Source organism: Kitasatospora sp. NPDC056731 (genome assembly GCF_040687675.1).
GTDB lineage: Bacteria > Actinomycetota > Actinomycetes > Streptomycetales > Streptomycetaceae > Kitasatospora.
Map to the genome: position 1 here is coordinate 1 of NZ_JBFBNR010000006.1, position 55,995 is coordinate 55,995.

Annotated in this window: 53 protein-coding genes and 2 pseudogenes (1 of these 55 only partly in view); 31 read left to right on the top strand and 24 right to left on the bottom strand. The window is 72.9% G+C overall.

Features of this window, described 5'->3' with window-relative positions:
- Positions 1-611: acyl-CoA dehydrogenase family protein (locus tag AB0R04_RS07820; RefSeq protein WP_363369131.1), on the bottom strand; the 611-nt coding region annotated here is incomplete at its 3' end.
- Between the two features lie 181 nt (positions 612-792).
- Between AB0R04_RS07820 and AB0R04_RS07825 the strand changes: the two genes are divergently transcribed.
- Both AB0R04_RS07825 and AB0R04_RS07830 read left to right on the top strand, forming a co-directional pair.
- Entirely contained in the window at positions 793-2,130 is a 1,338-nt protein-coding gene (locus AB0R04_RS07825; protein ID WP_063349103.1) for a UDP-glucose/GDP-mannose dehydrogenase family protein, read from the top strand.
- 43 nt (positions 2,131-2,173) lie between these two features.
- Positions 2,174-2,587 (top strand): CoA-binding protein, encoded by a 414-nt coding sequence (locus AB0R04_RS07830; RefSeq protein WP_363369390.1) that lies wholly within the window; start codon positions 2,174-2,176, stop codon positions 2,585-2,587.
- Between the two features lie 25 nt (positions 2,588-2,612).
- On the opposite strand, the gene AB0R04_RS07835 is transcribed toward AB0R04_RS07830, so the two are convergent.
- The 3 genes from AB0R04_RS07835 to AB0R04_RS07845 are packed head-to-tail and all read right to left on the bottom strand — an operon-like array spanning position 2,613 to position 5,531.
- Positions 2,613-3,827: a dipeptidase gene (locus AB0R04_RS07835; protein ID WP_363369134.1), complete on the bottom strand. Its 1,215-nt coding sequence runs from the start codon at positions 3,825-3,827 to the stop codon at positions 2,613-2,615.
- Positions 3,828-3,858: 31 nt separating this feature from the next.
- The gene (gene purE, locus AB0R04_RS07840; RefSeq protein ID WP_063349101.1) at positions 3,859-4,395 is read right to left on the bottom strand and encodes a 5-(carboxyamino)imidazole ribonucleotide mutase; all 537 of its coding nucleotides are present in this window, start codon (positions 4,393-4,395) and stop codon (positions 3,859-3,861) included.
- Positions 4,392-5,531 carry a 5-(carboxyamino)imidazole ribonucleotide synthase gene (locus AB0R04_RS07845; RefSeq protein ID WP_363369395.1) on the bottom strand — a complete coding sequence of 380 codons (1,140 nt, stop codon included), beginning with the start codon at positions 5,529-5,531 and terminating at the stop codon, positions 4,392-4,394. Before AB0R04_RS07845 ends, purE begins: the two co-directional genes overlap by 4 nt.
- A gap of 315 nt (positions 5,532-5,846) precedes the next feature.
- Here AB0R04_RS07845 and AB0R04_RS07850 point away from each other — a divergent pair, with 315 nt between their 5' ends.
- Positions 5,847-6,329 (top strand): GtrA family protein, encoded by a 483-nt coding sequence (locus AB0R04_RS07850; protein WP_363369136.1) that lies wholly within the window; start codon positions 5,847-5,849, stop codon positions 6,327-6,329.
- Positions 6,330-6,366: 37 nt separating this feature from the next.
- On the opposite strand, the gene AB0R04_RS07855 is transcribed toward AB0R04_RS07850, so the two are convergent.
- Positions 6,367-7,611, bottom strand: coding sequence for an ATP-binding protein (locus AB0R04_RS07855; RefSeq protein ID WP_063349098.1), 1,245 nt, complete (start codon positions 7,609-7,611; stop codon positions 6,367-6,369).
- Positions 7,612-7,674: 63 nt separating this feature from the next.
- The gene (locus AB0R04_RS07860) at positions 7,675-8,349 is read right to left on the bottom strand and encodes a response regulator transcription factor (protein WP_030290974.1); all 675 of its coding nucleotides are present in this window, start codon (positions 8,347-8,349) and stop codon (positions 7,675-7,677) included.
- Between the two features lie 329 nt (positions 8,350-8,678).
- On the opposite strand from AB0R04_RS07860, the gene AB0R04_RS07865 reads away from it, so the two are divergent.
- The 3 genes and pseudogenes from AB0R04_RS07865 to AB0R04_RS07875 all read left to right on the top strand — a co-directional run.
- Positions 8,679-10,187: an oligopeptide:H+ symporter gene (locus tag AB0R04_RS07865; protein WP_363369138.1), complete on the top strand. Its 1,509-nt coding sequence runs from the start codon at positions 8,679-8,681 to the stop codon at positions 10,185-10,187.
- A gap of 108 nt (positions 10,188-10,295) precedes the next feature.
- Complete coding sequence (locus AB0R04_RS07870; protein WP_363369140.1) at positions 10,296-12,359, top strand: prolyl oligopeptidase family serine peptidase; 2,064 nt, start codon at positions 10,296-10,298, stop codon at positions 12,357-12,359.
- Between the two features lie 93 nt (positions 12,360-12,452).
- Positions 12,453-12,950, top strand: a pseudogene (locus AB0R04_RS07875) (hypothetical protein); the annotation flags it as partial.
- Positions 12,951-13,006: 56 nt separating this feature from the next.
- On the opposite strand, the gene AB0R04_RS07880 reads toward AB0R04_RS07875, so the two are convergent.
- The 3 genes from AB0R04_RS07880 to AB0R04_RS07890 form a co-directional block, all read right to left on the bottom strand.
- Positions 13,007-13,129 carry a hypothetical protein gene (locus AB0R04_RS07880; RefSeq protein WP_363369142.1) on the bottom strand — a complete coding sequence of 41 codons (123 nt, stop codon included), beginning with the start codon at positions 13,127-13,129 and terminating at the stop codon, positions 13,007-13,009.
- Positions 13,126-13,299 carry a hypothetical protein gene (locus tag AB0R04_RS07885; RefSeq protein WP_363369144.1) on the bottom strand — a complete coding sequence of 58 codons (174 nt, stop codon included), beginning with the start codon at positions 13,297-13,299 and terminating at the stop codon, positions 13,126-13,128. The genes AB0R04_RS07880 and AB0R04_RS07885 overlap by 4 nt, the downstream gene beginning before the upstream one ends.
- Positions 13,300-13,376: 77 nt before the next feature.
- Positions 13,377-13,739 carry an ATP-binding protein gene (locus AB0R04_RS07890; protein ID WP_363369146.1) on the bottom strand — a complete coding sequence of 121 codons (363 nt, stop codon included), beginning with the start codon at positions 13,737-13,739 and terminating at the stop codon, positions 13,377-13,379.
- A gap of 288 nt (positions 13,740-14,027) precedes the next feature.
- Between AB0R04_RS07890 and AB0R04_RS07895 the strand changes: the two genes are divergently transcribed.
- The 8 genes from AB0R04_RS07895 to AB0R04_RS07930 all read left to right on the top strand — a co-directional run bounded on the left by AB0R04_RS07895 (position 14,028) and on the right by AB0R04_RS07930 (position 18,521).
- On the top strand, positions 14,028-14,891 hold the full coding sequence (locus tag AB0R04_RS07895) for a helix-turn-helix transcriptional regulator (RefSeq protein WP_363369148.1): 864 nt from the start codon (positions 14,028-14,030) through the stop codon (positions 14,889-14,891).
- Positions 14,884-15,084, top strand: a complete 201-nt coding sequence (locus AB0R04_RS07900; protein WP_363369150.1) for a DUF397 domain-containing protein — start codon at positions 14,884-14,886, stop codon at positions 15,082-15,084. Before AB0R04_RS07895 ends, AB0R04_RS07900 begins: the two co-directional genes overlap by 8 nt.
- Before the next feature lie 62 nt (positions 15,085-15,146).
- The gene (locus tag AB0R04_RS07905; RefSeq protein WP_363369152.1) at positions 15,147-15,347 is read left to right on the top strand and encodes a DUF397 domain-containing protein; all 201 of its coding nucleotides are present in this window, start codon (positions 15,147-15,149) and stop codon (positions 15,345-15,347) included.
- Between the two features lie 163 nt (positions 15,348-15,510).
- Complete coding sequence (locus AB0R04_RS07910) at positions 15,511-15,753, top strand: hypothetical protein (RefSeq protein ID WP_363369153.1); 243 nt, start codon at positions 15,511-15,513, stop codon at positions 15,751-15,753.
- Positions 15,725-16,249: a DUF6879 family protein gene (locus AB0R04_RS07915; protein ID WP_363369155.1), complete on the top strand. Its 525-nt coding sequence runs from the start codon at positions 15,725-15,727 to the stop codon at positions 16,247-16,249. The genes AB0R04_RS07910 and AB0R04_RS07915 overlap by 29 nt, the downstream gene beginning before the upstream one ends.
- Positions 16,250-16,279: 30 nt before the next feature.
- Positions 16,280-17,128, top strand: a complete 849-nt coding sequence (locus AB0R04_RS07920; RefSeq protein ID WP_363369157.1) for a helix-turn-helix transcriptional regulator — start codon at positions 16,280-16,282, stop codon at positions 17,126-17,128.
- 117 nt (positions 17,129-17,245) lie between these two features.
- The gene (locus AB0R04_RS07925; protein ID WP_363369158.1) at positions 17,246-17,701 is read left to right on the top strand and encodes a hypothetical protein; all 456 of its coding nucleotides are present in this window, start codon (positions 17,246-17,248) and stop codon (positions 17,699-17,701) included.
- A gap of 109 nt (positions 17,702-17,810) precedes the next feature.
- Positions 17,811-18,521, top strand: a complete 711-nt coding sequence (locus tag AB0R04_RS07930) for a class I SAM-dependent methyltransferase (RefSeq protein WP_363369160.1) — start codon at positions 17,811-17,813, stop codon at positions 18,519-18,521.
- Positions 18,522-18,634: 113 nt separating this feature from the next.
- Here AB0R04_RS07930 and hutI read toward each other — a convergent pair whose 3' ends face one another.
- The 6 genes from hutI to AB0R04_RS07960 all read right to left on the bottom strand — a co-directional run bounded on the left by hutI (position 18,635) and on the right by AB0R04_RS07960 (position 25,523).
- The gene (gene hutI / locus AB0R04_RS07935) at positions 18,635-19,810 is read right to left on the bottom strand and encodes an imidazolonepropionase (protein WP_363369162.1); all 1,176 of its coding nucleotides are present in this window, start codon (positions 19,808-19,810) and stop codon (positions 18,635-18,637) included.
- 34 nt (positions 19,811-19,844) lie between these two features.
- Positions 19,845-21,224, bottom strand: a complete 1,380-nt coding sequence (locus AB0R04_RS07940; RefSeq protein WP_363369163.1) for a formimidoylglutamate deiminase — start codon at positions 21,222-21,224, stop codon at positions 19,845-19,847.
- Positions 21,215-22,396, bottom strand: a complete 1,182-nt coding sequence (locus tag AB0R04_RS07945) for an allantoate amidohydrolase (protein ID WP_079136304.1) — start codon at positions 22,394-22,396, stop codon at positions 21,215-21,217. The genes AB0R04_RS07940 and AB0R04_RS07945 overlap by 10 nt, the downstream gene beginning before the upstream one ends.
- Positions 22,397-22,413: 17 nt before the next feature.
- On the bottom strand, positions 22,414-24,099 hold the full coding sequence (hutU, locus tag AB0R04_RS07950; RefSeq protein ID WP_363369165.1) for a urocanate hydratase: 1,686 nt from the start codon (positions 24,097-24,099) through the stop codon (positions 22,414-22,416).
- 171 nt (positions 24,100-24,270) lie between these two features.
- The gene (locus AB0R04_RS07955; RefSeq protein ID WP_063349091.1) at positions 24,271-24,594 is read right to left on the bottom strand and encodes a hypothetical protein; all 324 of its coding nucleotides are present in this window, start codon (positions 24,592-24,594) and stop codon (positions 24,271-24,273) included.
- A gap of 59 nt (positions 24,595-24,653) precedes the next feature.
- Positions 24,654-25,523 (bottom strand): MurR/RpiR family transcriptional regulator, encoded by an 870-nt coding sequence (locus AB0R04_RS07960; RefSeq protein WP_363369166.1) that lies wholly within the window; start codon positions 25,521-25,523, stop codon positions 24,654-24,656.
- A 218-nt stretch (positions 25,524-25,741) separates the two neighbouring features.
- On the opposite strand from AB0R04_RS07960, the gene AB0R04_RS07965 reads away from it, so the two are divergent.
- Positions 25,742-26,161, top strand: a complete 420-nt coding sequence (locus AB0R04_RS07965; protein WP_363369167.1) for a hypothetical protein — start codon at positions 25,742-25,744, stop codon at positions 26,159-26,161.
- An 88-nt stretch (positions 26,162-26,249) separates the two neighbouring features.
- Here AB0R04_RS07965 and hutH read toward each other — a convergent pair whose 3' ends face one another.
- A complete protein-coding gene (hutH, locus tag AB0R04_RS07970; RefSeq protein ID WP_363369169.1) occupies positions 26,250-27,833 on the bottom strand; it encodes a histidine ammonia-lyase in 1,584 nt (527 codons plus the stop codon).
- Between the two features lie 156 nt (positions 27,834-27,989).
- On the opposite strand from hutH, the gene fdhD reads away from it, so the two are divergent.
- Complete coding sequence (gene fdhD, locus AB0R04_RS07975; protein WP_363369170.1) at positions 27,990-28,889, top strand: formate dehydrogenase accessory sulfurtransferase FdhD; 900 nt, start codon at positions 27,990-27,992, stop codon at positions 28,887-28,889.
- Here the strand turns inward: fdhD and AB0R04_RS07980 are convergent.
- Positions 28,879-30,078, bottom strand: coding sequence for a macrolide family glycosyltransferase (locus AB0R04_RS07980; protein WP_363369171.1), 1,200 nt, complete (start codon positions 30,076-30,078; stop codon positions 28,879-28,881). The genes fdhD and AB0R04_RS07980 overlap by 11 nt on opposite strands.
- Positions 30,079-30,206: 128 nt before the next feature.
- Between AB0R04_RS07980 and AB0R04_RS07985 the strand changes: the two genes are divergently transcribed.
- Complete coding sequence (locus AB0R04_RS07985; protein ID WP_363369173.1) at positions 30,207-30,803, top strand: TetR/AcrR family transcriptional regulator; 597 nt, start codon at positions 30,207-30,209, stop codon at positions 30,801-30,803.
- A 723-nt stretch (positions 30,804-31,526) separates the two neighbouring features.
- Here the strand turns inward: AB0R04_RS07985 and AB0R04_RS07990 are convergent.
- From AB0R04_RS07990 to AB0R04_RS08000, 3 genes and pseudogenes are all read right to left on the bottom strand, one after another.
- Positions 31,527-32,552 (bottom strand): annotated as a pseudogene (locus AB0R04_RS07990) (diguanylate cyclase); the annotation flags it as partial.
- A gap of 447 nt (positions 32,553-32,999) precedes the next feature.
- Positions 33,000-34,124, bottom strand: coding sequence for an adenylate/guanylate cyclase domain-containing protein (locus AB0R04_RS07995; protein WP_363369175.1), 1,125 nt, complete (start codon positions 34,122-34,124; stop codon positions 33,000-33,002).
- A 169-nt stretch (positions 34,125-34,293) separates the two neighbouring features.
- Positions 34,294-35,187 carry a biotin--[acetyl-CoA-carboxylase] ligase gene (locus AB0R04_RS08000; protein WP_063351348.1) on the bottom strand — a complete coding sequence of 298 codons (894 nt, stop codon included), beginning with the start codon at positions 35,185-35,187 and terminating at the stop codon, positions 34,294-34,296.
- Positions 35,188-35,428: 241 nt separating this feature from the next.
- Between AB0R04_RS08000 and AB0R04_RS08005 the strand changes: the two genes are divergently transcribed.
- The 5 genes from AB0R04_RS08005 to AB0R04_RS08025 all read left to right on the top strand — a co-directional run bounded on the left by AB0R04_RS08005 (position 35,429) and on the right by AB0R04_RS08025 (position 40,288).
- Complete coding sequence (locus AB0R04_RS08005; protein WP_363369177.1) at positions 35,429-37,018, top strand: acyl-CoA carboxylase subunit beta; 1,590 nt, start codon at positions 35,429-35,431, stop codon at positions 37,016-37,018.
- Positions 37,019-37,042: 24 nt separating this feature from the next.
- Positions 37,043-37,264, top strand: coding sequence for an acyl-CoA carboxylase epsilon subunit (locus AB0R04_RS08010; RefSeq protein ID WP_363369179.1), 222 nt, complete (start codon positions 37,043-37,045; stop codon positions 37,262-37,264).
- A gap of 137 nt (positions 37,265-37,401) precedes the next feature.
- Complete coding sequence (locus tag AB0R04_RS08015) at positions 37,402-37,527, top strand: hypothetical protein (protein WP_279634918.1); 126 nt, start codon at positions 37,402-37,404, stop codon at positions 37,525-37,527.
- Positions 37,528-37,624: 97 nt separating this feature from the next.
- Entirely contained in the window at positions 37,625-38,224 is a 600-nt protein-coding gene (locus AB0R04_RS08020) for a nucleoside triphosphate pyrophosphatase (protein WP_363369180.1), read from the top strand.
- Between the two features lie 288 nt (positions 38,225-38,512).
- Positions 38,513-40,288, top strand: coding sequence for a biotin carboxylase N-terminal domain-containing protein (locus tag AB0R04_RS08025; protein WP_363369182.1), 1,776 nt, complete (start codon positions 38,513-38,515; stop codon positions 40,286-40,288).
- A 78-nt stretch (positions 40,289-40,366) separates the two neighbouring features.
- Here AB0R04_RS08025 and AB0R04_RS08030 read toward each other — a convergent pair whose 3' ends face one another.
- Both AB0R04_RS08030 and AB0R04_RS08035 read right to left on the bottom strand, forming a co-directional pair.
- Entirely contained in the window at positions 40,367-41,359 is a 993-nt protein-coding gene (locus AB0R04_RS08030; protein ID WP_363369183.1) for a DeoR/GlpR family DNA-binding transcription regulator, read from the bottom strand.
- Between the two features lie 200 nt (positions 41,360-41,559).
- Entirely contained in the window at positions 41,560-43,008 is a 1,449-nt protein-coding gene (locus tag AB0R04_RS08035; protein WP_063349077.1) for an NAD(P)H-quinone dehydrogenase, read from the bottom strand.
- A 99-nt stretch (positions 43,009-43,107) separates the two neighbouring features.
- On the opposite strand from AB0R04_RS08035, the gene AB0R04_RS08040 reads away from it, so the two are divergent.
- A complete protein-coding gene (locus tag AB0R04_RS08040; protein WP_063349076.1) occupies positions 43,108-43,545 on the top strand; it encodes a gamma-glutamylcyclotransferase in 438 nt (145 codons plus the stop codon).
- Between the two features lie 10 nt (positions 43,546-43,555).
- On the opposite strand, the gene AB0R04_RS08045 is transcribed toward AB0R04_RS08040, so the two are convergent.
- Positions 43,556-44,533: a hypothetical protein gene (locus tag AB0R04_RS08045; RefSeq protein ID WP_363369185.1), complete on the bottom strand. Its 978-nt coding sequence runs from the start codon at positions 44,531-44,533 to the stop codon at positions 43,556-43,558.
- 246 nt (positions 44,534-44,779) lie between these two features.
- Here AB0R04_RS08045 and AB0R04_RS08050 point away from each other — a divergent pair, with 246 nt between their 5' ends.
- From AB0R04_RS08050 to AB0R04_RS08075, 6 genes are all read left to right on the top strand, one after another.
- The gene (locus AB0R04_RS08050) at positions 44,780-47,020 is read left to right on the top strand and encodes a HAMP domain-containing protein (protein WP_363369186.1); all 2,241 of its coding nucleotides are present in this window, start codon (positions 44,780-44,782) and stop codon (positions 47,018-47,020) included.
- 21 nt (positions 47,021-47,041) lie between these two features.
- A complete protein-coding gene (pgsB, locus tag AB0R04_RS08055) occupies positions 47,042-48,391 on the top strand; it encodes a poly-gamma-glutamate synthase PgsB (protein WP_363369187.1) in 1,350 nt (449 codons plus the stop codon).
- Positions 48,388-48,870 carry a poly-gamma-glutamate biosynthesis protein PgsC/CapC gene (locus tag AB0R04_RS08060; protein ID WP_063349074.1) on the top strand — a complete coding sequence of 161 codons (483 nt, stop codon included), beginning with the start codon at positions 48,388-48,390 and terminating at the stop codon, positions 48,868-48,870. Before pgsB ends, AB0R04_RS08060 begins: the two co-directional genes overlap by 4 nt.
- 59 nt (positions 48,871-48,929) lie before the next feature.
- A complete protein-coding gene (locus AB0R04_RS08065) occupies positions 48,930-50,015 on the top strand; it encodes an NlpC/P60 family protein (protein WP_363369188.1) in 1,086 nt (361 codons plus the stop codon).
- Between the two features lie 206 nt (positions 50,016-50,221).
- Positions 50,222-51,043, top strand: a complete 822-nt coding sequence (locus tag AB0R04_RS08070; protein WP_063349072.1) for a purine-nucleoside phosphorylase — start codon at positions 50,222-50,224, stop codon at positions 51,041-51,043.
- A gap of 193 nt (positions 51,044-51,236) precedes the next feature.
- Entirely contained in the window at positions 51,237-52,961 is a 1,725-nt protein-coding gene (locus AB0R04_RS08075; RefSeq protein ID WP_363369189.1) for a phospho-sugar mutase, read from the top strand.
- 63 nt (positions 52,962-53,024) lie between these two features.
- Here the strand turns inward: AB0R04_RS08075 and AB0R04_RS08080 are convergent, their stop codons facing one another.
- Positions 53,025-53,699, bottom strand: a complete 675-nt coding sequence (locus AB0R04_RS08080; RefSeq protein ID WP_063349070.1) for a PH domain-containing protein — start codon at positions 53,697-53,699, stop codon at positions 53,025-53,027.
- A gap of 242 nt (positions 53,700-53,941) precedes the next feature.
- On the opposite strand from AB0R04_RS08080, the gene deoC reads away from it, so the two are divergent.
- Together deoC and AB0R04_RS08090 are read left to right on the top strand one after the other, a co-directional pair.
- Positions 53,942-54,928 (top strand): deoxyribose-phosphate aldolase, encoded by a 987-nt coding sequence (deoC, locus tag AB0R04_RS08085; RefSeq protein WP_079135833.1) that lies wholly within the window; start codon positions 53,942-53,944, stop codon positions 54,926-54,928.
- Positions 54,929-54,933: 5 nt separating this feature from the next.
- Positions 54,934-55,995 carry the 5' portion of an aldehyde dehydrogenase family protein gene (locus AB0R04_RS08090; RefSeq protein ID WP_363369190.1) on the top strand. 414 nt of this gene lie beyond the right edge of the window, so only the first 1,062 of its 1,476 coding nucleotides appear in the window; the start codon lies at positions 54,934-54,936; its stop codon lies beyond the right edge, outside the window.

A 55,995-nucleotide genomic window follows, 5' to 3' on the forward strand; every position in this document is an offset into this window, starting at 1 on the left:
AACGACACCCCCTCGTCGCCCTTCTCCACCACGAACGCCGAGATCCCCTTCGAGCGCAGCTCCGGATCCGTCACCGCCATCACCGTGTAGAACTCGGAGACGCCCGCGTTCGTGATCCAGCGCTTCACCCCGTTCAGCACCCAGAAGTCCCCGTCCCGCACCGCCCGGGTCCGCATCCCCGCCGCGTCCGAACCCGCCTCCGGCTCCGACAGGCAGTACGAGAACATCCCCTCACCCCGCGCCAGCGCCCCCAGGTACTTCGCCTTCAACTCCGGCGAACCCGACAACTGCACCGGCAGCGACCCCAGCTTGTTCACCGCCGGAATCAACGAGGACGACGCACACACCCGCGCCACCTCCTCGATCACGATCACCGTCGCCAGCGCATCCGCCCCCGCACCACCGAACTCCTCCGGCACGTGCACCGCATGCAGATCACTGCCCCGCAACGCGTCCAACGCCTCCTGCGGGAACCGCCCCTGCTCGTCCACCTCCGCCGCGAACGGAGCGATCTTCGCCTCGGCCAGCGAACGCACCGCCTCACGGAGCATCTCGTGCTCCTCGGAGATACGGAAGAGATCGAAGTCAGCCGCCCCTGCGCTGCCCGCCATGATGCCCGCCTCGTCCAGTGATCGAAGTCAATCCGGTGTTAACTACCGTTCAGTAGAGATCCTAGGGCTCCGACCTGCGGCTGCCTAGCGTCCCCGGCGTACGGGCGATCGAGGCCGGATCCGTCGGGGCGGATAGCATCAGAGGCACCCGTACAGGTCGAGTCCGCACAAAGGGGAACCCGTGACCCTCCGCATCTCCGTGATCGGCACCGGCTACCTCGGCGCCACGCACGCGGCCGCGATGGCCGAGTTCGGCTTCGAGGTGCTGGGCCTGGACATCGACCCCGACAAGATCGCCACGCTGACCGCCGGCCGCGTCCCGATGTACGAGCCGGGGCTGTCCGAGCTGCTGCTCAAGCACGTCGCCGGGCACGAGGGTTCGACCGGCCGGCTGCGCTTCACCAGCTCCGTCCAGGAGGCCGCGGAGTTCGGCGACGTGCACTTCGTCTGCGTCAACACCCCGCAGCGCAAGGGCGAGTTCGCCGCCGACATGTCGTACGTCGACGCCGCGATCGACGGCCTCGCCCCGTACCTGACCCGCCCGGTCCTGGTGGTCGGCAAGTCCACCGTGCCGGTCGGCTCGGCGAGCCGGCTCGCCGAGCGGCTGGCCGCGCTGGCGCCCGTCGGCGCGGGCGCCGAACTCGCCTGGAACCCGGAGTTCCTGCGCGAGGGCTTCGCCGTCCAGGACACCCTGCGCCCGGACCGGATCGTCGTCGGCGCCCACAGCGAGCGCGCCGAGCGGCTGCTGCGCGAGGTGTACGCCGAGCCGATCGCGGCCGGGGTGCCGTTCCTGGTCACCGACTACGCGACCGCCGAGCTGGTGAAGGCCGCCGCCAACTCCTTCCTGGCCACCAAGATCTCCTTCATCAACGCGATGGCCGAGGTCTGCGAGGCGGCCGGCGCCGACGTCACGCTGCTCTCCACCGCGCTCGGGCACGACGAGCGGATCGGCCGCAAGTTCCTCAACTCCGGTCTGGGCTTCGGCGGCGGCTGCCTGCCCAAGGACATCCGGGCGTTCATGGCCCGGGCCGGCGAACTCGGCGCCGACCAGGCGCTGACCTTCCTGCGCGAGGTCGACTCGATCAACATGCGCCGCCGCTCCCGGATGGTGGAGCTGGCCCGCGAGCAGTGCGGCGGCGGCTTCCTGGGCCGCCGGGTGGCCGTCCTCGGCGCCGCGTTCAAGCCCAACTCGGACGACATCCGGGACTCCCCCGCGCTCAACGTCGCCGCCCAGATCCAGCTCCAGGGCGCCCAGGTCACCGTCTACGACCCGAAGGCCGTCGACAACGCCCGCAAGATGTTCCCCTCGCTCGCCTACGCCGACTCGGCCATGGAGGCCGCCGAGGGCGCCCACGTCGTCCTGCACCTCACCGAGTGGGCCGAGTTCCGCGAGCTGGACCCGGCCGTCCTCGGCGCCGTGGTCGCCGAACGCCGCCTCCTCGACGGCCGCAACGTCCTGGACGCCGACGCCTGGCGCGCCGCCGGCTGGACGTACCGCGCCCTCGGCCGCCCCAGCTGACACCTGCGGGAATCCGGCGCCCGTGGTCGTCGTTGGCACCGGCATGACGAGCTACGGCGACGACGCGACGGTTCGCGAGATCCTCACCGGCACCGGCGACACCTGGGCGGTCGTCGGCCTGTCCAACAACACCGCCCGGGCCGCGTACGGGGTGGCCGGGGTGCTCCAGCGGTACGGCAAGCGCGTCGTGCCGGTGCACCCGAAGGCCGAGACGGTCCTCGGCGAGCCCGGCTACGCCTCGCTCGCCGAGATCCCGTTCCCGGTCGACGTGGTGGACGTGTTCGTGAACAGCGCGCTGGCGGGAGAGGTGGCCGACCAGGCGGTGGCGGCCGGGGCGAAGGCCGTCTGGTTCCAGCTGGGTGTGGTCGACGAGGCCGCGTACGCGCGGACCAGGACGGCCGGGCTCGCCATGGTGATGGACAGGTGCCCGGCCATCGAGATCCCGCGGCTGGGCTGAGCTCAGCCCTTTACGCCGTCCAATCTCAGCCCTTTACGCCGTCCAGCTGCGCGATGGTGGCGATGGACGGGCGGCGGCCGGCCCGCAGCCCGGCGGCGACGGACTCGGCGTCGCGCAGGACGCGGACGGCGTTGTGCCAGGTGAGCTTGGCGAGGTCGGCCTCGGACCAGTTCCGGCGCAGGAGTTCGGCGATCAGGTTGGGGTAGCCGGCCACCGAGCCCAGGCCGTCGGGCAGGAAAGCGGTGCCGTCGAAGTCGCCGCCGATGCCGATGTGGTCGATGCCGGCGACCTCGCGCAGGTGGTCGAGGTGGTCGGCGACGGTGGCCGGGGTGGCGATCGGGCGCGGGTTGGCGGCCTCGAAGGCGCGCTGGCGCTCCATCGCGGGCGGGGTGGTGTCGAGTGGGTGGAAGCCGTGGGCGCGCATGTTCTCGTCGGCGGCGAGGGTCCACTCGATGGCGGCGGGCAGGATGAACTTGGGCACGAAGGTGGCCATCGCCACGCCGCCGTTGGCGGGCAGCTGGGCGAGCACGTCGTCCGGGATGTTGCGCGGGTGGTCACAGACGGCGCGGGCGGAGGAGTGCGAGAAGACGACCGGTGCCTCGGTGACCCGCAGGGCGTCGCGCATGGTGTCGGCGGAGACGTGCGAGAGGTCGACGAGCATGCCGAGCCGGTTCATCTCCCGGACGACCTCCTCGCCGAAGCGGGTCAGCCCGCCGGCCGCCGGCTTGTCGGTGGCGGAGTCGGCCCACGGCACGTTGTCGTTGTGGGTGAGCGTCAGGTAGCGCACGCCTAGCTCGTGGAGGGCACGCAGGGTGGCGAGCGAGCAGTCGATGGAGTGGCCGCCCTCGGCGCCCATCAGGGAGGCGATCCGGCCTTCGGCGCGGGCGGCTTCCATGTCGTCGGCGGTGCGGGCGAGCCGGAGCCGGTCGGGGTAGCGCTCGACCAGGGCGTGGACGAAGTCGATCTGTTCCAGGGTGGCGCTCACCGCGTGGTCGCCGGCCAGCCGGGTCGGCACGTAGACGGACCAGAACTGCGCCCCGACCCCGCCCTCCGCGAGGCGGGCGAGGTCGGTGTGCAGGCGGTCGCTCTGGTCGGCGGCGAGGTCGACCGCGCCGAGGTCGTACCCGGCCTGCTCGCGCATCGCCCACGGGAGGTCGTTGTGGCCGTCGACCACGGGGGCGGTGCGCAGCAGGGCCCGGGCGCGGTCCAGCGGGGTGGGGGAGTCCAGCTCGGTAGTCATACCGGCTGTTCTACCCCACCCGCCGCCGGGGTTACTTGCCGAAGCCGAAGGAGGAGGATCCGGCCACCTTGGCGCGGAGCTTCTTGCCCTTCTCGGTGGCCTGGTTGTTCAGTTCGGCCTGGAAGTCGGTCATCCGCTCGGTCAGTTCGGGGTCGAACGCGGCCAGCATCCGCACGGCGAGCAGGCCGGCGTTGCGCGCGCCGGCCACCGAGACGGTCGCGACCGGGACGCCGGCCGGCATCTGGACGATGGACAGCAGGCTGTCCATGCCGTCCAGGTAGCGCAGCGGCACCGGCACGCCGATGACGGGCAGCGGGGTGACGGAGGCGAGCATGCCCGGCAGGTGGGCGGCGCCGCCGGCGCCGGCGATGATCGCCTTGAGGCCGCGCCGGTGGGCGTTCTCGCCGTACGCGACCATCTCGCGGGGCATCCGGTGCGCCGAGACGACGTCGACCTCGTAGGGGATCTCGAACTCGTCGAGGGCCTGGGCGGCGGCCTCCATGACGGGCCAGTCGGAGTCCGAGCCCATGACGATGCCGACGAGCGGGCTCGAAGGGGAGGAGGTCATTCGGTGATCGTTCCTCGCAGGTAGGCGGCCGCGTGGCGGGCGCGCTCGCGGACGTCGTCGAGGTCGTCCCCGAAGACGTTGACGTGGCCGACCTTGCGGCCGGGCTTCACGTCCTTCCCGTACATGTGGATCCGCAGGCCGGGGTCGCGGGCCATGCAGTGCAGGAAGGCGTGGTACATGTCCGGGTAGTCGCCGCCGAGGACGTTGACCATGACGGTCCACTTGGCGCGCGGCCGGGGGTCGCCGAGCGGGAGGTCGAGGACGGCCCGCAGGTGGTTCTCGAACTGCGAGGTGACGGCGCCGTCCTGGGTCCAGTGCCCGGAGTTGTGGGGGCGCATGGCGAGTTCGTTGACGAGGATCCGGCCGTCCCTGGTCTGGAACAGTTCGACGGCGAGGTGGCCGGTGATGCCGAGGTCGCCGGCGATGCGCAGGGCCAGCTGCTGGGCCTCGTCGGAGAGGGCCGGGTCGAGGTCCGGCGCGGGGGCGGTGACCTCGGCGCAGACGCCGTTCTCCTGGACGCTCTCCACCACCGGGTAGGCGACGGCCTGGCCGCTGGGAGAGCGGACGACGTTGGCGGCGAGTTCGCGGACGAAGTCGACCTTCTCCTCGGCGAGCACCTGGACGCCGGCCAGGAACGGCGCCTGCGCGTCCTCCTCGCCGCCGACGACCCAGACGCCCTTGCCGTCGTAGCCGCCGCGGACGGTCTTCAGCACGACCGGGTAGCCGGAGCCCTCGTTCGCGAACGCGGTGACGTCGGCCGGGTCGGCGACGATCCGGTGGCGGGGGCAGGGCACGCCGATGGCGTCGAGCTTGGCCCGCATGACGCCCTTGTCCTGGGCGTTGACCAGCGCGTCCGGGCCGGGCCGGACGGCGATGCCGTCGGCTTCCAGGGCCCGCAGGTGCTCGGTGGGGACGTGCTCGTGGTCGAAGGTGATCACGTCGCAGCCGGCCGCGAAGCGGCGCAGCGTGTCGAGGTCGCGGTAGTCGCCGAGGACGACGTCGGAGACCACCTGTGCGGCGGAGTCCTGGGGCGTGTCGGCGAGGAGTTTGAACCTGACCCCGAGCGGGATGCCCGCCTGGTGTGCCATGCGGGCCAACTGCCCGCCGCCGATCATGCCCACCACTGGAAAATTCACATTGCCCGGGGAAGTCACCCCGCCAGGATATCCGGGCCGGTCGGGGGCGGTGGAACCGCTGGGGTGGGCTGGGCGTCCCAGTCAACCCGGAGCCCTGGGGGCTGAGCCGTTCGGTGGAAGCGGGTAGCCTGGACGGCTAGGTCCTGGTCTGCGCAGTCCGATCATGTGCGTGCACGCAGGGCTCACGGGGTGGACGCGTCCACGCGATCCGCTCTTCGACCCGCAGGCACATGGAGGCAGCCCGGTATGGCGACGACCGCAGCTCCGAACCCCACGCTCAGGCAAAAGGTGATGCGTGGGTTCACGGGTGAAGTCGTGAAGTTCGGCATCGTCGGACTGAGCGGCGTGGTGGTGAACTTCGCCGTGTTCTGGGTGTGCCTCAACGGACTGGGCCTGGCCTCGCTGCGCTCCAACGTCGTGGCGACCGTGATCGCGATCGCCACCAACTACCTCGGCTACCGCTACTGGCTGTACCGGGACCGCGACGCCGCCTCGCGCAAGCGGGAGATCACGCTGTTCCTGGTGTACAGCGGCATCGGCATGCTGATCGAGACCGGCGTGCTCGGTTTCGTGCGGTACGTGCTCGGCCTGGACTCGACCTACGAGCAGCTGGGCGCCAAGGTGGTCGGCCTCGCGATCGCCACCGTATTCCGCTTCATCTCGTACCGGACCTGGGTGTTCAAGGCGCTGCCCGAGCCCGCCGACGAGCCGGCGGCCGCGACCAGCGGCCAGGAGCTGGCCGCCCAGGCCGAGCTGATGCTGGCCGCCGAGCAGATCCGCTACGCCAAGGCCGAATAGCCGACCCGCCGTACCCCCGGCCCCACCTGCCCCCGGCTCAGTCCGCGTGGCTGCGGCCGAGGAAGAGCGCGAACACCGCGGGCTTCAGCGAGAGCAGTTCGAGCCGCCCGCCGTCCGCCTCCGCGAGGTCGCGGGCGACGGCCAGGCCGATGCCGGTGGAGTTACGGCCGCTGACGGCGCGCTCGAACACCCGGTTCCCGAGGTCCGGCGGCACGCCGGCGCCCTGGTCCTGCACCTCGACCACCACCGAGGTGCCGGAGGGCCGGACCCGCAGGGTGATCGTCCCGGCGCCGTGCATCAGCGAGTTCTCGATCAGGGTGGCCAGCACCTGGGCGACGGTGCCCGGCGTGCCGACGGCGGTGACCCCGTGCAGGCCCTCCAGGGACAGCACCCGGCCGGTCTCGCGCAGCGACGGGCCCCACTCCTCGACCTGCTGCTTGATCACCTCGTCCAGGTCGAAGGCCACCGCGGTGGGGCTGCGCGGGTCGCGCTGGGTGGTGAGCAGCCGCTGGACGACGTCGGTGAGCCGTTCGACCTGCTGGAGGGCGATGGTCGCCTCCTCCTTGACGGTCTCCGGCTCCTCGGCGAGGGCGGTGATCTCCTCCAGTCGCATGGAGAGCGCGGTGAGCGGGGTGCGCAGTTGGTGCGAGGCGTCGGCGGCGAGTCGGCGTTCGGCGGTGAGCATCCGGGCGATCCGTTCGGCGCTGGTGTCCAGCACCTCGGCGACCCGGTCGAGTTCGGGCACCCCGTAGCGGCGGTCGCGGGGGCGCGGGTCGCCGGAGCCGAGTCGTTCGGCGGTCTCGGCCAGGTCGGTGAGCGGCCGGGCGAGCCGTTTGGCCTGCCAGACGGCGAGCGCCACGGCGGCCTGGACGGCCAGCAGGGCGACCACGCCGAGCAGCAGCAGCATGTTGGCGATCTCGTGGTCGACGTCCGCGCGGGACTGCTCGACGGTGACGACCTCGCCGCTGTTGCCGCGTTCGACGGCCTTCAGCAGGTGGCCGCCGGCCAGGCGTTCGCCGCTGGAGACGACGTCCTGGCCGGGGATCTGCACCTCGACGTAGCTGCCCTCGGTGACCTGGTTGTCGAAGGCCCGGCCGGTGACCGACTCACCCGCGGAGAGCCGGTTCTCGACCAGGGCGAGCACCCGGACGGCGGCCGCGTCCACCCGGTCCTGGGCCGAGTTGACGATGGTGCGCTTCTCGACCAGGGCGAGCGGCACGCAGAACACCACGACCACCACCAGGACGACGCCCAGCAGCGAGTTGATCATCCGGCGTTTCACGCTGCCGCTCCCCGAGGTGCTCCGCTTCGTCGGCCGACTCCCGGCCGCGATCTCCGTACGGGGCTAATTCTTCTCGAACCGGAACCCCACTCCGCGCACGGTGGCGATGTAGCGCGGGTTCGCCGCGTCGTCGCCGAGCTTCTTGCGGAGCCAGGAGATGTGCATGTCCAGGGTCTTGGTGGAGGTCCACCAGGTGGTGTCCCAGACCTGCCGCATGATCTCCTCGCGGGTGACCACCCGGCCGGCGTCCCGGACGAGGACGCGCAGCAGCTCGAACTCCTTGGCGGAGAGGGTGAGCTCCTCCTCGCCGAGCCAGGCGCGGTGGGACTCGATGTCGATCTTCACCCCGTGCGCGCCGGTGGTGAGCTGGTCGACGTTGCCGCGCCGGAGCAGGGCGCGGACGCGGGCGAGCAGTTCGGCCAGGCGGAAGGGCTTGGTCACGTAGTCGTCGGCACCGGCGTCGAGGCCGACCACGGTGTCCACCTCGTCCGCGCGGGCGGTGAGCACCAGGACGGGGCAGCTCTTGCCGTCGGCGCGCAGGCGGCGGCAGACCTCCAGGCCGTCCATCTCGGGCAGGCCGAGGTCGAGGACGACGAGGTCGACCTCCTCGGTCAGGCCCGCGGCCAGTGCGGTCGGACCGTCCTCGCGGACGAGCACCTCATAGCCCTCACGTCGCAGGGCTCGGGCGAGCGGTTCGGAGATCGCCGGATCGTCCTCGGCGAGCAGCACACAGGTCATGTGGTGATGGTAGTCCGCCCGGGTATGGCGGACTGCCTTGTGAGGTAGTTCACAGAGCGTGATCGTTACACAAGGGCCTCTTCAGGCCCAACACGCCGTCGCAGACCGCCCGTTCGGTGAAGAATCCGGCCTTCAATCTTGAAATTGAAGGGAAATTTGCCCGTCTACCATCGATAGATCGGGCAGATCTGTCACGGACTTTGCCATTCCCATACCTGATTCGTGGCTTTTGTCATCTGATAACGCTAAATATCGCCACGTAGAGTGGTTCCGTCCACGTCCGCCGCCACCCCCCTTGGCGGACGCTGTCAGGCAAGGAACCCCTACTCATGGCGTCTACCACCCTGGAAGCCGGCCTCACCCCGGCCTCGCCCAGCGGCAAGACCTTCCTCGGTCACCCCCGAGGGCTCGCCACGCTCTTCCTGAGCGAGATGTGGGAGCGCTTCAGCTACTACGGCATGCGCGCCCTGCTGGTGCTCTACATGACCGCCTCCGTCACGGACGGCGGCCTCGGCATGAAGCTGGCGACCGCCGGCGCCGTGTACAGCGTCTACACGGCCATGGTCTACCTGCTGGCCCTCCCGGGCGGCTGGATCGCCGACCGCTTCCTCGGCGCTCGCAAGACGGTCGCGATCGGCGGCACGATCATCATGGCCGGCCACTTCCTGCTGGCCGTGCCGTTCACCGGCGCGTTCTTCGCCGGTCTGGTCTGCATCGCGGTGGGCTCGGGCCTGCTCAAGGCCAACATCTCCACGATGGTCGGCCACCTCTACGACGGCCCGAACGACCCGCGCCGCGACGGCGGCTTCACGATCTTCTACATGGGCGTCAACCTCGGGGCCTTCTTCGCCCCGCTGGTGGTCGGCACCGTCGGCCAGAAGGTCGACTGGCACCTGGGCTTCGCCCTGGCCGGCATCGGCATGGCGCTCGGCCTGGTCCAGTTCCTGCTGGGCACCCGCCACCTGAGCCCCACCAGCGACATCGTGACCTCGCCGATCGGCGCGGACGAGAAGCGCAAGATCTTCCGCAAGGCCGGCATCTGGCTGGCCGTGGCGGTCGTCTTCTACGGCATCGTCGTCTCCACCGGCCACTTCACCATCGACTGGGCGGTCTGGCCGCTGTCCATCGCCGGCCTGGCGATCCCGGTCTTCGTGTTCGCCAAGGTGAAGCGCGACAAGGACCTCAGCGCGGACGAGCAGTCCAAGATGAGTGGCTACATCTGGTTCTTCGTCGCCGCCGCCGTGTTCTGGATGATCTACGACCAGTCCGGCTCGACGCTGAACGTCTTCGCCAAGGACCACACCGCCTCCACGCTGTTCGGGTTCAACTTCCCGTCCAGCTGGTTCCAGTCGCTCAACCCGCTGTACATCATGGCGCTGGCCCCGGTCTTCGCCTGGCTCTGGGTCTCCCTGGCCCGCCGGTCGAAGAACCCCAGCACCACCATGAAGTTCGCCTTCGGTCTGCTGATGATCGGCGCGTCCTTCCTGGTCATGATGGCGGCGATGGGCGCCGCCTCCGGCGACGCCAAGGTCACCCCGCTGTGGCTGGCCATGGTCTACCTGGTCCAGACCGTCGGCGAGCTCACCCTCTCCCCCGTCGGCCTGTCCGTCACCACCAAGCTGGCCCCCACCAAGTACGCCAGCCAGATGGTCGGCGTCTGGTTCCTCGCCGTCACCGCCGGCGACTGCGTGGCCGCCATCTTCCAGCTGGTGCTGGGCGACAAGGTGGTCGGCAGCACCTGGTACTTCGCGGTCCAGGGCGCCATGGCGATCGTCGCCGGCATCGCGCTGGCGACGTACCGCAAGCGGGTCGTCACGCTCATGGGCGACGTCCACTGACGCCCACGCCCGCCCGAGCCGGGGCCGCCGCGGATTCCTGAGATCCGCGGCGGCCCCGGCCGTTTTCCGCTCGACAGCGCCGCTCCGGCCGTGCCTATGGTGCCCGGCATGACGACCGACCCGTTACCGCGCCAGCTCGCCCGCACCCGGCACTTCACCCTGGGCGCCCCCACCCACCAGGGCCTCACCGCCGACGGCGCCGCCATCCTGTTCCTGCGCAGCCGCGGCGGCACCGACCCGCTGGCCTGCCTCTGGGCGCTCGACACCGCCACCGGCCGGGAACGGCTGATCGCCGACCCGGCCGCGCTGGGCAGCCACCCCTCCACCGACGGCATCACCGGTTACAGCACCGGCGCCACCGGCCGGCTCGCCGCCTTCGCGCTCGACGGCGCCCTCTGGCTCGCCGACACCGCCGACGGCACCGTCCGCGCCATCCCCACCGCCACCGGCGTCCACGACCCGCGGCTCGACCCGACCGGCCGCCGGATCGCCTACACCGGCGACGGCGCCCTGCGCGTGGTCACCGTCAACAGCTCTGACAGTTCTGCCAACGGGGGCACCGCGGACGACCGGGCTCTCGCCGAGCCCGAGGCTGTGGACGTCGCGTACGGCGTCGCCGAGTACGTCGCCGCCGCGGAGATGTACCGCACCCGCGGCCACTGGTGGTCCCCCGACGGCACCGCGCTGCTCGTCACCCGCGTCGACGAGCGCCCCGTCCACCGCGTGCACCTCGCCGACCCGACCGACCCGCAGCGCCCGCCCCGCGTGATCCGCTACCCGCTGGCCGGCACCGCCAACGCCGAGGTCTCGCTCCTGCTGCTCGGCCTCGACGGCACCCGCACCGAGGTCCGCTGGGACCGCACCGCGTTCGAGTACCTCACCGCCGCCGGCTGGGACGCCCACGGCCCGTACGCCGCCGTGCAGAGCCGCGACCAGCGCACCGTCCGCACCCTGGCGATCGGGCCCGACGGCGCCACCCGGGTGCTCGCCGAGCGCCGCGACGAGCACTGGGTCGAACTCCTCCCCGGCCTGCCCGCGCGCACCGTCGGCGGCGCCCTGGTCGACACCGCCGACCTCGGCGACACCCGGCACCTCACCGTCGACGGCGAGCCCGTCACCCCGCCCGGACTACAGCTGTGGGAGGTGCTCGGCACGGACGGCGAACAGATCCTGTTCACCGCCCTGGAGGACCCCACCGAGACCCACCTCTGGCACTACGAACCGGGCCGCGGCATCCGGCGGCTGAGCAGCGGCCCCGGCGTCCACACGGGCGTCCGGCGCGGCGGCACCCTCGTCCTCACCACCCGCTCCGAGGGCTTCCCGGCCGGCCGCACCACCGTCCACCGCGGCGACCACATGACGCACCCGGTGACCTCGTACGCGCAGCCGCCCGTCCTCACCGCGCGCCACGAACTGCTCCGCCTCGGCCCCCGCGAGCTGCGCGCCGCGCTCTTCCTGCCCACCGGCCACCGCCCCGGCGGCACCCCACTGCCCGTCCTGCTCGACCCGTACGGCGGGCCCGGGATGCACAAGGTCACCAGCGGCGGCGCGTGGTGGGGCCGGGTCTCCCAGTGGTTCGCCGACCAGGGCTTCGCGGTGCTGGTCGTCGACGGCCGTGGCACCCCCGGGCGCGGACCGCAGTGGGACAAGACGATCTACGGCGACAAGGCCGGCCCCGCCCTGGCGGACCAGGTCGAGGGCCTGCACGAGGCCGCCCGGCTGCGGCCCGGACTGCTCGACCTCGACCGGGTCGGCATCCGCGGCTGGTCCTACGGCGGCTACCTCGCCGCCCTCGCCGTCCTACGCCGCCCGGACGTCTTCCACGCCGCCTCCGCCGGGGCCGCCCCCACCGACTGGCGGCTCTACGACACCCACTGGCAGGAGCGCTTCCTCGGCCACCCCGACGAACACCCCGCGCACTACGACGACGGCTCCCTGATCGCCGGGGCCCCGGAGCTGAGCCGCCCGCTCCTGCTGATCCAGGGCCTCGCCGACGACAACGTCTTCCCCGTACATACCCTGCGGCTCTCCCACGCCCTGCTCGCCGCCGGGCGCCCGCACGAGGTCCTACCACTGCGCGCCACCGGCCACCGGCCGACCGACGAGGCCGTGGTGGAGCACCTGCTCCGGCACGAACTGGACTTCCTGAAGCGATCGTTGGGCGTGGGCTGAGCGGCGCCCGCGCCACCGAACGCCGCAGCCTGGTCACCGGCGCGTAGAAAGCACCTGAACGCGCAGGAGGTCGGCCGGGCCGACTTCCTGCGTGTGACCGAGAGTCCCGACCTGCCGCCCAGTTGGTGGCCGGAGCTGAACGCCTCTCTCGATGCGCTCGCGAGGCAGCGAACGAATCGAATCGCCACGCCGGACACGGAGACGATCACCCAGGAGCTGGTGACTCGGACGATCCGCCAGGTGTTCCCGGGCATCGACGCTACGGTGAGCGAGTGGTGTCCGGCGCATGCGGATCTGAACTGGGCGAACGTGACGGCGCCCGAGTTCTGCGTCTTCGACTGGGAAGACTGGGGTATGGCCCCGCGTGGTCTGCACGCTGCCACGCTGTGGGCGGCGTCGCTTGCCGTGCCTGTGCTGGCTGATCGTGTCCGTGTCGAGCGGAGCGGCGACTTCGCGAGCCGGGACGGCAAGCTGATGACCTTGTTCGTCGCGGCGAAGATCCTCGGACCGTACGCGCATCCCGAGGACCCTCGCCTTCAGGGCGCCCGTGTGTTGGCGGAGCAGGTGGTGAAGGAGCTTCAAGCGGACTGACGCTGAGCGGGCGCCCGCGAGGCCCTCGCCCGGGTGGGCGAGGGCCTTCGCGCGGTTCAGTGCTGGTCGTCGCGGTCGTCGGGGTGGGGCATCTTGAGGGTGGCGAGGACGCCGAGGGCGACGGTGGTGATGGCGAGGGCGAGGAGGGCGAGGAGGATCGCGCCGACGAAGAACTTCACTGGTGCCGCTCCTCGTCGTCATCGTCCAGGTCGCGGAGCAGGCGGAGGAGGTTGAGCAGAGTGCTGACCGGCGCGTTCCCGAAGTCGATCAGGATGCGTCCGTCGATGGTGGTCCCGCCCGTCGAGGCGGACCCCCAGAGGAGCCCGTGCGGCAGGCCGCGCCTGTGCAACTCCCCTAGGAGAGACATGATTTGGGGCTTGGTGTGGTCGCGCATCCGGGGGTCCTCCGGCACGATGGGGTCGCGGGTCACGCGCGGGAGTCCAGCTCGTACCAGATGGTTTTGCCGCGCTTCTGCGGGTCGACGCCCCAGCGGTGGGTGAGGCCGTCCACGAGCTGGAGGCCCCGACCGGTCTCGGCGAGGTCGGCGGGCGTGCGCGGCTGCGGGAGGGCGTCGCTCTCGTCGGAGACGGTGACACGGAGGGTGCGGTCGAGGATGGAGAACCAGACGACGGGCGCGGGGGTGTCGCCGTGCCGCCAGGCGTTGACGATGAGCTCGCAGAGGGCGAGTTCGGCGTTGAAGACGGCGTCGGCGTCCCAGCCGCTGCGGGTCATGGCGTCCCGCAGGGCCTGGCGGGAGAGGGTGAGCGAGGGGGTGTTACGGGTGCACACGGGAACCTCCGTGAGGCTGTGGTGTGGGGAGGGGGATGACGGTCGTCGCCGTGAGCCAGGCCGGGGCGGCGGCTGCTCTTCGGTGCACGGGCGGGCAGCAGGCGCCTACTGCCGTGGGTGAAGGCATTACTGACGATCCGTCGGATCGAGCCGAGAATGACGATAACTCAGATCCATGAGAAAATTTCCATGGGATCCAAATATTCCCTCGATCGTGGCTGGCGGTCTCAGATGGACCCATGTCAGGCCACGCGGCAAACTTGGACCACCCTCGCCCCGGAAGGAACCATGGCTCGTACAAACCCCACACTCCGTCAGCGCAGGCTGGGAACAGAACTGCGGAGGATGCGAGAGCAGATCGGCCTCGGCGGCAGCCAGCTCGGCAGAGCGGTCGGCATGAATCCGGCCCAGGTGACGCAGATGGAGGCGGGGAAGATCGGCATCAGCGTGGAGCGGCTGCACACGATCGCCACGACATGCATGTGCTCCAACCAGCCGCTGATCGACGCGCTCGCCGACGTCATCACCGAGCGAGGCAAGCCCGGGTGGTGGGAGGAGTATCGAGAAACGCTGGCAACAGACTTCCTCAACGTCGCTGAACTGGAGGGTCACGCTCGCAGGCTCTCGACCTACGGGACTACCTTCGTCCCCGGCCTGCTCCAGACCGGCGCCTACACGGCAGCATTGTTCGCTCAGGCCTACCCGCCACCGCTGCGTCACGAGGTCGATCTCAAGACAGCCTTCCGCATGCAACGGCAGCGCATCATCCGATCTGGAGCGACGCCGTACACCGCCTTCATCCATGAGGCGGCCCTGCGCATGCAGTTCAGTGATCCGAAGGTCAACGTCGAGCAGGTCGACGCACTCCTCGCCGACTCAGAGCAGCCCAGTATCTCGGTCCGAGTCGTACCGTTCGCTGCTGGCGCTGTCCCGAGCCCGTGCGAGAACTTCACCTATGCCGAAGGGCCCATAACGGACCTGGACGCCGCGCAGATGGACACAGGCCATGGCGTCCAGCTCTTCGACAGCCCCACCCACCTTACGAGGTTTCGCGCCCTCCTTGCCATGATGGACTCCACGGCGCTCTCCGAGGAGAAGTCACGGGACTTCCTGCAGTCGATCAAGGAAGAAATGGCAGGTCAGCATGTCTAACTCCGCATGGCAGAAGTCCAGCTACTCGGGCGCAAGCGACAACTGCGTCGAGGTGCGTTCCATCGACGGTTTGATCGAAGTACGCGAGTCCGACGAAGCGGATGTCATCGTCCACACCACCCACCCCAAGTTCGCCAACTTCCTCCAGGGTGCCAAGGCAGGCGAGTTCGACCACCTGATCGCCAACGCCTGAGTGAATCGGTCCGGAGGCCTCTTGCTCCCCCGCAAGAGGCCGCCAGTGGCTAGTCTGGCTTCATGACCAGTTCTGCCTGGCAGAAATCCAGCTTCAGCGAAGCGTCCAGCAACTGCGTCGAGGTGCGCGCACGTGAAGGGCTGGTCGAACTCCGGGAGTCCGACGACGCACACGTCATTGTCTGCACCACGTCCCTCAAGTTCGCCACGTTCCTCCAGGGCGCCAAGGCAGGCGAGTTCGACCACCACACCACCAACCCCTGAGCGAATCGTTCCGGCGGCCTCTTGCGAGAAGCAAGAGGCCGCCAGCAACTCGGATGTGGCCGATGGGTTGCAACTGCACTCGGAGTACGCACTCTTGACGACAGTTGCTCAACCGGGAATCGTCATGCAAATCCACGCAACCGAGTTGCAAGGGGAAGCTGGCATGGCACTACGGTTCATCGGGATCGACCCCAATACCGGGGACGACGAGTGCCCGACCGTCTGGTACGACGACGAGGCTGACGAGATCGTCGTGCAGGGCTGGAAGGCTACCGAGAAGCTGCGCGCCAAGTGCCGGGAGACCGGGAGCATCCCCGATTCGGAGGATGTGGTCCGGCTGCCCGCCCGCATGGTGCCGATCTTGAGGAAGGCATGCGATGCCGCCGAAGGTGCCGACGTTCGCTGAGCAGCTGGCTGCTACGCGCTCCAGCGCGGTTCACCTGGAGATGCGTGACTCCTACAGCGTAGTGAAGGAGACGGAGGCGGTCGCCGCTTGGCGGGACGGTTTCCGCTACGACCCGGCCGACCGTGCGTCCTGGTGGCGTCCGTGGCTGACGCTGATCGAGAAGACCGTGAGCCGGGGCGTCGAGGTTCGCCGTGCCCGGATCGTGTCTGAGCCGGTCTCGGAGTACATCCGGTTCGAGCACTCCGGGACGTTCACCAACATCGCCGCGGGCGAGCAGATCCGCTGGCTGCCGCGACGGCAGGCAGCGGACCTCGCCCTGCCGGGCTGCGACTTCTGGCTGTTCGACGGCGAGTTGGTGCGGTTCAACCACTTCACCGGCGACGGGGAGAGTGCTGGGCCGTCCTTCAGCGACGACCCTGCGGTGGCCCTACTGTGCGCCACCGCGTTCGAGGCGGTCTGGCAACGGGCCGTACCACACGAGAAGTTCAGCATCTGACCGCCACCGGTTTCGAGCGCCCCAGTGACGATGCCGATCTCCCCGTCCTCCAGCGTCCAGGCGGCCCGCGCGACCCTCGCTACCCGCCTCGGCGAGCTGATGCGGAACGCCGGCCTGAAGGGCAGGGAACTGTCCGCCCTCTGCGGCTGGCACCCCGCCAAAACCTCCCGCATCCTCAACGCCAAGGCCGCCCCGTCCGACTCGGACATTCGCACGTGGTGCCGCGCCTGCGGCGCCGACGGCCAAGCGCCCGATCTGATCGCCTCCAACAGGGCGGCGGACTCCCTGTACGTCGAGTGGCGGCGCATCACCCGGACCGGCCTGCGTCACGCCCAGGAAGCCCGGGTGCCTCTCTACACCCGCACCCGCCATTTCCGTGCCTACTCCTCCCGCGTCGTTCCCGGTGCCCTGCAGACCCGGGAGTACGCCGGCGCCCTGCTGCGCACGGTAGCCGCTGTCCGCCAGACCCCGGACGACGTGGCGGACGCGGTCGAAGCCCGGCTCGCCCGTTCCAGCGTCGTCTTCGAGGGCGGGCGCCGCTTCGTCGCAGTCATCGAGGAATCCGTGCTGCGCTATCGGATCGGCGACGACACGGTGATGGCCGAACAACTCGGCCGCCTGCTCAGTGTCATGTCGATGCCTTCGGTTTCGCTCGGCGTCATCCCGTTCACGGCCTCCCGCACCATGTGGCCCACGGAGACCTTCAACCTGTTCGACGACCGCCAGGCCGGGGTGGAGCTGTTGTCGGCCCAGGTCACCGTGACCGCGCCCAGCGACCTCGCCCTCTACACGCAGGCATTCGTGCGCTTCGGCGCCCTGGCCGTTCACGGCGGCGCCGCCCGTGCACTGATCACCGCCGCGATCGACACACTGGGGTGAGGCATCCGCAATTCTCCGCAACTTCCTTGAGCAATACGAGAATTGGTCCGTAGATTTCACAGAGCCGCCGGGCAGCGCCCGGCGCCACCAGGTGCCCCAACAACAGTCGGAGGAACCATGGCAACCGCAGTTGCACCCGCCGACCCGATCGTCGGCCCGCTCCGGAACGTGCGCGACCACATCCCCGCCGACCTGTGGGACAAGCAGATCGGCCTCCTGATGCGCGACTACCCCTACGACACCGTCATGGCCGCCCGCGTCCTCGGCCAGGGCTACGCCTACCTGCTGACCGCGATGGCCCACCGCAGCGAACACCTGGGCCTCGGCCCCAGCTCGCTGGTGGACATCGGCGTCCACACGATCATCCTGGACACCGTCGCCTACGCCGAGCTGTGCCAGAAGCACAACGACGGCCACTTCCTGCACCACGTGCCGGCCGTCGAGTACAAGGACGACGGCACCGTGCTACGCACCGCCCAGCTCATAGCAGCAGACGGCTGGGACGTGGACCTGCCGCTGTGGGCGGATGCCTCCAAGTGCAGCCCCTGCCACCCCGGCAACGACTCGCACTGACCGGACAGTTGCGGTGGCCCCGAGCTCAGTCCGGGGCCACCGCGACCCGGAAGGGTGGAGTTCACCCAAACCCCTGCGCCGGCGCACGCCGGACGCGAGGATGACCCGGGTGACGACCACCTCACCCGCCCACTCCGGTGTGCCGGACCTCTGGCATCACTACGGCCGCACCCGCGCTGACACCAACCGGACCGTCCCCGGCGCCTTCCACTGGGCCTGGGCCCAGGACGGCGGGCCGGAAACCGAGGTGCTGGGGGACGTCACCGGCCTCGTCGTGGCGGACCTCGGCGCGGGTGCCGCCCGTCATGCCGCACACCTCGTCGCCCACCACTCTCCGGCGCGGGTCGACGCGATCGACGCCTCCCCCGCCCAGCACGCGATGGCCTGCGACCTCTACGGCCACCTCGTACCGCGCCTGCGCACGGTGCGCGCCGACGCGACCGCGCACCTGGAGGCGCATCCAGACGAGTACGACGTGCTCTACTCGGTGTTCGGCAGCCTCGACTTCGCCGACCCTCGCCAGCTGCTCCCGGCCGCTGCCCGCGCCCTGCGACCCGGCGGACTGCTGGCCGCCTCCACCTTGGGCCACTACCTCGGTGGAGCCCCCGCTGAACCGGACGTCCAGCACGCCGACGTTCCGGCCCGCACCCCGGACGGCGCCCCGGCAACCATGCGCCGCTGGGTTCTCCAGGAGACCGTCTGGACGAAGCTGTTGGACGAGGCGGGGTTCACGAAGATCAGTGTCGACCGGCTCCCTCCCACCGTACCGAGTGCACGCGCTGCAGACACCCTGCTTGTCCGCGCCTACCGTCAGCCCTGACGACCTTGGGAGAAATCGGCATCGACGCATGCTGGCCGTTCCGGCTGCCGCATCACTCCACGTCGCCCCGTCGAGCCACTGCTCGACGGGGCGACGTGAAGTGATCCCGCTACTCAGACCTCCCGGACGCCCGCTCGCCAGACCGCCGCCGTCAGTGGCACGCCCGGGCGGTACGCCAAATGCACGTGCGAGGGCGCGTCCAGCAGCAGCAGGTCCGCCCGGGAGCCGACCGCGACCGTCCCGACGTCGCCGCGCCGCAGCGCGTGCGCGCCGCCCGCCGTCGCCGCCCAGACCGCCTCGTCCGGCGTCATGCCCATCTCCCGGACCGCCACGGCAATACAGAACGCCATCGAACTGGTGAAGCTGGAGCCCGGGTTGCAGTCCGTGGAGAGCGCCACCACGGCCCCCGCGTCGAGCAGCCGCCGCCCGCTCGGGTACTCGGCGCGGGTGGAGAACTCCGCCCCCGGCAGCAGCGTCGCGACCGTCCCCGAGCCGGCCAGCGCCGCCACGTCCTCGTCGGTCAGGTGCGTGCAGTGGTCCGCCGACGCGGCCCCCAGCTCGACGGCGAGCTGCACGCCGGGCCCGTAGGAGAGCTGGTTGGCGTGCACCCGGGGGGTGAGGCCGCGGGCGATGCCGGCCGTCAGGACGGCCCGCGCCTGGTCGCCGTCGAACGCGCCCTTCTCGCAGAACACGTCCACCCAACGGGCGTGCGGCGCACAGGCGTCGAGCATCTCGCCGGTGACCAGGTCGACGTACCCGGCCGGGTCCTCGGCGTACTCGGGGGCCACGATGTGCGCGCCCAGGTACGTCGTCTCCGGGGTGTGCCGCGCGGCGATCCGCAGCGCCCGCGCCTCGTCCTCGACCGTCAGCCCGTAGCCGGACTTGCACTCGATGGTGGTGGTGCCCTGCCGCAGCGCCTCCCGGACGAACCGGGCCAGGTTGGCGTCGAGTTCGGCGTCGCTCGCCGCCCTGGTGGCCGCCACCGTCGTACGGATGCCGCCCGCCGAATACGCCTGCCCGGACATCCGGGCGTTGAACTCAGCCGTACGATCCCCCGCGAACACCAGGTGGGCGTGCGAGTCGACGAAGCCGGGCAGCAGCGCCCGGCCCTCGGCGTCGAAGTGCTCGTCCGCCGCCGGGGCCTGGGCTGCCGGGCCGACCCAGGCGACGGTGCCGCCGTCCAGCACCACGGCCGCGTCGGTGAGCAGGCCGAGCGGCCCGGTGCCGTGCCCGGGGTCGTTGGTGACCAGGCTGCCGATGCCCGTGATCAAGGTGGTCCTGGTGCTCAAGACAACGCCTTCCGAAGGGAATTGAACAAAGAGGTCAGTGGTCCAGCACGCCGATCGAGTCCCGCAGCGCGCCCGGCACGTCCGCGACGAGCTGGTGCACGCCGTCCAGGACGATCTGCCGGCCGCCGACCACCACGTGCCGCACGTCGGCCGCCGAGGCCGCGAAGACGGCGGTCTCGGCGCCGAGGCGGGGCGGCGGGCCCGCGGTGCGCACCGAGTCCAGGGCGATCACGGTGAAGTCGGCGAGCGCGCCGGCCTCGACCCGCCCCGCCTCCGGCCAGCCGAGCGAGGCGTGCCCGTCCTCGGTGCCGGCCCGCAGCAGGAGGTTGGCCGTCCAGTGCCCGCGGGTGCGGGTGCGCAGCCGCTCGTTCAGCTCCAGGGCGCGGGCCTCCTCGAACGGGTCGATGACGGCGTGGCTGTCGCTGCCGAGGGTGACCGGGCAGCCCGCCGAGGCGAGCCGGCGGGCCGGGCCGATGCCGTCCGCGAGGTCCCGCTCGGTGGTGGGGCACATGCAGATGGTGGTGGAGGTGTCGGTGAGGAGCCGGACGTCCTCGTCGGTGAGGTGGGTGGCGTGCACGGCCGAGGTGCGCGGGCCGAGCACGCCGTGGTCGGCGAGCAGCCGGGTCGGGGTGACGCCGTGCGCGGCGAGGCAGGCGTCGTTCTCGGCGGTCTGCTCGGACAGGTGGACGTGCAGCGGCGCCTCGCGCACCGCCGCCCACTGCGCGACGGTGCCCAGCTGCTCGGCCGGGACGGCCCGCACCGAGTGGACGGCGGCGCCGATCCGGGCGTGCTCGCGGGGCTTGAGCGCGTCCGCCCGCACCGCCCAGGCCTCGGCGTCGCCGTCGCTGAACCGCTGCTGCGGCCTGGTCGGCTCGGCACCGAAGCCGGCGGACAGGTAGCAGGTGTCGAGCAGGGTGATCCGGATGCCGGCCCGGGCGGCGGCCTCGATCAGCGCCTCGCCCATCGCGTTGGGATCGTCGTAGCGGGCGCCGCCGGGGGCGTGGTGCAGGTAGTGGAACTCGCCGACGGCGGTGACCCCGGCCATCGCCATCTCGGCGTAGACGGCGGTGGCGAGCGCTAGGTAGCGGTCCGGGTCGAGCGCCCCGGCGAACCGGTACATGGTGTCGCGCCAGGTCCAGAAGGTGCCGGAGCCGACCTGGACGTGGCCGCGCAGCGCCCGGTGGAAGGCGTGCGAGTGGGCGTTCGCCTGGCCGGGCAGCAGCAGCCCGTCGAGGCGGACGGCCCCGGGCGGGCAGGGCCCGCTGTCCGGGGTCACCGCGGTGATCCGGCCGCCGGGGCCGGCGGTGATCAGCACGTTCCGCTCGACCACCGGCCCGTTGGGGTGCGGCAGCCAGGCGTACTGCGCCCAGTACGCCACCGGCTCGGCCCCCGTGGTCAATGGGCTCAGCGACACGCCAGGTCCTCCAGTACGTCGGCGAGGGCGGCGACCCCGGCCAGGCAGTCGGCCTCCTCGGCGTGCTCGGCCGGGGAGTGCGACACCCCGCTGGGGTTGCGCACGAACAGCATGGCGGTCGGGACGGCCGACGCCAGGATCCCGGCGTCGTGTCCGGCGCCGGTGGGCAGCACCGGGGCGTCCAGCAGCTTGGCGAGCCGGTCGCGCAGCGGGCCGTCGAAGTCCACCACCGGGGTGTAGGACTCGCGGGTCAGCTCGACCCGGACGCCGTCGCGCCCGCCGCGCTCGGCGGCGGCCTGCTCGATCTCCTCGACCAGCGCGGTGAGCGTCGCCTCGTCGGCGGCCCGGGAGTCCAGCCAGCCGCGCACCAGCGAGGCGATCGCGTTGGTGCCGTTGGGCTCGACCGCGACCTTGCCGAAGGTGGCCAGCGCGCCCGCCAACCGGGCCTTCTTGCGGGCCGCGAGCACGGTGTTGGCGTACGTCAGCATCGGGTCGCGGCGGTCCTCGATCCGGGTGGTGCCGGCGTGGTTGGCCTCGCCGTGGAAGTCGAACCGCCAACGGCCGTGCGGCCAGATCGCGCTGGCCACGCCGACCGGCCGGTCCTCGGCGAGGAGGCGGCCCTGCTCGACGTGCAGTTCGACGAAGGCGCCGATCCGGGCCAGCCGGTCGTCGTCCGCGCCGATCGCGCCCGGGTCGTAGCCGGCCCGCTCCATCGCGTCGGGCAGCCGGACGCCGTCGGCGTCGCGCAGCTCGTACGCGGCCTCGCGGGAGAGCACGCCGGCGGACAGGCGGGAGCCGATGCAGGCCACGCCGAACCGGGCGCCCTCCTCGTCACCGAAGTTGGTGATCGCCAGCGGGCGGGTGAACTCGGCCCCGCGGCCGCGGAGTTCGTCCAGGGCCGCGAAGGAGGAGACCACGCCGAGCGGGCCGTCGAAGGCGCCGCCGTCCGGGACGGAGTCCAGGTGCGAGCCGGTGACGACCGCCCCGCCCGCGTTCGGATCGCCCAGCCAGGCCCACTGGTTGCCGTTGCGGTCCAGCTCGTAGGCGAGGCCGCGGTCACGGGCCTGCTGCTCGAACCAGGCCCGGCACTCGGCGTCGGCGGAGTTCCAGGCGAAGCGGCGGTAGCCGCCGGAGGCGGCGGAGCGGCCCACGGGGAGCAGCTCCGCCCACATCTCTTCGAACGAGGACGTCACAGCTCACCCATCGGGCTCTGCTCACCCATCGGGACGCGGACCCCGCGCTCGGCGGCGACCTCGGTGGCCCGGTCGTAGCCGGCGTCCACGTGCCGGATCACGCCCATGCCCGGGTCGTTGGTGAGCACCCGACGGATCTTCTCGCCGGCCAGCGCGGTGCCGTCGGCGACGGTGACCTGGCCGGCGTGGATCGAGCGGCCGATGCCGACGCCGCCGCCGTGGTGGATGGAGACCCAGGACGCGCCGGAGGCCACGTTGACCATGGCGTTGAGCAGCGGCCAGTCGGCGATCGCGTCCGAGCCGTCCAGCATCGCCTCGGTCTCCCGGTACGGGGAGGCGACCGAGCCGCAGTCGAGGTGGTCGCGGCCGATCACGATCGGGGCGGACAGCTCGCCGGAGGCGACCATGTCGTTGAAGCGCTCGCCGGCCTTGTCGCGCTCGCCGTAGCCGAGCCAGCAGATCCGCGCGGGCAGGCCCTGGAAGTGCACCTTCTCCTGGGCCATCTTGATCCAGCGGTGCAGCGACTCGTTCTCCGGGAAGAGGTCGAGGACGGCCTTGTCGGTCTTGTGGATGTCCTGCGGGTCGCCGGACAGCGCCGCCCAGCGGAACGGGCCCTTGCCCTCGCAGAACAGCGGCCGGATGTACGCGGGGACGAACCCGGGGAAGGCGAACGCGCGGTCGTAACCGGCCAGTTGGGCCTCGCCGCGGATCGAGTTGCCGTAGTCGAAGACCTCGGCGCCCGCGTCCTGGAAGCCGACCATCGCCTCGACGTGCCGGGCCATCGACTCGCGGGCCCGCTGGGTGAACTCGGCGGGCTTGGCCGCCGCGTAGTCCGCCATGTCGTCGAAGGCGACGCCCACCGGCAGGTAGGCGAGCGGGTCGTGGGCGCTGGTCTGGTCGGTGACGATGTCGATCGGCGCGTCCATCGCGAGCAGCTGCGGGACCAGCTCGGCGGCGTTGCCCAGCACGCCGATGGACAGCGGCTGCCGCTTGTCACGGGCGGCGGTGGCCAGCTCCAGCGCGTGCCCGAGGTCCTTGGCCTCGACGTCCAGGTAGCGGTGCTCGATCCGGCGGGCGATCCGGGACGGGTCGCAGTCGATGCAGATCGCCACGCCGCCGTTCATGGTGACGGCCAGCGGCTGGGCGCCGCCCATCCCGCCGAGGCCGGCGGTGAGAGTGATGGTGCCTTCCAGCGTGCCGTTGAACCGCTTGTTGGCGACGGCCGAGAAGGTCTCGTAGGTGCCCTGCAGGATGCCCTGGGTGCCGATGTAGATCCACGAGCCGGCGGTCATCTGCCCGTACATGGTGAGCCCGAGGCTCTCCAGCCGGCGGAACTCCTCCCAGTTGGCCCAGTCGCCGACCAGGTTGGAGTTGGCGATCAGCACCCGCGGCGCCCACTCGTGGGTCTGCATGACGCCGACCGGCCGCCCGGACTGGACCAGCATGGTCTCGTCCTGCTTCAGCCCCTCCAGCGTCCGCACCATGGCGTCGAACGAGCGCCAGTCCCGCGCCGCCTTGCCCGTCCCGCCGTACACCACCAGCTTCGACGGGTGCTCGGCGACCTCCGGGTCGAGGTTGTTCATCAGCATCCGCAGGGCCGCCTCCTGCTGCCACCCCTGCGCCGTCAGCCCCGTCCCCCGCGCCGCCCTGACCTCACGCGGCCCACTCGCCTGCTGCACCATGTCCTGGCCTCCCTGCGGATGGATTCATTCAGATTCAGCTCGGCTGAATATATCCAAACAATCAACTCCCGACCAGACCCCGAACCCATCCGATCAGCAGCCGCCCGCAGCCGCACCCAGGCGCGCCGAAGCCCCCGTACCGCTTGGCCGGAACGGGTCGTACGAGCACCCTCAGGCCGCGGCGTCGCCGTCCCAGTCGATGCCGATCTCGGCGAGCCAGCGGCGGTCGGCGGCGTCGGGGGTGGGCGGGGTCGGCGGGCGGGGGATGTTCTGGACCGGGCCGAGGCCGTACTTCTCGGCGGCCGCGGCGGCGGCGCGGGCGTCGGGTTCGATGACGCCGACGTGCACGGCGGACTCGTCTCCCGGGTCGAGGACGGTCAGTTCGGGATCGGGCAGGCGCCGCAGGGTGACGCGGCGTCCGCAGGTGGGGCAGGACCATTCGTCGACACCCGAGGCCAGGCGGGCGACGAACTTCATCTCGTGGATCACGCGCATGGGCGGCACCCCCTGCTGTAGGGGATGCCCGGGTTCGTGACGGCTACTCCCCGCCGTGTCTACTCCAAAAACAGGCCACGTGCCGCGGCGGACTGCTCGATGGCCTCCAACCGGGCCTCCGCGCCCGGGAGTTCGTCGCACATGCGCTGCAACAGCACCCGGCCGAGCATCATCGGCGCGCACGCGGTGTCGAAGACCAGCCCGGTGCCGACGGCGGCCGGCAGCATCAGGTCGGAGAGCTTGGCGACCGGCGCGAAGGCGCTGTCGGCGACGGTCAGCACCGTCAGCCCGCACTCGCGGGCCACCGTCAGCGCGTCCATCAGCTCCCGCGGGTAGCGCGGCAGCGCGAAGCAGAGCAGCGCGGTGGCCCCGGCCGCGGCGGCCTGTTCCAGCCGGTCGGCGAGCATGCTGCCGCCCTCGTCGAGGAGGCGGATGTCCGGGTGCACCTTGGCGGCGAAGTAGGCGAAGCCGCGCGCCTGCGCGGAGGCGGCCCGCAGGCCGAGCACCGGCAGCGGGCGGGAGGCGGCGAGCAGCCGGGCGGCGCGGGTGATCGGCTCGGGGTCGGCGAGGAGTTCGGCGAGGTGGCGCAGGTGGGCGATCTCGGCGAGCACGGCCTGCTGGTGCTCGTTGCGCACCGCGTCGTCGGGGGTCTCGGGTGCGGCCGGCTCGCCCGCGCCGAGTTCGCGCAGCTGCTTGCGCAGCGCCGGGTAGCCGTCGTAGCCGAGGGCGACCGCGAAGCGGGTGACGGACGGTTGGCTGACGCCGGCGAGTTCGGCGACCTCGACGCTGGAGAGGAACGGCGCCTCGGTGGCGTGCCGGACCAGCGAGTGCGCGATCCGCCGCTGGGTCGGGGTCAGTCGGTGGCCTTCGAACAGCTGGAGCAGTCGGGCGGAGGGGCCGACCGTGCCGGCCTCGTCGGTGGCGGTCATCAGCGGTACCTCCGGATGCGAGCGATTCGGACGACGACTGTGCAGCAGTGCGTCGCGCCTGGCAAAGACGTCTCGTACGGCGGGACGCCGGGTGGGACGCCGGGTGGGACGGCCCGAGCGGGTGGGAGCTCGGGGTAACCCTGAATTCTCCCTGAACCCGCCCGGATTCCCCCACCGACGGATGGACCGCGCCCCCGGCACGGGCCCAGGCTGTTCCCATGGACACTCGCCAGGACGACCTGCGGCGCGACCTCGACGCCGCCCTGCACGCTCGCAAGGAACTCGGCAAGGAGTACGAGCCGGAGCTGGTCGACTCGTTCCTGAGCCGCCTGGACGCCCGCCTGGACGCCCGGGTCGAGCGCCGGGTGGCCGAGCGGATGGACGACTACGAGCCCGCGCACCGGCGCCGACCGCACCGCCCGGGGCCGGGGCCCGGCCGCCCCGGCAACCGGCTGGCGGTGGTCTCGCTGGTCCTCGGCATCCCGCTGACCGCGATCGCGGCCAGCCCGCAGAGCGGTGGCTTCATCGGCCTGATCGTCAGCTGGGCGGGCATCGTCGGGGTCAACTTCGCCGCCGCGTTCGGCAACCGCCGGGACCGGGACGAGCCGCGGTCCCGGTCCCGGGACGACTGGGACTGAGCCCCGCCGCCCGCACCGGACCCGACGGCCGCACCGGACCCGACGGCCCGTCACACCGATCGCACCGAACGCACCGGGTCACGCCGGGTCAGGCCAGCGGCCCGGTGACCCGCTCCACCGCCCGCACCAGTTCCCCGGAGGCGACCAGCGCGGCCGCGGCCTCCAGGTCCGGCGAGAGGAAGCGGTCGCGGCCGGCGCCGCCGACCCCCGCCTCCCGGGCGGCGGCCATCGCGGCCGTGGTGGCCGGGGCCGTCCGGCCCGCGCCGTCGGCCTGCTGGCGGATCTCCAGGGCGCGGGCGGCGGCGGTGAGTTCGACGGCGAGGATCCGGCCGAGGTTGTCGACGGACTGGCGCAGCTTGCGGGCGGCGGACCAGCCCATCGACACGTGGTCCTCCTGCATCGCGGAGGACGGGATCGAGTCGACCGAGGCCGGGACGGCGAGCCGCTTGTTCTCGCTGACCAGCGCCGCCTGGGTGTACTGGGCGATCATCAGGCCGGAGTCCACGCCGGGGTCGTCGGCCAGGAAGGCCGGCAGGCCGTGCGAGCGGGCCTTGTCGAGCAGCCGGTCGGTGCGGCGCTCGGAGATGGAGCCCAGGTCGGCGGCGGCGATGGCGAGGAAGTCCAGCACGTACGCGACCGGGGCGCCGTGGAAGTTGCCGTTGGACTCCACCCGGCCGTCCGGCAGCACGACCGGGTTGTCGACCGAGGCGGCCAGCTCGCGGGAGGCGACGAGCTGGGCGTGGGCGAGGGTGTCCCGGCCGGCGCCGGCCACCTGCGGGGCGCAGCGGATCGAGTAGGCGTCCTGGACCCGCGGCGCGTCGTCCTGGTGGTGGCCGGTGAGGCCGGAGTCCTTGAGGACGGCCAGCATGTTGGCGGCGCTCAGCGCCTGGCCCGGGTGGGGGCGGATCGGGGCGTGCAGTTCGGGGGCGAGCACCTTGTCGGTGCCGAGCAGCGCCTCCAGGGTCATCGCGGCGGTGATGTCGGCGGTGGTGTAGAGCCGCTGCAGGTCGGCGATGGCCATCACCAGCATGCCGAGCATGCCGTCGGTGCCGTTGATGAGGGCCAGGCCCTCCTTCTCCAGCAGTTCGACGGGCTCGATGCCGGCGGCGGCGAGCAGTTCGGCGGCGGGCTTCTCCACGCCGTCCGGGCCGGTGGCCACGCCCTCGCCCATCAGGACCAGCGCACAGTGCGACAGCGGCGCGAGGTCGCCGGAGCAGCCGAGCGAGCCGAACTCCCGGACCACCGGGGTGATGCCCGCGTTGAGCAGGGCGGCCATGGTCTGCGCGACCAGCGGGCGCACCCCGGTCCGGCCGGAGGCCAGCGTCTTCATCCGCAGGAAGACGAGTGCCCGGACGACCTCGCGCTCGACGGCCGGTCCCATCCCGGCCGCGTGCGAGCGCACCAGCGACCGCTGGAGCTGCGCGCGCAGTTCGGGGCTGATGTGCCGGACGGCGAGCGCGCCGAATCCGGTCGACACGCCGTAGACGGGGCGGGGTTCGGCCGCGAGGGCGTCGATCCGCGCCCGCGCCGTCGCCATCTCGGCGAGCGCGTCGGGGCCTATCTCGACCCGGGCGTTCCCCCGGGCGACGGCCAGCACGTCCTCGGCGCTGACGTCGGCCTTGCCGACCTGGACCAGCGGAGCGTCGGGGGCCACAGCACTGTGCATATCCATATACACCATCACATCAGGTGAATGAAGATATGACAACAGGTGGTCGCCATCCGAAACGGCCACGATCGTACGCCCGTACCGGCCAGCAGGATTTTCACCCGGGCCGCCCCGTGCCGCACGCTGGTGCCCACGGACACGCACGGAGGTGGCAGGGCGATGACGCGGGCGACGGCACGGCGCCGGGTGGTGCGGCTGCGGGGGGACGAGCGCGGGGTGCGGCCGGACTCGCTGGCGGCGGAGGAACCGCTGGAGATCCGGCTCGGCGGCGAGCCGCTGACCGTCACCATGCGCACCCCCGGGCAGGACTTCGACCTGGTGGCCGGGTTCCTGGTCGGCGAGGGGCTGGTGCACACCGCCGAGGAGCTCGCCGCCCTGCGGTACTGCGCCGGGACGGACGAGTCCGGCGCCAACACCTACAACGTCGTCGACGCCACCCTGCGCGGCGCCGCCCGCGCGCTGCCGCTGTCCGCGCACCGCAACCTGCTCACCACCAGCGCCTGCGGCCTGTGCGGCCGGGACACCGTGGACGCCGTCCGCACCCACGTCCGCCACCCGGTGGGCGAGGACCCGCTCACCGTCCCGCCGTCCCTGCTGTACGGCCTGCCGGACCGGCTGCGGGCCGCCCAGCGCACCTTCGAGTCCACCGGCGGCCTGCACGCGGCCGGCCTGTTCGACGCCGCCACCGGCGACCTGCTCTGCGCCCGCGAGGACGTCGGGCGGCACAACGCGGTGGACAAGGTGGTCGGCTGGGCGCTGCGCGAGGGCAGGCTGCCGCTGACCGGGCACGTCCTGCTGGTCAGCGGCCGGGCCTCGTTCGAGCTGACCCAGAAGGCCGCGCTGGCGGGCGTCCCGCTGCTGGCGGCCGTCTCGGCGCCGTCCTCGCTCGCGGTGGACCTCGCCGAGGAGCTGGGCCTGACCCTGGTCGGCTTCCTGCGCGGGGAGAGCGCGAACGTCTACACCCGGCCGGACCGGATCGCCTCGCCCTCCCCCGCCTCGCCCTCCCCCGCCACGCCCTCGACAACGGCGCCCTCCCCCGCCGCGCCGGTCACCCCCTGAGCTCGGCCTCGATCAGGTCCGCCGCGCGGGCGGTGCCGCCCTCGGCCCGGCCGGCGGCGGCCAGCGCCTTCAGCCGCTCGGCCACCGCCGGGTCGCCGACCAGCTCCAGCAGCGCGCCGCGCAGCGCCTGCGGGGTGGCCTGCGCGGTGTCCAGCCGGCGGGCGACGCCGAGCCCCACCAGCGCGTCCGCGTTGGCGAACTGGTCGACGGCCTGCGGCACGGCGATCATCGGCACGCCGTGGTACAGCCCCTCGCTGGAGCCGCCCATGCCCGCGTGGGTGACGAAGGCGTCCGCCTGCGCGAGCACCGACAGCTGCGGCACCCACCGGTGCACCTCGACGGTGTCCGGCACCTCGCCCAGGTCGGCCAGGTCGGTGTGCGCGCCGACCTGGAGCACCGTGTGCCAGCCGGGCAGGCCGCCGAAGGCCTGGACGCAGGCCCGGTAGAACGCGGGCTGGTGGGTGAAGGCGGAGCCGAGCGAGACCAGCAGCACCTTCTCCGCGTGCGCCGGCCGCTGCCACCCGCCCTGGTGGGCCCGGTCGCCGAAGCACGGCCCGACGAAGGTGACGCGCCGCTCGTCGACCCGGTCCGCGTTGAGCTGCAGGGCGCGCGGGATCAGGGCGACGGACCGCGCCGGGCGGCCCTTGAAGGCGTCCACGTCGCGCTCCACCGTCCCGGCCTCGGCCAGCCAGTCGGCGAACCGCCGGTAGTGCTCGGCGCCGCCGGGCCCGTTGCGGATCGCCTCGTACACCTCCGCCATGTCCTGCTCGATGCCCTCCCAGCCGACGTAGGTGGGCGACAGCTGCACCACCGGCACGCCCAGCCGCTCGCCGAGCGCCCGCCCGGCGAAGCCCGCGATGTCGCAGAGCACCAGGTCGGGGCGGTCGTCCGCGAAGGCCTCCAGCAGGACGGGGTACATCGCGAGGGCGTCGTCCAGGAACAGCTCCTGGAGCGCCACCGGGTCCTCCTCCCAGGCGTCCGGGCCGCCGGCGAGCGGCAGCCTCGTCGGGTACGGGACGAAGCGGGCGCCGGTCGACTCGACGGCCCCGGCGAAGGAGGCGTCGTTGACGTAGCTGACCCGGTGGCCCCGGGCGACCAGTTCGGCGATCACGGCGAGGCTGGGGTTGACGTGCCCGTGGGCCGGGATCGAGACCATCAGGATGTGGGCGGGGTGCGCGGAGCGGGTCATGGGGGCCTCCAGGGTCCAGAATGAGACGAGACGATCCGTCTCGCTGGCGCCGCTCCAGCATGGTCCGGGGTCCGACGCCACGTCAAGACGATACGGTCCGTCTCGCTGCTGCGCTTAGAATTTCCGCCATGGCCCACAGAACCGCCCCCGACCCGGCCCGCCGCAGCGAACGCTCCCGCGCCGCCGTCCTCGCCGCCGCCGCCGAACTCGTCGCCGACGTCGGCTTCGGCAAGCTCACCATCGAGGCGATCGCCGCCCGGGCCGGCGTCGGCAAGCAGACCATCTACCGCTGGTGGCCCTCCAAGGGCGCCGTCGTCTTCGACGCCTTCCTCGCCGCCAACGAGCACGAGGGCAGCCTCGCCCTCCCCGACACCGGCGACCTCGCCGCCGACCTGCGGGCCGTCCTGCGCCCCGCCGCCGACGAGCTCACCGACCCCGCCCTCGACCGCACCTACCGCGCCCTCACCGCCGAACTGCTCAACGACCCGGCCCTGTACGCCGACTACCGCACCCGTCTGCTGGACCCGCTCCTCGACGTCACCCGCGAGCGTCTGCGCAGCGCCCGCGAGGCCGGCCAGCTCGCCCCCGACGCGGACCTCGACCTCGCCCTCGAACTCCTCTACGGCCCGCTCCACTACCGCTGGCTCTACCGCCTCGGCCCGCTCGACCACGCCCACGCCGACCGCCTGGTCGAGGCGGTCCTGCGCGCCCTCGGGCGGGCCTGACCGCACCGGCCGCCCGCCCCGGCCTCACACCACCGGGGGCGAGGCCGCGCCCGCCAGGGCGACGGCCACCAGGGCACGCATGGCGAAGGCGGCCTGGCCGAGCGGCAGGGTGGCGTCGTCGGCGAAGAGTTCGACGAGCCAGCCGCCGGCCGGGTTCTGGCCGCCGGCGGCGACCATGCCGCGGTAGCCGGAGACGACCAGCATGGCCTCCTCGGCCGGGTCGTTGCCGGCCGCGCCGGCGCGCAGGGCGAAGGCGCCACCGCGGACGGCGCGGCGGGTCATCGGGTAGTGGCGCAGGTCGAAGACGGCGTCCGGGGCCTCGATCTGGGCCCGCTGGGTCTCGGCGCGGGTGCTGCTGGGGCCCCTGGTCATCCGGTAGACGGCGTGCTGGGCGGTGCGCATGAGGTGGGAGCCGGGCGGGACGTAGGAGACCCACCAGCCGACGGCGTCGAGCAGCCGGGCGGAGGCCTCGGCGACGACGACGAGCTTGCCGAGGGTGTCGGCGGGGTGGACGGCCCGGGCGGCGGCGGCCTGGTCGAGGGCCGCGAGGACGGCGGTGAGCAGCTGGCCCGGGTCGGCGCTGTGCGCGGCACCCCGGAAGCGCCGCCGGTCGCCCGCCCCGGCCCGGCCGGGGCGGGCGCCGCGTCCGTCGGCCCGGTGGTGCGGGTCGGCGGCGTCGGCGAGCAGCACGGTGGGGTCGGGCGAGAAGCCGGGGCCATGGCTGCGCCCGGCGACGACGGGGTGGGCGGCGCGGGCGGCCTTGGCCCGGTACTGGGCGGCGTCGGCGAGCCGGAAGAGCCGGTCGGGGGTGGTGACCGGGCCGATGGAGTCGCCGGTGGAGGCGACACCGCAGGCGACGCCCTCGCCCTCGGACAGGGCGAGGGCCCGGGCGCAGAGCTCCTCGGCGACGGCGACGACCTCGTCGGCCTTCTGCCCTTCGGCGAGCAGGCAGAACTCGTCGCCGCCGAGGCGGGCGGCGAGGCTGCCGGGGAGTTTGGCCGCGGCGACCGAGAGCTGGTGGGCGAACCGTTCGAGCAGCCGGTCGCCCATTTCGTGGCCGAGCTGGTCGTTGACCCGCTTGAGGCCGTTGACGTCGCAGACGACGAGCGAGACCACGGTGTTGTCCCGGTTGTGCGCCGTGAGGGCGCTCTCCAGCCGGGTGTCGACGGCGCGCCGGTTGGCGAGGCCGGTGAGCGGGTCGGAGAAGGCGAGTTTGCGCAGGTCGGCGAGGCGTTCGGTCTGGGCGAGGCCGGCCGAGATCTGGGCCGCGAGCAGGGTCGCGTAGTCGGCGTCGGCGGCGGAGAACTCGGGCTTGCCGACGCTGCGGGCCAGGTACAGCTCGCCCCAGGCCTGCCCGTGCAGGACGATCGGGGCGACCACGCAGCAGGCGCGGCCGCGCCGGCGCAGCGCCGCGGCGCGTTCCTGGCAGTACGCGCCGGCGGTGGGGTGGGCGTGTCCGGCGTGCGGTTCGGCGTTCTCGGCGGTCTGCAGCCAGGCCCGCGGGAGGCGCCCGGTGGTCCAGCGCTCCTCCAGATAGGTGACGATCTCGGGGAAGTCGGCGACGGGGTAGGACTCGTCCTCGGGCAGTTCCTCCTCGCCGGGCGCGAGCTCCCCGTGGTTGACCAGGACCCGGAGCCGGCCGGATTCGCGGTCCCAGACGGAGACGGCCGCCATGGTCGCCCCGAGCGCCTCGGTGGCGCGGGCGGCGGCGGCCCGGACGGCCTCCAGCGGGGTGAGCGCGCCGGCCATGTCCTGGGCCAGCTCGACCACGGACTGCAGCCGCAGGTCGGGCAGTTGGCCGGCCGGCTGCGGGCCGCCGCAGTCGCAGTCGCAGCCGCGGTCCGTCATGATCGCCTCACTGCTCACCGGCTCGCCTCGCTCCCTGTGCCCGGTCCTGCCGGACCCCCGACGGCGGCCGCACCCACCCGGCCGCTTTTCACCAAGACTATGGCGGTTTCGTTCGGTTATGCCCCGTTTGCCGGGGCGGACCCGCAACCGGCCGTACGGGTTTCAACCGTTCGGCACCCCAAGCATCGGGACCGGCTCGGGGCCACGTCCTGGAAAAGGCCGGGGAAGGCCGGAAAGGCCCGGGAAAAGCCGGGAAGGGCACAGGAGAAGACCGGAAGGGGCCCGGAAGAGACCGGGAAGGGTCCGGGAGAGGCGTGAGAAGGGCCCGGGAGGGGCAGGGGCGGAGTCCTACTCCGGCTTCAGCCGCCGCGACAGCAGCCACGGCTCGACCAGCCCGAGCCCGCGCACCGGCCGGCGCCACATCGGCTGCAGGTGGAACCGGTGCCCGGCGTCCAGGCCCGGCACCGGCAGGCCCGAGGCGGGCATCCCGGCGGCGGCCGACAGCGCCTCGGCGAGGCCGGGGCCGTCCGCGTCCGGCGGGGCCACGCTGCCGTACTGCTCCAGCGCGGCGGCGAACTCGCCGTCGATCAGCACCGCGTCCTTGGGTGCGATCGAGGTGAGCCGGCTGGCCAGGTTCACGGTGGTGCCGAAGACGTCGCCCATCCGCGAGGTGACCGTGCCGAAGGCCATGCCGACCCGCAGCGCGGGGATGGTCTCGTCCTCGGCGAGGGCCTCGATCAGGCTGAGCGCGATCTCGGCGGCGGTGACCGGGTCCTCGGAGACGTAGAGGATCTCGTCGCCGAGGGTCTTGATGACCCGGCCGCCCTGCCCGGCGATCAGGTCCGAACAGGTGTTCTCGAAGGTCTCGACGAGTTCGCCGAGCTCCTCCTCCTCCAGCCGCCGCGACAGCCGGGTGAAGCCGACCAGGTCGGCGAAGCCCACGGCGAGGCGGCCGCTGGTGATCTCGTTGTCCTCGGCGGCCTGGACCACCCGGCCGGTGACGGCGGCGAGCTGGCGGCGCCAGACGTAGACCAGGAACTGCTCCAGCTCCGGCAGCAGCAGCTCGACCAGCGGGTAGGCGACGTCGGCGCGGGTCAGGCCGGGTTCGACGGCCTGGGTGAGGTTCTCCAGGAAGGTGTCCATCTGCCAGCCGGCCAGCCGGGCGGTGGTCTGGCCGGTGGAGCGGGCCACCTGGATCGCCATCGACTCGCTGAGCAGGCCGGACTCGACCAGGCCGGCGAGCCGGCGCAGGGCGATCACGTCGCCGTCGGTGAGGGCCCGGGACTGGCCGATGTCGGGGAAGCCCATGGCCCGCCAGAAGCGGGTCGCCAGCTCCATCGGGACGTCGGCGGCCCGCGCGGCCTGGTACGGGGTGTAGCGGCGTGGCGCGTCCAGGATCAGGCGTTCCAGTTCGAGCGCGACCGTGGGGTCGTGGGCCCCCGATGTCGCGCCGCTGCTGTCGTCCTCTGCCACCGGTCCGTCCCCGTGCGGTCGCCGCACTTGCCTCGTGTCCTGCCTGTCCGGGCGCGCCCGCCACCCGGCGGGCAGTGGCGCGCCTCACACCGCTGCCAGGTGGAATGTTCGCACGGAATCGCGTGATCCGGGGCATCAGCCCGGGTCAAGGAGAGGTGAAGAGTGCCGTTCAGCGGGGCTCGGGGCGCACGTGGACGACGTCCCCCGCGCCGACCGCCCGGCGTGCGCCGTCGGGGGTGCGGACCACCAGGCGGCCGTCGCCGTCGATCGCCACCGCCTCGCCGACCAGCTCCCGGTCGCCCGGCAGGTGCACCTTCACCTGGCGGCCGAGCGTGGTGCAGCGGTCCGCGTAGGCGCGGAGCAGCTCGCTGGTGTGCGGGTCGCCGGCGGCGGCCGTCCAGGTGCGGTACAGCCCGGCGAACTCGCGCAGCAGGGCGCGCAGCAGGGTGGACCGGTCGGTGACCTCGGCGCCGGCCAGCGCGAGCGAGGCGGCGGTGGGGACGGGCAGCTCGGGCTCGCGCAGCGAGACGTTGATGCCGAGCCCGGCGACCACGGCGCCGCCGCTCAGCTCGGTGAGGATGCCGCCGAGCTTGCGCTCCGCACCGTCGATCTCCACCTGGAGGTCGTTGGGCCACTTCAGCCCGACCTCGACCCCGGCGACCCGGCTCAGCGTGCTGGCGGTGGCCACCCCGACCAGGATCGGCAGCCAGCCGTAGCGTTCGACCGGCACCTCCTCGGGGCGCAGCAGGACGGACAGGAACAGCCCGGAGCGGGCCGGGGCGCTCCACTGGCGTTCCAGCCGGCCGCGCCCGGCGTTCTGCACCTCGGCGACCAGCACCGCGCCCTGCGGGGCGCCGGCCCGGGCGCGGGCGGCGAGGTCGTTGTTGGTGGAGCCGGTCTCGGCGACGACGTCCACCGAGGTCCAGAGCCCGTCCGGGACCAGCAGGTCGCGGCGCAGCGCGGCCTCGTCCAGCGGCGGGCGGTCCAGGTCGGTCCACGGCGACGGCCCGGCGTGGCCGAAACCGCGCAGTCCACTGCGGCGGGGGGAGTCGGGTGCGGTCATGGTCCAGAACACTAGGTCCTGTCCGGTCGCATGGGGCGTAGGCCGCCCCATCGTCCCGCAGAACGCGCGTTGACACACTGTGTCGATGGCCATAACGCCAGGACATGACGTCCGGGCCGGTGCGCTGGCTACGCTACCCAACGGTAGTTCGCAGCGCCGCCCTGCCCTCATGCGCGGGCCCCCACTCCGGCCCGCTCGCACTCGAACAGGTCGCGGCCCATGGATCAGGGAGAGCCACCGGATGACCGAGGCGCCGTACGACCCCCACACCACCGCCGGCAAGCTCGCCGACCTGCGGCGCAGGCTCGACGAGGCGGTGCACTCCGGCTCCGCCGCGGCCGTGGAGAAGCAGCACGCCAAGGGCAAGCTGACGGCCCGCGAGCGGGTCGCGGAGCTACTGGACGAGGGCTCCTTCGTCGAGTTCGACGAGTTCGCCCGGCACCGCTCGACGAACTTCGGGCAGGAGCGGAACCGCCCGTACGGCGACGGCGTGGTGACCGGCTACGGCACCGTGGACGGCCGCCAGGTCGCCGTCTTCGCCCAGGACTTCACCGTGTTCGGCGGCTCCCTGGGCGAGGTGTTCGGCGAGAAGATCGTCAAGGTGATGGACTTCGCGCTGAAGACCGGCTGCCCGGTCATCGGCATCAACGACTCCGGCGGCGCCCGGATCCAGGAGGGCGTGGTCTCGCTCGGCCTGTACGGCGAGATCTTCCGCCGCAACGTGCACGCCTCGGGCGTGATCCCGCAGATCTCGCTGATCATGGGCCCCTGCGCGGGCGGCGCGGTGTACTCCCCCGCGATCACCGACTTCGTGGTGATGGCCGACCGGACCTCGCACATGTTCATCACCGGCCCGGACGTGATCAAGACCGTGACCGGCGAGGACGTCGGCATGGAGGAGCTGGGCGGCGCCCGCACCCACAACAGCAAGTCCGGCAACGCGCACTACCTGGCCACCGACGAGAAGGAGGCCGTCGAGTACGTCAAGAGCCTGCTCTCGTACCTGCCCTCCAACAACCTGTCGGACCCGCCGTCCTACCCCGAGCAGGCGGACCTCACCGTCACCGACGAGGACCTCGAACTCGACGCCATCGTGCCGGACTCGGCGAACCAGCCGTACGACATGCGCAAGGTGATCGAGCACATCGTCGACGACGGCGAGTTCCTGGAGACCCAGCCGCTGTACGCGGGCAACATCATCACCGGCTTCGGCCGGGTCGAGGGCCAGTCCGTCGGCATCGTCGGCAACCAGCCGATGGACCTGGCCGGCTGCCTGGACATCAACGCCAGCGAGAAGGCCGCCCGCTTCATCCGGACCTGCGACTCCTTCAACATCCCGGTGCTGACCTTCGTCGACGTGCCCGGCTTCCTGCCCGGCACCGAGCAGGAGTGGGACGGCATCATCCGCCGCGGCGCCAAGCTGATCTACGCCTACGCCGAGGCGACCGTCCCGCTGATCACCGTGATCACCCGCAAGGCCTTCGGCGGCGCGTACGACGTCATGGGCTCCAAGCACCTGGGTGCCGACCTCAACCTGGCCTGGCCGACCGCGCAGATCGCGGTGATGGGCGCGCAGGGCGCGGTCAACATCCTGCACCGGCGGGAGATCGCCGAGGCCGAGACGACGGGCGGTGCCGAGCAGAAGCGGGCCGAGCTGATCGCCTCGTACGAGGACACCCTGCTGAACCCGTACCTGGCGGCCGAGCGCGGCTACGTGGACGCGGTGATCCCGCCGAGCGAGACCCGCCGGCACATCGTCCGGGGTCTGCGGGCGCTGCGCGGCAAGCGCGAGGTGCTGCCGCCGAAGAAGCACGGCAACATCCCCCTGTAGGCCCCCGTCGGGAGAGAATGAGCCATGGCCCCGATCCACGTGCTGCACGGGCAGCCGACCCCCGAGGAGCTCGCCGCCGTCCTGGCGGTGGTCCAGGCCCGGGCCGCCGCCGCGCAGGCCGCCGCCGAGTCGGCGCGCCGGGCCGGTGCCGGCCCGGCCGCCCCCTGGAACGACCGTTCCCGCCTGTTCCGCCAGGCCGTCCACCCGGGCGTCAACGCCTGGCGGACGTCCGGCTGGGCGAGCTGATCCGCCCGGTGCGGAGCGGGAAGTCGGCCCGTCCGACTTCCCACTCCGCACCCGTTCGGGCCCGTCCGCCCGGATTGCCCGAAAGCTGAGTACGGATACTCAGGCGCCCGGGGCCGGGCGCGGCGCACCCTGGACGTGTGCTCTGGTCAGACCCCCGCGACGAGCCCTCCCCGGAGGCCCGCCGGATGATGGAGCGGCTGCACCGGGCCGGCCGGGTGCTCGCCGCCCTCGCGATGGTGGCCGCCGTCCTCCTCCTGCTGTGACCGCCGCCCACCCGACTGCGGTGACCGCCGCTCACCCGACCGACGCGACCGTCGTTCACCCGAACGGCGGACACCGGCACCCCCTACCCTGAGGGGCATGACCGACCAGCGCATCCTCGTCCTCGCCTCCGCCTCCCCCGCCCGCCTCGGACTGCTGCGCCAGGCGGGCCTCGACCCGCGCGTGGTGGTCAGCGGCGTCGACGAGGACGCGATCAGCGCCGCCACCCCGGCCGAACTCGCCCTGGTGCTGGCCGAGGCCAAGGCGAAGGCGGTCGCCGCCGAACTGACCGGCGGCGAGCTGGTGATCGGCTGCGACTCCGTCCTGGAGCTGGACGGCCAGGCCCTCGGCAAGCCCGCCGACGCCACCGAGGCGCTCGCCCGCTGGCAGTCGATGCGCGGCCGCGCCGGGGTGCTGCGCACCGGCCACTGCGTGATCGACACCGCGACCGGCCGGCAGTCCTCGGCGACCGCGTCCACCACCGTCCGCTTCGGGACCCCGGACGACGCCGAGATCGCCGCCTACGTGGCCTCCGGCGAGCCCCTGCACGTCGCCGGGGCGTTCACCCTGGACGGGCGCTCGGCGCCGTTCATCGAGGGCATCGACGGCGACCCGGGCAACGTCATCGGCCTCTCGCTGCCGCTGCTGCGCACCCTGCTCGCCGACCTGGACGTCCGGCTGGTCGACCTCTGGGCCTGACGGCCGGGCCCGCAGGACCGCGGCGGCCCGCCGCCCGTTCCACCGTCGTTTGAGCCGGCCGCGCGAGAGTGTGTCCGATGCCACCGGGGCACCGGACAACGCCCGGTCACCCGTTGTGGATCCGGCCGGTTCGACCGCACCGGCCGCGACCTGCGGCGTCACCGGACGGGCGGTCGACGGGCCCCGGAAATTCATCACCGTCCGTGTGGGATAGTTCACAACCTGGGGCTACTCGCCGGTACCGCCCAGGAATCCATAAACTCGACCAGGTTCAAGAAGGGAGCCACAGTGCGCAAGGTGCTCATCGCCAACCGCGGGGAAATCGCCGTCCGCGTCGCCCGGGCCTGCTCGGACGCCGGTATCGCCAGCGTCGCCGTCTACGCCGAGCCGGACCGGGATGCGCTGCACGTCCGCGCGGCCGACGAGGCTTACGCGCTGGGTGGAGACACCCCCGGCACCAGTTACCTGGACATCGCCAAGGTCCTGAAGGCCGCAGCGGACTCCGGGGCCGACGCCGTCCACCCCGGCTACGGGTTCCTGTCGGAGAACGCCGACTTCGCCCAGGCCGTCCTCGACGCGGGCCTGACCTGGATCGGCCCGCCCCCGCAGGCCATCCGCGACCTCGGTGACAAGGTCACGGCCCGGCACGTGGCGCAGCGCGCCGGCGCGCCGCTGGTCGCCGGCACCCCGGACCCGGTCTCGGGTGCCGACGAGGTGGTCGTGTTCGCCCGGGAGCACGGCCTTCCGGTCGCCATCAAGGCGGCCTTCGGCGGCGGCGGCCGCGGCCTCAAGGTCGCCCGCACGCTGGAGGAGATCCCGGAGCTGTACGAGTCCGCGGTGCGCGAGGCCGTCGCCGCCTTCGGCCGCGGCGAGTGTTTCGTCGAGCGCTACCTGGACAACCCGCGGCACGTGGAGACCCAGTGCCTCGCGGACAAGCACGGCAACGTGGTGGTCGTCTCCACCCGTGACTGCTCGCTGCAGCGCCGGCACCAGAAGCTGGTCGAGGAGGCGCCCGCGCCGTTCCTGACCGCCGAGCAGAACGCCGAGCTGTACCGGGCGTCCAAGGCCATCCTGAAGGAGGCCGGCTACGAGGGCGCCGGGACCTGCGAGTTCCTGGTGGCGCTGGACGGCACGATCTCCTTCCTGGAGGTCAACACCCGGCTGCAGGTCGAGCACCCGGTCACCGAGGAGGTCACCGGACTCGACCTGGTCCGCGAGATGTTCCGGATCGCCGACGGCGAGGAACTGGGCTACGGCGACCCCGAGGTGCGCGGCCACTCGTTCGAGTTCCGCATCAACGGCGAGGACCCGGGCCGGGGCTTCCTGCCCGCGCCCGGCACCGTGACGCTGTTCGCGCCGCCGTCCGGCCCGGGCGTCCGGCTGGACTCCGGCGTGGAGACCGGCTCGGTCATCGGCCCGGCCTGGGACTCCCTGCTGGCCAAGCTGATCGTCTCCGGCCGGGACCGCAAGCAGGCCCTGGAGCGGGCCCGCCGCGCGCTGAACGAGTTCAAGGTGGAGGGCATGGCCACCGCCATCCCGTTCCACCAGGCGGTCGTCACCGACCCGGCGTTCGCGCCCGAGGTGCACGGCGGCGAGGGCCCGTTCACGATCTACACCCGGTGGATCGAGACCGAGTTCGACAACACCATCCCGCCGTTCGCGGGCGCGGCCGGCGACGGCGAAGAGGCCGAGGGCCGCGAGACCGTCGTGGTCGAGGTCGGCGGCAAGCGGATCGAGGTCTCGCTGCCGTCCTCGCTGGGCGTCTCGGCGGCCCCGGCGGCCGGTGCGGCGGGTGCCGCGAAGGCCAAGCGCCGGGTGGGCGCCAAGAAGGCCGGTTCGGCCGTCAGCGGTGACACCCTGGCCTCGCCGATGCAGGGCACCATCGTCAAGGTCGCCGTCGAGGAGGGCCAGGTCGTCGCCGAGGGCGAGCTGATCGTGGTCCTGGAGGCGATGAAGATGGAGCAGCCGCTGAACGCGCACAAGGCGGGCACCGTCGTCGGCCTCAAGGCCGAGGTGGGCGCGAGCGTCAGCAGCGGCGCCGCGCTGTGCGAGATCAAGGACTGACGCGCTCCCTGGAGCACCGGCCGGCCCGTACCCCCTCGGGGGTGCGGGCCGGCCGCGTTCGCGCGGCGGTACGGGCCCTCAGCGCCCGCGCGGGAGGCCCAGCTCGGCCAGCCTGGCCGGCAGGCCGCCCGGACCGCCCGGACCGCCGTGCGCGCCCGGCCGGCGCTGGCCGGGCAGCGGGGCGCCGCCGGGGGGCGGGGCGGGGCGGCGCCCCAGCGGGCCGGGCTGGGTCTGATGGACGGGCCCGCTGCCGGTGCCGTGCACCGGGGCGTCCCCGGTGGGGGCGGCGCCGAGCGGCGCCAGGTCGATCTGCACCCCGCAGTCGGCGATCGCGTCGAGTTGCCGGGCGGTGCCGTCGTCGGCGGTCGCCTGCTCGTCCGTGACCAGCCGGGTGATGTTCTCGGTGGGCACGGTCTGGAACATGGAGTCCGCGCCGAGCTTGGTGTGGTCGGCGAGGACGATGACCTCGTTGGCCGACTGCACCAGCGCCCGGTCCACGCTCGCGGACAGCATGTTGGCGGTGGACAGGCCCCGCTCGGCGGTCAGCCCGCTGCCGGAGATGAAGGCCTTGGAGACCCTCAGCCCGTGCAGGGACTGCTCGGCACCGCTGCCGACCAGCGCGTAGTTGGAACCCCGCAGGGTGCCGCCGGTCATCACCACCTCCACCCGGTTGGCGTGCGCCAGCGCCTGGGCGACCAGCAGCGAGTTGGTGACCACGGTGAGGCCGGGCACCCTGGCCAGCCTGCGGGCCAGCTCCTGGGTGGTGGTGCCGGCGCCGACCACCACCGCGTCCCCCTCCTCCACCAGGCCGGCGGCGAGGTCGGCGATGGCGCTCTTCTCCGCCGCGGAGAGGTGGGTCTTCTGCGGGTAGCCGGGTTCGCGGCTGAAGCCGCCGGGGAGCACCGCGCCGCCGTGCCGGCGGTCGAGGAGCCCTTCTGCCTCCAGTGCCCGTACGTCGCGGCGCACGGTCACTTCGGAGGTCTGGACGACGCGGGCCAACTCCCGGAGCGAGACCGCTCCGTTGGCGCGCACCATTTCGAGGATCAACTGGCGACGTTCTGCTGCAAACACAGAACCGACGGTAACCTGCGTGACCGTCTGCTTTCAGGCGTTTGCAGCTAGTAGCTGGAATTGCTCACGCAAGAGCGGCGCGTGACCGTACAATACGCGCCGTCAGCAGCCCGGGACTGCGCCCGCCGTCCGGGTGACGATCACTCCTGCGCAAAAGGCGGCCGCCGATCGGCAGCCGCCCTCAACTGTGCGCCGGAGGTTCAGGATTCGCTCTCGACCCGCTTGCGGATGTGCAGCTGCCGGGCGGCCTCGGCGGTCGAGCCGGAGACCGACGGGTAGACGGTGAAGGCGCTGGCCACCTGTTCGACGGTCAGATTGGCGTCCACCGCGAGCGCGATCGGGTGGATGAGCTCGCTGGCCCGCGGGGCGACGACCACGCCGCCCACCACGATGCCGGTGCCCGGGCGGCAGAACAGCTTCACGAAGCCGTCCCGGATGCCCTGCATCTTCGCCCGCGGGTTGCCGCGCAGCGGCAGCTTGACCACGACCGCGTCCATCTTGCCGCACTCCACATCGGCCGCGGTGTAGCCGACGGTGGCGATCTCCGGGTCGGTGAAGACGTTGGAGGCGACGGTCTTCAGGTTCAGCGGCTGCACCGCGTCGCCGAGCGCGTGGTACATCGCGATCCGGCCCTGCATGGCCGCCACCGAGGCGAGCATGAAGACGCCGGTGCAGTCGCCGGCCGCGTAGACGCCCGGGGCGCTGGTGCGGGAGACCCGGTCGACCTGGATCTGGCCCCAGTCGTTGAGCTTGACCCCGGCCTCCTCCAGGCCCATCTGCGCGGTGTTGGGGATCGAGCCGACCGCCATCAGGCAGTGCGTGCCCTCGATCACCTTGCCGTCGGCGAGGGCCACCTCGACCCGGTCGCCGATCCGCTTGACGCTCTCGGCGCGCGAGCGGCCCATCACGTTCATGCCGCGGCGGCGGAAGACGTCCTCCAGCACCTCGGCGGCGTCCGGGTCCTCGCCCGGCAGCACCCGGTCACGGCTGGAGACCAGGGTGACCTTGGAGCCGAGCGCCTGGTAGGCACCCGCGAACTCGGCGCCGGTCACGCCGGAGCCGACCACGATCAGCTCGCGGGGCAGCTCCTCCAGGTCGTACACCTGGGTCCAGGTGAGGATCCGCTCGCCGTCCGGCTGGGCGTCCGGCAGCTCGCGGGGGTGGGCGCCGGTGGCGATCAGCACCGCGTCGGCGCGCAGCGACTGGACGGTGCCGTCCGGCGCGTCCACCAGCACCTCGCGGGAGCCGTCCACCGCCTGCCCGCCGCCGCCGAGCCGGCCGCGGCCGCGCAGCACGGTGACCCCGGCCCGGGTGACCGACTGGGTGATGTCGTGGGACTGCGCGATCGCCAGCCGCTTCACACGGCGGTTGACCTTGCCCAGGTCCACGCCGATGACCTTGGCCGCGTCCGCGGCCTCGTCCTGCGCGACGGTGATGCCCAGCTCCTCGTACGAGCTGTCGAAGGTGGTCATCACCTCCGCGGTCGCGATCAGGGTCTTCGACGGCACGCAGTCGGTGAGCACCGCCGATCCGCCCAGACCGTCGCGGTCGACGACGGTCACCTCCGCGCCGAGCTGCGCGGCCACCAGCGCAGCCTCGTAGCCGCCGGGTCCGCCACCGATGATCACGATCCGAGTCACGTGCACCATTGTCCCGCACGCCGGGAACGCCGCCACGCCGGGGTCCGGGCTTCTGTGCGATCGCCCAGTCGCCCCGGGCCGTCCGTCCACCGGGCTAGTCTTCCCCCCATGCCCCTTTACGCCGCGTATGCCACCAACCTCGATGCACGGCAGATGACCCGCCGCGCCCCGCACTCACCACTGCGCGGCACCGGGTGGCTGGACGGCTGGCGGCTCACCTTCGGCGGTGAACAGCTCGGCTGGGAGGGCTCGTTGGCCACCGTCGTCGAGGACGGGAAGGACCAGGTCTTCGTCTCGCTGTACGACGTCGCGCCGATGGACGAGGAGGGCCTGGACCGCTGGGAGGGCGTCCAGCTCGGCATCTACCGCAAGATCAAACTGCGCGCGCAGACCCTGGACGGCGACACCCCGGTCTGGACGTACGTGCTCAACGACTACGAGGGCGGCCTGCCCGCGGCCCGCTACCTCGGCCTGGTCGCCGACGCGGCGGAGAGCGCCGGCGCCCCGCACGACTACGTGATGGACCTGCGCCGCCGCCCCTGCTAGCCCTGGTCTGCTAGCCCTGGCCCGCGGCCCAGCCGCGGGCCGTCTGCGCCAGCACCCCGGCCACCGCCGCGCGGCGGGCCGGCTCGGTGCGCAGCCCGTTGCCCAGCTCGACGTGCAGCCACGGCACGCCGAGCCCGGCCGCGAACCGGCCCTCGACGTTGGTGGTGCCCCCGAGCTGCCCGCACTTCTCCCGCCAGGCCCGGCAGGCCGCGTACCCGGCCCTCCCCAGCCCGGTGGCGGTCAGCTCGGCGACCGGGCCCGGCTGGCCGGCGCCGCTGGAGACCACCGCGTCCTGCCCGGGCAGGCTGCCCTCGTCGAAGCCGTGCACCTGGATGCCGGGCAGGCCGCGCCCAGTGAGCGCCTCGACCACCGCCGCGAAGACCGTGTCGGCGCGGTGCGCGACGTCCGAGGCGCCGTCCGCCCCGGCCCGGCGGTGCGCCCCGGCGAGCACCAGCACCCCGCCCGGCGCGGCCCGGAAGAGGTCCACCCCGAGCGCCTCGGTACGGGCGTCCGAGACCGGGTGGGGCACCTGCACGGACCAGCCCGTCCGGGCCGAGAGGTCCAGGTAGACCCGGCCCCAGCCACGGCCCTCGGCGTCCGTGCCGTCGGCGATCTCCGCCACCCGGCGGCCGGTCGCCGCCTCGGTGAACTCGGTGAGCCGGTAACCGACCCGCGCCAGCGAGCGCCCGGCCTGCTCGGCCTGCCCGTCCAGCGCGCCGAGCACGCCGTCAGCGATCGCCCGGCGCTGCCCGGCGTCCGGCGCGATGTACGGGCCGCCCGGGGTGAACCCGGCGGTGTACCCGTCGACCAGGGCCGCCAGGTCCACCGGGGCGGGCCCGGTCGGTCCGCTCCGGCCCGCCGCAGCGCCCGCCGCCGGCCGTTCGGCGGAGCCGCGCACGGCCAGCGTCAGCACCGCCGCGAGCGCCGCCAGCACCAGCAGCACCGCCGCCGACAGCAGCAACGGGCGTCGCGAACCCCGAGTCTCCATGGCCGTCGAACCTACCGTGCCGCCCGCCGCGGACCACCGGGGGCCGCCCGGGGCCGCGCACCACGCCCGGTTCGCGGAAAGAGATCCCTAAGCGGCATCCGATCGACACTGAAACGTGACAACTTTTCGAAATCTCCTTCGTACGCTGTTCCGGCTTGACCAACTCTTGATCAGTGCTTGACCGACGAGAAGGCCGGCGGACCTCCCGGGGACAGGTACGCCGAGCCCCGAGAAGAACGAGGCCCCGTGAGCACGGCACCCAACCCGCCGCGACAGCACCGCTATCGCCGCCGGGCCGACATGCCGCTGCTGGGAGGCATCCGCCCGCCCATCGCGCTGCTGCTGGTGCTGCTGCTCGCCGTCGCCACCATCACCGCGCTCGCCGTCGGCGGGCTGCGCGTCGACGACACCCCGCAGGCCGTCCGGGAGTCCCACCAGTACGCCGCCGAGGACACCGCGGCCTCGCTGCGCGCCGGGCTGCACGAGAGCGCCACCGACCTGCGCCGGGCCGCCGCCCGCTACGACGCCGCGCCCGCCGAGCCGGCCGCGGTGCTGTCCGCGCTCGGCCAGGCGTACCACAAGTGGCGCGGCACGGCGGTGGTCCGCCCCGACACCGGCCGGCTGCTCGCCGCCCGCGGCGAGACCGTGCCGCTGGCCGGCCTCGACCTCAGCCGGGTCACCGACACCGCGCCCGCGCCCGTCCTGGTGCCCTCCGCCGCCGGCACCCGGCTGCTCACCTTCGCCCTGGTCGCCACCAAGGCCGACGGCCGCGCCCTGCTGGTCGCCTCCGACAACCTGCGGCTGCCCGGCATCGCGACCCGCAAGGAACAGACCATCCAGGTCCTCGACGCCGCCGGCGCCGTCCTGGACAGCACCGGCGCCGAACTCGGCGCCGAGGCCGACCGTGCCGTGGTCACCGGTGCCCGGGAGCGCGCCGCCCGCGAGCGCCCGGCCCCCGGCGGGACGGCCGCCGGCAGCCTGGCCGGCAGCCCGGACGCCAAGGGCGTGCGCCGGGTCGCCGGCTACGCCGCCGTCGGCGCCGCGGGCGGGCACGACCCGGCCGCCCCGCTCGGCCTGACCGTGGTCTCCACCAGCACCGTCGACGGCAAGCCCGGCAGCCTGCGCCACCCCGCGCTCGGCCTGGCCGCCGCCGGCGCGCTGCTCGCCCTGGCCCTGCTGCTCGCGTGGTACCTGAGCCGCAGCCTCCAGCGGCCGCTGCTGCGGCTGTTCCTGGAGTCCCGCCGGCTCACCCGCGGCGAACGGCTCGACCTGCCGGTCCGCGGCCCGAAGCGGAGGGAGGCCGGCCGGATCGCCCGCGCCCTGGAGGAGCTGCGGCTGCAACTCCTCGACCCGGCCCGCCCGCCGGCCCCCGCCGCGCCGAAGCGCCGCCCCGGCACCGCGCTGCCGCTGGCGCTGTGCGCCGTCCTGGTGCTCGGCTGGTCCGGCCCGCTGCTGTTCCTGGGCGGCAACGACCCGACCGTACGGGTCCCCACCCAGGTGGTGACGGGCCAGCGCGACCGCACCGACACCGCCGCCGACCGGATCCGCCAGGCGCTCAACGAGGGCTACGCGGACCTGCGTTCGCTCGCCCCCGAACTCGCCGGCGCCTCCGTCGGCAAGGCCGACGCCCTGCTGCGCGCCACCCTCGCCGAGCACGACCGCTACCGCGCCCTGTACGTCCTCGGCGCGAACGGCGAGGTCCTCGCGCACGCCGGCGACACCCCGCACCGCACCGGCCCGCAGGCCCTCGGCGCGAGCGGCGTGCTGCTGCTCAACAGCTCCGGCCGGGAGCCCCGGATCGCCGCCCGCGCGGCCCTCACCGCCGCCCCCGCCGACGCGGAGGCGGAGGGCGCCGCCGAGCCGCCCGGGCCCGTGCTGATCGGCGAGTTCAAGACGGACTTCCTCAGCGGGCTGCTGGTCCGCCCCGGCCTCGGCCGGGTCTGGCTGGTCGACGACCGGCAGCGGGTGCTCGCCGCCAACGAGGGCTACAGCTCCTTCGGCGAGCTGCCCGAGGGCCGCGCCAGGGCCCTGCTGGCCCAGGCGAGGAAGTCGGCCGCCGCCGAGGTGCTGCGCGGCGGCGGCGACCCGGCGCTGTTCGCCGCCGCCCCGCTCGGCGGCAACGGCAGCGTGGCCAAGCTGGGCTGGTCGGTGGTCACCGCCCACCCGGTGGCCTGGCTGCACCTGGACGAGAACCGGGCCGACCGGCGGGCCGTGCTGGCCGGCATGCTCGGCCTGGCCGCGGCCGCGCTCTGCCTCGGCTGGCTGTTCATCGCGGTCGGCCTGCCGCTGCGCCGGCTCGCGGCGAGCGCCGAGGCGCTGGCCGCCGGGGACCGCCGGACGGTGCTCTACCCCGTCCACCACGACGAGGTCGGCGCCGTCGCCCGGAGCCTGGAGCTGATCCGCCAGGAGCTGGTCCGCCAGGAACCGGCCCGCCCCCGCCGCACCGCCGCCCCCGAGTCCGTCCCCGTGCCCGCGCACGCCCGCTGAGCCCCGCCCGAAGGACCTCCCGTGCTCTTCCTCTACGTCGTGCTGCTGGTGTGCTGCGCCGTGCTGCTGGTGGCCGGCATCGTCGAGCAGCGCCGGCACTTCGCCGCGCTGGAACAGATCCCGACCCGGGTGCTGGTCAACGGCATCCGCGGCAAGAGCTCGATCACCCGGCTCTGCGCGGGCGCGCTGCGCGGCGGCGGGCTGGTGACGGTCGCCAAGACCACCGGCACGGCCGCCCGGTTCATCCACCCGGACGCCACCGAGGAGCCGGTCTACCGCAAGTTCGGCATCGCCAACGTGGTCGAGCAGATCGGCATCGTCCGCCGCGCCGCCACCTACCGGCCGGACGCCCTGGTGATCGAGTGCATGGCCGTCATGCCGGCGCTCCAGGAGGTCAACCAGACCAAGCTGATCCGCTCCACCATCGGCGTGCTGTGCAACGTCCGCGAGGACCACCTCGCCGAGATGGGCCCGACCCTGGACGACGTCGCCCGCTCGCTGTCCCGCTCGATGCCGGTCGGCGGGGTGTGCGTCACCGCCGAGCAGGAGCGCGCGCACATCCTGCGCGCGGAGGCGGCCCGCCGCGACTGCGAACTGATCGTGGTGGACCCGGAGTCGGTCACCGACGAGGAGCTGCGCGGGTTCAGCTGGTTCACCTTCAAGGAGAACGTCGCGATCGCCCTGGCCGTCGCCGAACTCCTCGGCGTGGAGCGGCGGACCGCGCTGCAGGGCATGTGGGCGGCCCCGCCGGACCCGGGCGTGCTGTCCGTCGAGCGCTACCGCACCGAGGACGGCAAGCGGCTGCGCTTCGCCAACGTCTTCGCCGCCAACGACCCCGAGTCCACGCTGATGAACGTCCGCCAGCTGGAGGGCCTGGGCGCGATCCACCGCCCGCTCAACGTGGTGATCAACTGCCGCCCGGACCGGGTGGAACGCAACGGCCAGATGGGCCAGATCGTGCCCGAGCTCGACCCGGACGCCGTGTTCCTGATCGGCCACCCCACCAGGAGCGCCCGGGACGGCATCCCCGCCGGGTGGTCCGGCCGGGTGGTCGACCTCGGCGGCGACAAGCGCGACCCGGCCCGGCTCACCGCCGACCTGCTGGCCGAACTCGGGCCGGACTCCTCGCTGGTGGCCGTCGGCAACATCCACGGCCAGGGCGAACTGTTCCTGGAGGAGCTGGCCCGGCTCGCCCCCGACGAGGCCCCGGACGCGCCCGACGCCCCCGAACTCCCGTACCACGAGCCCGAGCCGCTCTACCCCGAGCCGGTGTACGACTCCGCGTACCAGCCCGTCCACCACCCCGAACCGCTCCCCGACTCCTGGTTCGAGCCCCACCACCACACCCCCCACCACGGAGACCAGCAGTGATCCCCACCGAGCTCACCCCCGAGATCGCCGCCATCGGCATCGCGCTCGGCCTGGTCTTCTCGCTCGTCTGCTACCTGACCACCAACCTCTCCCCCGGCGGCATGATCACCCCCGGCTGGCTGGCCCTCACCCTGGTCGAGGACCTCCAGCGGGTGGCCATCGTGATCGGCGTGACGGTGCTGACCTACCTCGCCACCCGGGTGGTCCAGAAGCTGGTGATCCTGTACGGCAAGCGGCTGTTCGCCGCCGTGGTGCTGATCGGCGTGCTGCTGCAGGCCACCGTGATGCTGGTCCTCCAGCGCGAACTGCCCACCCTGTACGCCAACCAGACGCTCGGGTTCATCGTCCCCGGCCTGATCGCCTACCAGCTGGTCCGCCAGCCCCGGGCGGCCACCCTGATGGCCACCAGCACGGTGACGCTCGCCAACTACGTGGTGCTCACCGCCGGCGTCCTGCTCGGCGCCCTGCCCGGCACCTGATCCCCCCGTTCAGGAACCCCCGCCAGGAATCCCCGCAGGAACCCCCAGGAAGACCCCCGATGCCCGTCACCCGCAAGTCCCTGCTCAGCGGCGGCCTCGCCGTGGCCCTGCTGGCCACCAGCGGCTACCTCACCGTCCAGCTGCGCGACCGCGACCACGACCGGCCGTCGGACCCGGGCGGCGGCGCACCGCTGATCACCAGCGCCGCCGTGCCGAGCCCCGCCCAGGGCACCGCCGCCGAGTACCGCTACGAGCGGCTGGGCGGCCCCGACCGCACGGTGGTCCGGGACGCCCGCGGCGGCGTGGTCGCCACCCTGACCGACAGCGCCCGCACCGCCGTCCTGGCCGGCCCGAGCCGCACCTTCGCCGAGCCGGTCACCACCACGGCCACCGTGGTGACCGACACCTGGGTCCGGCTGATGCCGCAGCCCTGGCGGCCGGGCGCCGAGCAGGAGGGCTGGTTCCGCACCTGGTTCCAGCAGTCGCTCGGCTCCACCGCGGACGACGTGCTGGCGGCGGCCACCCAGTACCTGGCCGGCGCGGCGCCGGAGAAGGACGCCAAGGGCGTGCGGTTCAAGGGCGACGCCTCCTTCGGCCCGCTCAACCCGAACGGTTCGGTGGGCAACGACCTGCGGCTGGAGCAGACCGACTTCCTCGACTACCTCGGCGTGCCGTACACGTTCGCCGACAAGGTGGCCAAGCAGCCGGACAGGACACGGTACGGCGCCTTCGACTGCTCCGGGTACGTCCGGATGGTCTACGGCTACCGCTCCGGTTACCCGCTGCTCTCCAAGGACGTGGCCGGCCCCGGCCTGCCGCGCAGCGCCAACGGCCTGGCCCGGGTCGGCCCGGGCGTCCCGGTGCTGCCGCTGACCACCGCGCCGGGCTCGGACACCACCCTGCGGCCGGCCTCGATCGACCCGCTCCAGCCCGGCGACCTGGTGTTCTTCGAGATCGACGCCCGCACCGGCGCCCGGCTCGACCACACCGGCATCTATCTGGGCCTGGACACCGACGGCCACCCCCGGTACATCTCCAGCCGGGAGGAGGCGGACGGCCCGACCTTCGGCGACAAGGGCGGCACCGCGCGGCTGGACGACAACGGCCTGTACGCGAAGGGGCTGCGCAGCGCGAAGCGGCTCTGAACCCGGGCCCGGCTCCCGGCCCGCACCGCCTGCGGTTCGACCCCGCACCGACCTCGCACCGACCCCGCACCGACTTGTACGTACCGACGAGCGGCGTCACCCGAAAGGCGCCACCGAGCTGTGCTTTCGGGTCAACCGGGTAACGATCCGGCATGCCGCGCCGGATTTTCTACGCGCGTAGTCGAATCCCGTCTATCCTCGGAGCCGTGAACGCATCTCCTCAGTCGGTCGTCTCCGCCGACCCCTACGCCGCCGCCCAGGCCGCCGCCGAGCGCCTGCGCGAGCTGACCGGTGCCGAGCGGCACGACGTCGCCCTGGTGATGGGCTCCGGCTGGGTGCCGGCCGCCGACGCCCTGGGCGAGACCGTGGCCGAGTTCCCGGTCACCGAGCTCCCGGGCTTCCCCGCCCCCGCCGTCGCCGGCCACGCCGGCACGATCCGCTCGGTGAAGATCGGCGACAAGCGCGCCCTGATCTTCCTCGGCCGCAACCACTACTACGAGGGCCACGGCGTGGCCACCGTCGTCCACGGCGTGCGCACCGCCGCCGCGGCCGGCTGCGGCATCATCGTGCTGACCAACGGCTGCGGCGGTCTGCGCGAGGGCTGGGTCCCCGGCCAGCCGGTCCTGATCAGCGACCACATCAACCTGACCGCGGACTCCCCGATCGTCGGCGCCAACTTCGTCGACCTCACCGACCTGTACTCCAAGCGCCTGCGCGCGCTCTGCCACGAGGTGGACCCGAGCCTGGACGAGGCCGTCTACGTCCAGTTCCGCGGCCCGCACTACGAGACCCCGGCCGAGGTCAACATGGCCCGGGTGATCGGCGGCGAGCTGGTCGGCATGTCCACCACCCTGGAGGCCATCGCCGCCCGCGAGGCCGGCTCCGAGGTGCTCGGCATCTCGCTGGTCACCAACCTGGCCGCCGGCATCACCGGCGAGCCGCTCAACCACGCCGAGGTGCTGGAGGCCGGCAAGGCCTCCGCCGAGCGCATGGGCGAGCTGCTCGCGAAGGTCCTTGAGCGGATCTGACGCCCGGCCAGGCCCTGTCCGGCCGGTCTTGGCGGGCGGACAGGGCCTAGGCACACAATCATGAGCGACGGGGCCCTCGGGCGGCCGTGATCCCCTGATCACGCCCCGCGGGCCCCGTCCGCATGTGCCCACCCCTTCTTTGCGGAACCCTCCGGCCGACCAACCGACGCACTTCCCGATGGAGCAGGCAGCCATGACGCAGGCAACCACCACCGACCTCCTCGCCCGGGCCCGAACCTGGCTGGCCGAGGACCCCGACCCGCAGACCCGCGAGGAGCTGACCGCCCTGCTCGCCCGGGCCGAGGACCCGGCGGCCGAGACGGACGGCAAGCTCGCCTGGTCGGACCTCGCCGAGCGCTTCGCCGACCGGCTCCAGTTCGGCACCGCCGGCCTGCGCGGCGAACTGGGCGCGGGCCCGATGCGGATGAACCGCGCCGTGGTGATCCGGGCCGCCGCCGGCCTGGTCTCCTACGTCAAGCAGCAGAACCTGGGCGACCTGGTCGTGATCGGCTACGACGCCCGCCACAAGTCCTACGACTTCGCCCGGGACACCGCCGCCGTGGTGGTCGGCGCCGGCCTGCGCGCCGCGCTGCTGCCGCGCCCGCTGCCGACCCCGGTGCTCGCCTTCGCCGTCCGCCACCTGGGCGCGGCCGCCGGCGTCACCGTGACCGCCAGCCACAACCCGCCGCAGGACAACGGCTACAAGGTCTACCTGGGCGACGGCTCGCAGATCGTCCCGCCGGCCGACGCCGGGATCGCCGCCGAGATCGACGCGATCAGTTCGCTCCACGACGTCCCGCGCGCCGAGGACGGCTGGGAGGTGCTCGGCGAGGACGTCATCGAGGCCTACCTGGCCCGGGCCGTCTCGATCGTCGACGAGCACAGCCCGCGCAACCTCGACGTCGTCTACACCCCGATGCACGGCGTCGGCCGCGACACCCTGGTCGCCGCCTTCCGCCGGGCCGGCTTCCCGGCGCCCACCGTCGTCGCCGAGCAGGCCGAGCCCGACCCGGACTTCCCGACCGTGGCCTTCCCCAACCCGGAGGAGCCGGGGGCGATGGACCTCGCCTTCCGCACCGCCGCCTCGGTCGGCCCCGACATCGTGATCGCCAACGACCCGGACGCCGACCGCTGCGCGGTGGCCGTCCCGGTCCTCGCCAACGCGGCCGGCAGCGGCAACGGCACCTCCGGCTGGCGGATGCTGCGCGGCGACGAGGTCGGCGCGCTGCTCGGCGCGGCCCTGGTCGCCAAGAAGGCCGAGGGCGTCTTCGCCACCACCATCGTCTCCGCCACCCTGCTGGGCCGGATCGCCGAGGCCGCCGGCCTGGGCTACGCCGAGACGCTGACCGGCTTCAAGTGGCTCGCCCGCGCCGAGGGCCTGCGCTACGGCTACGAGGAGGCGCTCGGCTACTGCGTCGACCCGCAGGGCGTCCGGGACAAGGACGGCATCACCGCCGCCCTGCTGGTCGCCGAACTGGCCGCCACCCTCAAGACGTCCGGCCGCACCCTGACCGACCTGCTGGACGACCTGGCGCTGGAGCACGGCCTGCACGCCACCGACCAGCTGTCCGTCCGCGTGCAGGACCTCTCGCTGATCGCCGACGCCATGCGCCGGCTGCGCGAGCAGCCGCCGACCGTCCTGGCCGGCCTCCGGGTCACCCGTGCGGACGACCTGTCGGCGGGCTCCGCCGAGCTGCCGCCCACCGACGGCCTGCGCTACTACCTGGCCGGCGAGGCCGTCCGCTCGGCCCGCATCGTGGTCCGCCCGTCCGGCACCGAGCCCAAGCTCAAGTGCTACCTGGAGGTCGTCCTCCCGGTCGCCACCGCCGCCGACCTCGCCGCCACCCGCGAGCGGGCCGCCGAGCTGCTCGAAGCCGTCAAGCGCGACCTGGCCGAGGCCGCGGGCATCACCGTCTGACGCCCGCCCGTACGAGAAGGGGCCCGCCGGTCGCGTACCGGCGGGCCCCTCGCGTGCTTCGGCTCAGACCGCGATCACCGTGATCAGCGCGGCCAGGCCGGCCAGCGTCGGCGCGATCACCCACCAGCACCACGCCACCTCGACCGGGCCGGCCGCGTCGGGGCGGCGGGCGTTGCGCTCGGCCATCTCCTGGAGCACGTTGGTCACCTGGTCGGACCAGGCGCGGGTCGGGTCGGGCGAGCCCTGCACCACCGGGTTGGTCTGGCGGCCGAACACCATCCCCATCCGGGAGGCGTGCTCGGCGCCGCCGCGCTGCTGGGCCCGGGTCGCCCGCTTGCGCTGCCGCAGCGACACCGGCACCGCCCACACCTGGTACTTCTTGCCCCCGGCCAGCAGCTCGACCGAGTACCCCGCGCGCAGCGCGTCCACCGAGGCCCACGGCGCGGTGATGGTCCGCCACGGGTTGCGCACCAGCAGCCGGCTGCTGTCCGCCAGCACCGCCGGGCGCAGCGTGTAGGCGATCACCGGGAAGGCGAACAGCGGTACCGCCGCGAGCGAGACGTACGGCGTCTTCCCCGTCCCGTTCAGCACCGCGTCGCCGATCAGCCAGGCGGCGACGGCCAGCAGCAGCACTCCGGAGATCACACCGGGGACAGAGCGGTACACGCGGTCCGCGTACGCGGGATCCCCGTCGGGGGCGGCGGAACCCTTGCGGGGCTTGCCGTGGGAATCGGTCATGCCGTCGATTCTGCCCCATGCCCCCCACCGAGAGGTCTCGGTCCGGCATCGAATGCCACCCCCGGACCACCCGGTCGCCGGTCGCCGCGCCTCCCGCCCCTAGGTCCTGTCCGGCCGATCTTGCCGGACAGGACCTACACGCCCCCTGCCACCCCTCCGCCTCCCCCGAGGTCTCGGTCCGGCCACGAAAGGCGGGCCCCCTAGCGGTCGACTACGCGCGTAGATATGCTGCTCTGGTGACTATGTCCACTGTTGCAGCCAATGCCCTCGGCGTTGCGGGCAGCGGCCTTCAGGACGTTGCGGCGTCCGAGGCCTCGCTCCGCCGCTTCCTGCACGGCCTGCCCGGCGTCGACCAGGTCGGCCTTGAGGCGCGTGCCGCCACCCTCGGTACCCGCTCGATCAAGACCACGGCGAAGGCGTACGCCATCGACCTGTCGATCTCGATGATCGACCTGACCACGCTGGAAGGCGCGGACACGGTCGGCAAGGTGCGCGCCCTGTGCGCCAAGGGCAGGACCCCCGACCCGACCGACCCGACCACCCCCCGCGTCGCCGCCATCTGCGTCTACCCGGACATGGTCGCCACCGCGAAGGACGCCCTGCGGGGCACCGACATCCAGGTCGCCTCGGTGGCCACCGCCTTCCCGGCCGGCCGCGCCGCCCTCCCGGTGAAGCTCGCCGACACCGCCGACGCGGTCGCTGCGGGCGCCGACGAGATCGACATGGTGATCGACCGGGGAGCCTTCCTCTCCGGCCGCTACTACGACGTCTTCAACGAGATCGTCGCCGTCAAGGAGGCGTGCAAGCGCCCGGACGGCACCAGCGCCCACCTCAAGGTGATCTTCGAGACCGGCGAGCTGCAGACGTACGACAACGTGCGCCGCGTCTCCTGGCTGGCGATGCTGGCCGGCGCCGACTTCATCAAGACCTCCACCGGCAAGGTCGCCGTCAACGCGACCCCGCCGGTCACCCTGCTGATGCTGGAGGCGGTCCGCGACTTCAAGGCGCAGACCGGCGTCCAGGTCGGCGTGAAGCCCGCCGGTGGGATCAAGACCACCAAGGACGCCATGAAGTACCTGGTGATGGTCAACGAGACCCTGGGCGACGACTGGCTGAGCCCGCACTGGTTCCGCTTCGGCGCCTCCAGCCTGCTCAACGACCTGCTGATGCAGCGCCAGAAGCTCACCACCGGACGCTACTCCGGCCCCGACTACGTGACGGTGGACTGATCACCATGGCCAAGAAGAAGAACATCGAGGAGCCCGCGAAGGCCTCCGGCCTCTTCGCCTACGCCCCGGCCCCGGAGTCCCCCGCCGCCGCGGGCGACATCGCCACCTCCTACGGCCACTTCATCGGCGGCGAGTTCGTCGACTCCTCCGGCAGCGAGGCCCTGAAGACGGTCAACCCGGCCACCGAGCAGGTGCTCGCCGAGTTCGCCCAGGGCACCGACGAGGACGTGGACCGCGCGGTCGCCGCCGCCCGCAAGGCCTTCGCCGACTGGTCGGCGCTGCCGGGCAGCGAGCGCGGCAAGTACCTGTTCCGGATCGCCCGGATCATCCAGGAGCGCAGCCGCGAGCTGGCCGTCCTGGAGTCGATCGACAACGGCAAGCCGATCCGCGAGACCCGCGACTTCGACATCCCGACCGTCGCCGCGTGGTTCTTCTACTACGCCGGCTGGGCGGACAAGCTGGACTACGCGGGCTTCGGCCCGAACCCGCGCCCGCTGGGCGTGGCCGGCCAGGTCATCCCGTGGAACTTCCCGCTGATGATGCTGGCGTGGAAGATCGCGCCCGCCCTGGCGACCGGCAACACCGTCGTCCTCAAGCCGGCCGAGACCACCCCGCTGACGGCCCTGCGCTTCGCCGAGATCTGCCGCCAGGCCGGTCTGCCGAAGGGCGTCGTCAACATCGTCACCGGCGACGGCCGCACCGGCGCCGCGCTCACCGCGCACCCGGACGTCAACAAGGTCGCCTTCACCGGCTCCACCCCGGTCGGCAAGGCGATCGCCAGGCAGCTGGCCGGCAGCCGCAAGAAGCTGTCGCTGGAGCTGGGCGGCAAGGCCGCGAACATCGTCTTCGACGACGCGCCGATCGACCAGGCGGTCGAGGGCATCGTCAACGGCATCTTCTTCAACCAGGGCCACGTCTGCTGCGCGGGCTCGCGCCTGCTGGTCCAGGAGTCGATCCAGGACGAGCTGCTGGACGCCCTGAAGCGCCGGATGTCCACCCTGCGGGTCGGCGACCCGCTGGACAAGAACACCGACATCGGCGCCATCAACTCGGCCGCCCAGCTGGCC

Bases quoted from the DNA above. Each gene is read 5' to 3' on its own strand.
- AB0R04_RS07965 (WP_363369167.1), top strand. From the start codon at position 25,742: ATGGACACTCGCCAGGACGACCTGCGGCGCGACCTCGACGCCGCCCTG.
- AB0R04_RS07955 (WP_063349091.1), bottom strand. From the start codon at position 24,594: ATGCGCGTGATCCACGAGATGAAGTTCGTCGCCCGCCTGGCCTCGGGT.
- AB0R04_RS08005 (WP_363369177.1), top strand. From the start codon at position 35,429: ATGACCGAGGCGCCGTACGACCCCCACACCACCGCCGGCAAGCTCGCC.
- AB0R04_RS07915 (WP_363369155.1), top strand. From the start codon at position 15,725: ATGCCGCCGAAGGTGCCGACGTTCGCTGAGCAGCTGGCTGCTACGCGC.
- AB0R04_RS08040 (WP_063349076.1), top strand. From the start codon at position 43,108: ATGCCCCTTTACGCCGCGTATGCCACCAACCTCGATGCACGGCAGATG.
- hutU (WP_363369165.1), bottom strand. From the start codon at position 24,099: ATGGTGCAGCAGGCGAGTGGGCCGCGTGAGGTCAGGGCGGCGCGGGGG.
- AB0R04_RS07865 (WP_363369138.1), top strand. From the start codon at position 8,679: ATGGCGTCTACCACCCTGGAAGCCGGCCTCACCCCGGCCTCGCCCAGC.
- AB0R04_RS07910 (WP_363369153.1), top strand. From the start codon at position 15,511: ATGGCACTACGGTTCATCGGGATCGACCCCAATACCGGGGACGACGAG.
- AB0R04_RS07920 (WP_363369157.1), top strand. From the start codon at position 16,280: ATGCCGATCTCCCCGTCCTCCAGCGTCCAGGCGGCCCGCGCGACCCTC.
- AB0R04_RS07860 (WP_030290974.1), bottom strand. From the start codon at position 8,349: ATGACCTGTGTGCTGCTCGCCGAGGACGATCCGGCGATCTCCGAACCG.
- AB0R04_RS08080 (WP_063349070.1), bottom strand. From the start codon at position 53,699: ATGACCGATTCCCACGGCAAGCCCCGCAAGGGTTCCGCCGCCCCCGAC.
- AB0R04_RS07980 (WP_363369171.1), bottom strand. From the start codon at position 30,078: ATGACCCGCTCCGCGCACCCCGCCCACATCCTGATGGTCTCGATCCCG.
- AB0R04_RS08045 (WP_363369185.1), bottom strand. From the start codon at position 44,533: ATGGAGACTCGGGGTTCGCGACGCCCGTTGCTGCTGTCGGCGGCGGTG.
- AB0R04_RS08075 (WP_363369189.1), top strand. From the start codon at position 51,237: ATGACGCAGGCAACCACCACCGACCTCCTCGCCCGGGCCCGAACCTGG.
- AB0R04_RS07925 (WP_363369158.1), top strand. From the start codon at position 17,246: ATGGCAACCGCAGTTGCACCCGCCGACCCGATCGTCGGCCCGCTCCGG.
- AB0R04_RS08020 (WP_363369180.1), top strand. From the start codon at position 37,625: ATGACCGACCAGCGCATCCTCGTCCTCGCCTCCGCCTCCCCCGCCCGC.
- AB0R04_RS07945 (WP_079136304.1), bottom strand. From the start codon at position 22,396: ATGTGGGCGGAGCTGCTCCCCGTGGGCCGCTCCGCCGCCTCCGGCGGC.
- purE (WP_063349101.1), bottom strand. From the start codon at position 4,395: ATGACCTCCTCCCCTTCGAGCCCGCTCGTCGGCATCGTCATGGGCTCG.
- hutH (WP_363369169.1), bottom strand. From the start codon at position 27,833: ATGGATATGCACAGTGCTGTGGCCCCCGACGCTCCGCTGGTCCAGGTC.
- AB0R04_RS07960 (WP_363369166.1), bottom strand. From the start codon at position 25,523: ATGACCGCCACCGACGAGGCCGGCACGGTCGGCCCCTCCGCCCGACTG.
- AB0R04_RS07835 (WP_363369134.1), bottom strand. From the start codon at position 3,827: ATGACTACCGAGCTGGACTCCCCCACCCCGCTGGACCGCGCCCGGGCC.
- AB0R04_RS08010 (WP_363369179.1), top strand. From the start codon at position 37,043: ATGGCCCCGATCCACGTGCTGCACGGGCAGCCGACCCCCGAGGAGCTC.
- AB0R04_RS07985 (WP_363369173.1), top strand. From the start codon at position 30,207: ATGGCCCACAGAACCGCCCCCGACCCGGCCCGCCGCAGCGAACGCTCC.
- AB0R04_RS07900 (WP_363369150.1), top strand. From the start codon at position 14,884: ATGTCTAACTCCGCATGGCAGAAGTCCAGCTACTCGGGCGCAAGCGAC.
- deoC (WP_079135833.1), top strand. From the start codon at position 53,942: ATGTCCACTGTTGCAGCCAATGCCCTCGGCGTTGCGGGCAGCGGCCTT.
- AB0R04_RS07870 (WP_363369140.1), top strand. From the start codon at position 10,296: ATGACGACCGACCCGTTACCGCGCCAGCTCGCCCGCACCCGGCACTTC.
- AB0R04_RS07895 (WP_363369148.1), top strand. From the start codon at position 14,028: ATGGCTCGTACAAACCCCACACTCCGTCAGCGCAGGCTGGGAACAGAA.
- AB0R04_RS07830 (WP_363369390.1), top strand. From the start codon at position 2,174: ATGACGAGCTACGGCGACGACGCGACGGTTCGCGAGATCCTCACCGGC.
- AB0R04_RS07905 (WP_363369152.1), top strand. From the start codon at position 15,147: ATGACCAGTTCTGCCTGGCAGAAATCCAGCTTCAGCGAAGCGTCCAGC.
- AB0R04_RS08065 (WP_363369188.1), top strand. From the start codon at position 48,930: ATGCCCGTCACCCGCAAGTCCCTGCTCAGCGGCGGCCTCGCCGTGGCC.
- AB0R04_RS08035 (WP_063349077.1), bottom strand. From the start codon at position 43,008: ATGGTGCACGTGACTCGGATCGTGATCATCGGTGGCGGACCCGGCGGC.
- fdhD (WP_363369170.1), top strand. From the start codon at position 27,990: ATGACGCGGGCGACGGCACGGCGCCGGGTGGTGCGGCTGCGGGGGGAC.
- AB0R04_RS08000 (WP_063351348.1), bottom strand. From the start codon at position 35,187: ATGACCGCACCCGACTCCCCCCGCCGCAGTGGACTGCGCGGTTTCGGC.